This window comes from Streptomyces rimosus subsp. rimosus (assembly GCF_000720725.1).
GTDB lineage: Bacteria > Actinomycetota > Actinomycetes > Streptomycetales > Streptomycetaceae > Streptomyces > Streptomyces rimosus_A.
Window position 1 is genome coordinate 1 of record NZ_JOCQ01000037.1, and the last position, 57671, is coordinate 57671.

General features: G+C 70.8%; 42 protein-coding genes, 3 pseudogenes and 1 riboswitch. Of the genes and pseudogenes, 27 read left to right on the top strand and 18 right to left on the bottom strand.

What is annotated here, in order from left to right:
- Positions 1-599: 599 nt before the first annotated feature.
- From IH45_RS0119945 to ngcE, 7 genes are all read right to left on the bottom strand, one after another.
- Positions 600-1895 (bottom strand): sugar ABC transporter permease, encoded by a 1296-nt coding sequence (locus tag IH45_RS0119945; RefSeq protein ID WP_030669802.1) that lies wholly within the window; start codon positions 1893-1895, stop codon positions 600-602.
- The gene (locus IH45_RS0119950) at positions 1892-2686 is read right to left on the bottom strand and encodes an ATP-binding cassette domain-containing protein (RefSeq protein WP_030669805.1); all 795 of its coding nucleotides are present in this window, start codon (positions 2684-2686) and stop codon (positions 1892-1894) included. Before IH45_RS0119950 ends, IH45_RS0119945 begins: the two co-directional genes overlap by 4 nt.
- Before the next feature lie 79 nt (positions 2687-2765).
- Complete coding sequence (locus IH45_RS0119955; RefSeq protein ID WP_030669807.1) at positions 2766-3875, bottom strand: substrate-binding domain-containing protein; 1110 nt, start codon at positions 3873-3875, stop codon at positions 2766-2768.
- Between the two features lie 149 nt (positions 3876-4024).
- Positions 4025-5302 (bottom strand): ROK family transcriptional regulator, encoded by a 1278-nt coding sequence (locus IH45_RS0119960; protein ID WP_030669810.1) that lies wholly within the window; start codon positions 5300-5302, stop codon positions 4025-4027.
- Between the two features lie 269 nt (positions 5303-5571).
- Positions 5572-6474: a carbohydrate ABC transporter permease gene (locus IH45_RS0119965; protein ID WP_030669815.1), complete on the bottom strand. Its 903-nt coding sequence runs from the start codon at positions 6472-6474 to the stop codon at positions 5572-5574.
- On the bottom strand, positions 6474-7397 hold the full coding sequence (locus IH45_RS0119970; protein WP_030669818.1) for a carbohydrate ABC transporter permease: 924 nt from the start codon (positions 7395-7397) through the stop codon (positions 6474-6476). Before IH45_RS0119970 ends, IH45_RS0119965 begins: the two co-directional genes overlap by 1 nt.
- 70 nt (positions 7398-7467) lie before the next feature.
- Entirely contained in the window at positions 7468-8910 is a 1443-nt protein-coding gene (gene ngcE / locus IH45_RS0119975; protein WP_030669821.1) for an N-acetylglucosamine/diacetylchitobiose ABC transporter substrate-binding protein, read from the bottom strand.
- A gap of 419 nt (positions 8911-9329) precedes the next feature.
- Between ngcE and IH45_RS0119980 the strand changes: the two genes are divergently transcribed.
- Positions 9330-12755 carry a GH92 family glycosyl hydrolase gene (locus tag IH45_RS0119980; protein WP_030669824.1) on the top strand — a complete coding sequence of 1142 codons (3426 nt, stop codon included), beginning with the start codon at positions 9330-9332 and terminating at the stop codon, positions 12753-12755.
- 117 nt (positions 12756-12872) lie between these two features.
- On the top strand, positions 12873-13826 hold the full coding sequence (locus tag IH45_RS0119985; protein ID WP_078897675.1) for an FG-GAP repeat domain-containing protein: 954 nt from the start codon (positions 12873-12875) through the stop codon (positions 13824-13826).
- A 196-nt stretch (positions 13827-14022) separates the two neighbouring features.
- Here IH45_RS0119985 and acnA read toward each other — a convergent pair whose 3' ends face one another.
- Both acnA and IH45_RS0119995 read right to left on the bottom strand, forming a co-directional pair.
- Positions 14023-16740, bottom strand: coding sequence for an aconitate hydratase AcnA (gene acnA / locus IH45_RS0119990; protein WP_030669832.1), 2718 nt, complete (start codon positions 16738-16740; stop codon positions 14023-14025).
- Positions 16741-17050: 310 nt separating this feature from the next.
- Positions 17051-17362, bottom strand: a pseudogene (locus IH45_RS0119995) (helix-turn-helix domain-containing protein); the annotation flags it as partial.
- A gap of 410 nt (positions 17363-17772) precedes the next feature.
- On the opposite strand from IH45_RS0119995, the gene IH45_RS0120000 reads away from it, so the two are divergent.
- Together IH45_RS0120000 and IH45_RS1000000147945 are read left to right on the top strand one after the other, a co-directional pair.
- Entirely contained in the window at positions 17773-18372 is a 600-nt protein-coding gene (locus IH45_RS0120000; RefSeq protein WP_234440600.1) for a hypothetical protein, read from the top strand.
- Positions 18373-18429: 57 nt separating this feature from the next.
- A pseudogene (locus IH45_RS1000000147945) lies at positions 18430-18525 on the top strand (IS5/IS1182 family transposase); the annotation flags it as partial.
- A 66-nt stretch (positions 18526-18591) separates the two neighbouring features.
- Here the strand turns inward: IH45_RS1000000147945 and IH45_RS0120005 are convergent.
- Complete coding sequence (locus IH45_RS0120005; RefSeq protein WP_030669841.1) at positions 18592-19485, bottom strand: LysR family transcriptional regulator; 894 nt, start codon at positions 19483-19485, stop codon at positions 18592-18594.
- 92 nt (positions 19486-19577) lie between these two features.
- On the opposite strand from IH45_RS0120005, the gene IH45_RS0120010 reads away from it, so the two are divergent.
- The 7 genes and pseudogenes from IH45_RS0120010 (at position 19578) to IH45_RS0120040 (ending at position 26911) form a co-directional block, all read left to right on the top strand.
- Positions 19578-20666, top strand: a complete 1089-nt coding sequence (locus IH45_RS0120010) for an alcohol dehydrogenase catalytic domain-containing protein (protein WP_030669844.1) — start codon at positions 19578-19580, stop codon at positions 20664-20666.
- Positions 20667-20747: 81 nt separating this feature from the next.
- Positions 20748-21401, top strand: a pseudogene (locus tag IH45_RS0120015) (class I SAM-dependent methyltransferase); the annotation flags it as partial.
- Positions 21402-21532: 131 nt separating this feature from the next.
- Positions 21533-22465: an ABC transporter ATP-binding protein gene (locus IH45_RS0120020; RefSeq protein ID WP_030669852.1), complete on the top strand. Its 933-nt coding sequence runs from the start codon at positions 21533-21535 to the stop codon at positions 22463-22465.
- Positions 22462-23439, top strand: a complete 978-nt coding sequence (locus tag IH45_RS0120025; protein WP_030669854.1) for an ABC transporter substrate-binding protein — start codon at positions 22462-22464, stop codon at positions 23437-23439. Before IH45_RS0120020 ends, IH45_RS0120025 begins: the two co-directional genes overlap by 4 nt.
- A gap of 23 nt (positions 23440-23462) precedes the next feature.
- Complete coding sequence (locus IH45_RS0120030) at positions 23463-25541, top strand: iron ABC transporter permease (RefSeq protein ID WP_030669857.1); 2079 nt, start codon at positions 23463-23465, stop codon at positions 25539-25541.
- Between the two features lie 102 nt (positions 25542-25643).
- Positions 25644-26075, top strand: coding sequence for a helix-turn-helix domain-containing protein (locus IH45_RS0120035; protein ID WP_030669860.1), 432 nt, complete (start codon positions 25644-25646; stop codon positions 26073-26075).
- On the top strand, positions 26072-26911 hold the full coding sequence (locus IH45_RS0120040; RefSeq protein ID WP_030669863.1) for an alpha/beta fold hydrolase: 840 nt from the start codon (positions 26072-26074) through the stop codon (positions 26909-26911). Before IH45_RS0120035 ends, IH45_RS0120040 begins: the two co-directional genes overlap by 4 nt.
- Before the next feature lie 9 nt (positions 26912-26920).
- Here IH45_RS0120040 and IH45_RS0120045 read toward each other — a convergent pair whose 3' ends face one another.
- Entirely contained in the window at positions 26921-27889 is a 969-nt protein-coding gene (locus IH45_RS0120045; RefSeq protein WP_030669867.1) for an Lrp/AsnC family transcriptional regulator, read from the bottom strand.
- Between the two features lie 181 nt (positions 27890-28070).
- Between IH45_RS0120045 and IH45_RS0120050 the strand changes: the two genes are divergently transcribed.
- From IH45_RS0120050 to IH45_RS0120060, 3 genes are all read left to right on the top strand, one after another.
- On the top strand, positions 28071-29453 hold the full coding sequence (locus IH45_RS0120050) for an MFS transporter (protein WP_078897668.1): 1383 nt from the start codon (positions 28071-28073) through the stop codon (positions 29451-29453).
- A 109-nt stretch (positions 29454-29562) separates the two neighbouring features.
- Entirely contained in the window at positions 29563-31092 is a 1530-nt protein-coding gene (locus IH45_RS0120055; RefSeq protein ID WP_030669874.1) for a helix-turn-helix domain-containing protein, read from the top strand.
- A 237-nt stretch (positions 31093-31329) separates the two neighbouring features.
- A complete protein-coding gene (locus IH45_RS0120060) occupies positions 31330-33234 on the top strand; it encodes a TerD family protein (RefSeq protein WP_030669878.1) in 1905 nt (634 codons plus the stop codon).
- A 35-nt stretch (positions 33235-33269) separates the two neighbouring features.
- Here IH45_RS0120060 and IH45_RS0120065 read toward each other — a convergent pair whose 3' ends face one another.
- From IH45_RS0120065 to IH45_RS0120085, 4 genes are all read right to left on the bottom strand, one after another.
- On the bottom strand, positions 33270-35303 hold the full coding sequence (locus IH45_RS0120065; protein ID WP_234440601.1) for a nuclease-related domain-containing DEAD/DEAH box helicase: 2034 nt from the start codon (positions 35301-35303) through the stop codon (positions 33270-33272).
- A gap of 227 nt (positions 35304-35530) precedes the next feature.
- Positions 35531-36007, bottom strand: a complete 477-nt coding sequence (locus IH45_RS1000000146650) for a PTS sugar transporter subunit IIA (protein ID WP_078897669.1) — start codon at positions 36005-36007, stop codon at positions 35531-35533.
- Entirely contained in the window at positions 36004-37161 is a 1158-nt protein-coding gene (locus tag IH45_RS0120080) for an MFS transporter (protein WP_234440604.1), read from the bottom strand. The genes IH45_RS1000000146650 and IH45_RS0120080 overlap by 4 nt, the downstream gene beginning before the upstream one ends.
- Positions 37162-37487: 326 nt before the next feature.
- Positions 37488-38246 (bottom strand): DeoR/GlpR family DNA-binding transcription regulator, encoded by a 759-nt coding sequence (locus IH45_RS0120085; RefSeq protein WP_030669891.1) that lies wholly within the window; start codon positions 38244-38246, stop codon positions 37488-37490.
- A 231-nt stretch (positions 38247-38477) separates the two neighbouring features.
- Here IH45_RS0120085 and IH45_RS0120090 point away from each other — a divergent pair, with 231 nt between their 5' ends.
- From IH45_RS0120090 to IH45_RS0120105, 4 genes are all read left to right on the top strand, one after another.
- Positions 38478-39068 (top strand): HAD family hydrolase, encoded by a 591-nt coding sequence (locus tag IH45_RS0120090; protein WP_030669893.1) that lies wholly within the window; start codon positions 38478-38480, stop codon positions 39066-39068.
- Between the two features lie 820 nt (positions 39069-39888).
- Positions 39889-41157, top strand: coding sequence for an aspartate aminotransferase family protein (locus IH45_RS0120095; RefSeq protein WP_030669896.1), 1269 nt, complete (start codon positions 39889-39891; stop codon positions 41155-41157).
- Positions 41154-42125, top strand: a complete 972-nt coding sequence (locus tag IH45_RS0120100) for an inositol monophosphatase family protein (RefSeq protein ID WP_107058683.1) — start codon at positions 41154-41156, stop codon at positions 42123-42125. The genes IH45_RS0120095 and IH45_RS0120100 overlap by 4 nt, the downstream gene beginning before the upstream one ends.
- Complete coding sequence (locus IH45_RS0120105) at positions 42122-43174, top strand: zinc-dependent alcohol dehydrogenase (protein WP_030669901.1); 1053 nt, start codon at positions 42122-42124, stop codon at positions 43172-43174. Before IH45_RS0120100 ends, IH45_RS0120105 begins: the two co-directional genes overlap by 4 nt.
- A gap of 115 nt (positions 43175-43289) precedes the next feature.
- On the opposite strand, the gene IH45_RS0120110 is transcribed toward IH45_RS0120105, so the two are convergent.
- Positions 43290-43655, bottom strand: a complete 366-nt coding sequence (locus IH45_RS0120110) for a hypothetical protein (protein WP_030669904.1) — start codon at positions 43653-43655, stop codon at positions 43290-43292.
- Between the two features lie 157 nt (positions 43656-43812).
- On the opposite strand from IH45_RS0120110, the gene IH45_RS0120115 reads away from it, so the two are divergent.
- The 7 genes from IH45_RS0120115 (at position 43813) to IH45_RS0120145 (ending at position 52306) form a co-directional block, all read left to right on the top strand.
- Positions 43813-44532: a hypothetical protein gene (locus IH45_RS0120115; protein WP_030669907.1), complete on the top strand. Its 720-nt coding sequence runs from the start codon at positions 43813-43815 to the stop codon at positions 44530-44532.
- Positions 44533-44794: 262 nt separating this feature from the next.
- Positions 44795-46201 (top strand): short-chain fatty acyl-CoA regulator family protein, encoded by a 1407-nt coding sequence (locus tag IH45_RS0120120; RefSeq protein ID WP_030669910.1) that lies wholly within the window; start codon positions 44795-44797, stop codon positions 46199-46201.
- An 82-nt stretch (positions 46202-46283) separates the two neighbouring features.
- Positions 46284-46456, top strand: a riboswitch (cobalamin riboswitch).
- A gap of 211 nt (positions 46457-46667) precedes the next feature.
- Positions 46668-48167, top strand: a complete 1500-nt coding sequence (locus IH45_RS0120125) for a CoA-acylating methylmalonate-semialdehyde dehydrogenase (RefSeq protein WP_030669913.1) — start codon at positions 46668-46670, stop codon at positions 48165-48167.
- Positions 48168-48181: 14 nt separating this feature from the next.
- Positions 48182-49381: an acyl-CoA dehydrogenase family protein gene (locus tag IH45_RS0120130; protein WP_050514996.1), complete on the top strand. Its 1200-nt coding sequence runs from the start codon at positions 48182-48184 to the stop codon at positions 49379-49381.
- Positions 49378-50538 carry an enoyl-CoA hydratase/isomerase family protein gene (locus tag IH45_RS0120135; protein WP_234440602.1) on the top strand — a complete coding sequence of 387 codons (1161 nt, stop codon included), beginning with the start codon at positions 49378-49380 and terminating at the stop codon, positions 50536-50538. The genes IH45_RS0120130 and IH45_RS0120135 overlap by 4 nt, the downstream gene beginning before the upstream one ends.
- A complete protein-coding gene (gene mmsB / locus IH45_RS0120140; RefSeq protein WP_267885141.1) occupies positions 50535-51503 on the top strand; it encodes a 3-hydroxyisobutyrate dehydrogenase in 969 nt (322 codons plus the stop codon). The genes IH45_RS0120135 and mmsB overlap by 4 nt, the downstream gene beginning before the upstream one ends.
- Positions 51500-52306, top strand: a complete 807-nt coding sequence (locus IH45_RS0120145; protein WP_030669923.1) for an enoyl-CoA hydratase — start codon at positions 51500-51502, stop codon at positions 52304-52306. Before mmsB ends, IH45_RS0120145 begins: the two co-directional genes overlap by 4 nt.
- A gap of 33 nt (positions 52307-52339) precedes the next feature.
- Here IH45_RS0120145 and IH45_RS0120150 read toward each other — a convergent pair whose 3' ends face one another.
- Positions 52340-53479 (bottom strand): acyl-CoA dehydrogenase family protein, encoded by a 1140-nt coding sequence (locus IH45_RS0120150; protein ID WP_030669926.1) that lies wholly within the window; start codon positions 53477-53479, stop codon positions 52340-52342.
- Positions 53480-53794: 315 nt separating this feature from the next.
- On the opposite strand from IH45_RS0120150, the gene IH45_RS0120155 reads away from it, so the two are divergent.
- On the top strand, positions 53795-55420 hold the full coding sequence (locus tag IH45_RS0120155) for an AMP-binding protein (RefSeq protein WP_030669930.1): 1626 nt from the start codon (positions 53795-53797) through the stop codon (positions 55418-55420).
- Positions 55421-55580: 160 nt separating this feature from the next.
- Entirely contained in the window at positions 55581-56450 is an 870-nt protein-coding gene (locus IH45_RS0120160; RefSeq protein WP_030669934.1) for a PaaX family transcriptional regulator, read from the top strand.
- Between the two features lie 9 nt (positions 56451-56459).
- Here IH45_RS0120160 and IH45_RS01000000143810 read toward each other — a convergent pair whose 3' ends face one another.
- The gene (locus tag IH45_RS01000000143810) at positions 56460-57224 is read right to left on the bottom strand and encodes an HAD family hydrolase (RefSeq protein ID WP_050514997.1); all 765 of its coding nucleotides are present in this window, start codon (positions 57222-57224) and stop codon (positions 56460-56462) included.
- Positions 57225-57671 lie beyond the last annotated feature (447 nt).

Genomic DNA, 57671 nt, shown 5'->3' on the forward strand with positions numbered 1-57671 from the left:
GGTGGCTGGCTTGGGGGTGCCGGTGGGGGTGGGGGGGGGGTGCGCGTCGGGCGCGGGGGGTCGGGTGGGGGGGGGCTCGGGGCCCCGCAGGGGTCACTCCTCGTTGCCGGGGACGCGACCTTGTGTCTCTTCGCATCCGGGGCCTCGGTCGCCTGCGGGGAGACCCCTACGTGTCCCCGAGCCCGCTCCGTTCGCGGCTATCCCGCCGCCGTGGCTGCGGTCCCACTAACAACACAGGCGGCGGCTTACGCAGGAGGCGGAGACGCCCCCGGCCCTGCGCCTATACGTGCGCGAGCTTGACCACACGGTGGGCGCGCACCAAGGTTTTTCCTCCCCCCACCGGCCCGCACTCGCCCAACCGACGGGAGGGGGCGTGTAGGGGGCCATCCCCGCAGGCAGCCGGGTGCCCTCGGTTCACTACTAACCCTTGGACGCCGTGCACGGTGCCGAGGAGTTGGCCCCCTGCGCGCCCCCGCCCCCAAACGAACCTGATGCGCATCCGCGCGAAGCGCGGGCCAGGCCCCCACCCGCGCGAAGCGCAATCAACGCCGGGGCCAGCCCCACGCCTTTACCGGAAAACCGCGTGCGCAGCACGCCCCCTACGCCCGCCCCGCCGTCTTCTGCGTCTTGCGTGACACCGAGTCGATGACCACCGCCGCCAACAGCACCGCCCCCGTGATCATGTACTGCACGGCCGACGCGATCCCCAGCAGTGCCATCCCCGACGCGATGGACTGGATGACCAGGACACCCAGCAGCGCGGACCACGTCTTGCCGCGCCCGCCGAACAGGCTCGTACCGCCGATGACCGCGGCGGCGATCGCGTTCATCAGCAGGCTGCCCGCCCCGGAGGACTGGTTCGCGGCGTTGATCTGGGAGGCCAGGAACATGCCGCCGACGGCGGCCATCGTGCCGGCCAGGGAGAAGACGGAGATGCGGACGAACGCGACGTTGATGCCCGCGCGCCGCGCCGCCTCGACGCTGCCGCCGAGGGCGAAGATCTGGCGTCCGTACGTGGTGCGGCGCAGCACGAAGTCGAGGGCGACGACGACGCCGAGGAAGATGACCACGGCGAGCGGCAGGCCCTTGTACTGGTTGAGCAGCCAGGCGACCAGGTAGGCGGGGACGGCGAGCACCACCGTACGCAGCACGGTTTCACTCAGCGGCCGGCTCGGAACGCCCGCGGCCTCCCGGCGGCGCGAGTCGAGCAGGGAGAGGCCGAGGTACGCCAGGACGGCGACCGTCGCCAGGCCGTACGCGGCGGCCACGTCGGTGAAGTAGTAGTTGGTGAGCTGGGCGACGAGGCCGCTGTCGTCGAGGTTGATGGTGCCGTTCGATCCGAGGATCTGCAGCATCAGGCCGTTCCAGCCGAGCAGCCCGGCCAGCGTGACGACGAAGGCGGGCACGCCGATGCGGGCGAAGAAGAAGCCGTGCAGGGCGCCGGCGACGGTGCCGGTGAGCAGGGCCAGGATCAGGGCCGGCCACTCCGGCATGCCGTTGTTGATGTTGAGGACGGCGAAGACCGCGGCGGCCAGGCCGCTGACCGAGCCGACGGACAGGTCGATCTCGCCGAGGATCAGCACGAAGACGATGCCGACGGCGATCAGTCCGGTGCCGGCGGCGGTCACGAACAGGTTCGAGAGGTTCTCGGCGCCGAGGAAAGCGGAGTCCTGCAGCTGGAAGACCAGTCCGATGACGATGAGGCCGACGATGACCGGAAGCGACCCCAGTTCACCGCTGCGCGTCTTGCGCCGGAACTCGTCGAGGTACCCCTTGAAGCCCTGCTGCCGCACGAGCAGCCGCGGGTCAACGGCGATGACGGCACCCTCGGCGGCGCCATCGGCACCACCGGCGCCGACCGGCTCGTCGCCGGCCTTGGAAAGGTTGGTGGTCACTTCCGGCCCTCCGCGGTATCCGTACGAGCCTTGCGCCGGGTCACGGCATTGTCCGTGGCGCCGGTGATGGCGGAGATGATCTCTTCCTGGGTGGTGCTGCGCACCTCGAAGGTGCCGTTGTTGCGGCCCAGGCGCAGCACCGCGACCCGGTCGGCGACGGCCTTGACGTCGGCCATGTTGTGGCTGATCAGGATGACGCCCAGGCCGCGTTCGCGCAGCCGTTCCACCAGGTCGAGGACCTGGGCGGTCTGCTCGACGCCGAGCGCCGCGGTGGGCTCGTCGAGGATGACGACCTTGGGCTCGCCGAGCAGCGAGCGGGCGATGGCGACGGTCTGCCGCTGGCCGCCGGAGAGCGAGGCGATCGGGATGCGCACGCTCGGGATGCGGATGGCGAGCGTGGCGAGCAGCTCGCGGGAGCGGCGTTCCATCTCGACCTCGTCGAGCACCCCGGCCCGTACGATCTCGCGGCCGAGGAAGAGGTTGCCGACGACGTCGAGGTTGTCGCACAGCGCGAGGTCCTGGTAGACGGTCGCGATGCCCAGTTCCTGGGCGGTGTGCGGCCGGTCGACGGTGACCGGCCGGCCTTCCCACTCGATGACGCCGTCGTCGGCGGGGCCCACGCCGGCGATCGCCTTGACGAGGGTGGACTTGCCGGCGCCGTTGTCGCCGACCAGGGCGACGACCTCGCCGGGGTGGATCTCCAGTTCGACATCGGTGAGCGCCTGCACGGCGCCGAACCGCTTGGAGACCCCGCGCAACGCCAGCACGGGCGTAGCGGACACGTGAATCATCTCCTTCGCCGCCTGACCGGCGGGAATGCGCCGTCCGGCCCGCGGCCGGCGGGCGGCGGGGCCGGGCGGACGGCCGGGCTTACTTCAGGCCGGCCTGGGCGCAGGCGGACTGGAACTTGGCGGTGCAGATCTCGGCCTTGGTGAAGAAGCCTTCCTGGCCGACATACTTCGAAATATCGGCCTTGGTCAGCGCGAAGGGCGTCACGATGACGGACGGCACCTTCTTCTCCGTCGCGCTGTCGACAGTCGACTTGGCGATCCCGTCGAGCTTCTTGCCCTGGGCGAGCGCGACGGCCATCGACGCGGCGGCGTCGGCCTCCGGCTGGTACGGCTTGTAGACGCTCATGAACTGCTCGCCGTCGAGGATGCGCTGGACGGCGGAGAGCTCCGCGTCCTGGCCGGTGACCGGCGGCAGCTTGGTGAATCCGGCGCTCTTCAGGGCGGTGATGATGCCGCCCGCCATGCCGTCGTTGGCCGAGTAGACGCCGATGATCTTGTCCTTGCCGAGCGAGGAGATGGCGCCCTTCATGTTCTCGTTGGCGTTCTCCGGCTTCCACTCCTTGGTGTCGTACTCCTTGCCGATCTTGACCTTGCCGTCGAGTACGGAGTGCGCGCCGTCCTTGTACATCTTGGCGTTCGGGTCGGTGACCGAGCCGTTCATCATGACGATCTCGCCCTTGTCGGCGGTGTCGCCGAGCGCCTTGAGGAGCGATTCGCCCTGGATGCGGCCGACACGCTCGTTGTCGACGGAGGTGTACGCCTTGATCGGTCCCTCGGCCAGCCGGTCGTAGGCCACGACGGGTATGCCCTTGTCGTTCGCCTTCTTGACGGAGGAGGCGATGGACTTGGCGTCCACCGCGTCCAGGATCAGCGCGTCCACCTTCTTGGTGATCATCGTGTCGACCTGCTGCTGCTGGACGGAGGGGTCCTGCTTGGCGTTGTCGTAGAGGATCTCGGTGTCCTTGCCCGCCAGCTCGCGGATCTTCTTCTCGATCAGCGGCTTGTCGAACCGCTCGTAGCGCGCGGTCTGGTTCTCGGGCAGTAGGAGGCCGATGGTCAGCGGCCCCTTCTTGTCCTTCTTGGCGTCCGAGTCGCCGCCGGCCTCCTTCGCGGAGCCGCAGGCGGCGAGTCCGAGGGCCATCGAGACGGCGGCCGCGGCCACGGCAGCACGACGCAGATGCGTGTTCACGGTGAAACCTCCCTGACGAGGCCGCGTCGTTGCGGCCGAGGTGGCTGGAAGTCAACTCGGCCGCTCGCAGACCGTCAAGGAGTAAATACTTAACGAGATGACAACGGTGCCATGCGTTAGCTGTGTGAACTCAGCGTGCGGTGTAGGCGTCAGGCAATGGCAGAGGTACCGGTGCCGCCGGCCGCCCGGGAACCGGCGGCGACGGGCACTCCGGGGGCCGTACGCGCGCCCGGCGGCACGGCTCCGTCGGCGGGCAGCGTGCCGTCCAGCAGCGTCGAGTCGCCCATCTCGCTCAGTACGAGCGCGAGCGCGCCCAGCACCTCCGCGCGCCCGCCGAGCGTCCCGGGCACGATGCTCAACTGCCGTGCGGCGCTGGGGATCGCGTACCGCGACACCGATTCCCTGATCGGCCCCAGCACCAGCTCCCCGGCCTCCGCGAGATCTCCGCCGAGCACGACCCGGCTCGGGTTGAGCAGGTTGCACAGATTGGCCACGCCGCTGCCGATGTGCCGCCCCACGTCCCCGATCACCCGGCGGCACCCGGGGTCGCCCTCCCTCGCCAGCCGGACCACCTCCGCCATGGTCAGGTCGGGCCCGTGGCTGGGCTGGAGCAGCGGGAGCACGTACCGGGCGGCGGTGAAGGTCTCCAGGCAGCCGCGGTTGCCGCAGCGGCACACCGGCCCGGACTCGTCCAGCGTGATGTGCCCGATCTCGCCGGCCGTGCCGCCCGGGCCGCGGTAGATCTGGCCGCTGATGACCAGTCCCGCGCCGACGCCGCTGGCGACCTTGATGTACGCGAGGTCGGCGGCGCCGCGCCCGCTGCCCCACACCAGCTCGCCGAGCGCGCCCAGGTTGGCGTCGTTGTCGACGTACACCCCGACGCCGAGCCGCCCGGCCAGCTCCTCGCTCGGGTTCGTCCCGCTCCAGCCGGGCAGGATCGCGGTCGAGCCGAGCGTGCCGGATTCGACGTCGATGGGCCCGGGGACGCCGAGGCCGACCCCGATGACCTTGCCGGCGCCCACGCCGGTCGTCTCGATCAGCCGGTTGACCAGGCGCTCGGCCCGGTCGAAGCCCTCCGCGGCGGAGGCGTCCACGTCGATCGGCTCGGTCTCCTCGGCCAGCACCTGGTGGGCGAGGTTGCCGACCGCGACCCGCAGGTGCGAGTGGCCGAAGTCGACGCCGACCACGATCCCGGCGTCGCCGGAGAGCGAGACGCTGCGGGCCCGGCGGCCGCCCGCCGAGGTCGGCGTGACCTCCACGGTCCCGGCGTCCTTCAGTTCGCGCACGATGTTGGAGACCGTGGCCGCCGACAGGCCCGTGGTCCGGGCGATCTCCGCCTGGGTGAGCGAACCCGCCATGCGCACCGCGCGTACGACCCGCTCCAGATTGGCCCGGTGCAGCGAGGACTGCGAACCCGGAGTCTCCATCGACTCATCCACTCCCGCCTGTAGCGCCCGGCACGACGACCGGCCGCCGGCCGGGCCACATCGACGGGACCCGGCTTGTCTCCAACATGTGAATCTAAGCTGACGTGCCAGGGTCCGGTTCCGTCAAGTCCTCGACCGGGTGCACCGGCCCTGTGGCCAAAACCCGGCTGTCCGGGCGGGCAGCAACGGCGGCCCCCGCGGGTCGGCGGGGGCCGCTCGGCGTACGGCTGCGGCGTACGGCGTACGGCCGGCCGGTACGGCGCGCGGGACTACTTGAGCGCCCCCGCCGTCAGACCCGCCACCACCTGCCGCTGGAAGATGATGTACGCGCCGAGCACCGGCAGCATCGCGATGGTCAGGCCCGCGAACAGGCCGGACCAGTCGCCCTTGTACCCCTGGCTGACCGCCAGCGCGACCAGGCCCTGGGTCAGCACCTTCTTGTCCGGGTCGCCGACGTTGAGCACCGTCGGCAGCAGGTACTGGTTCCACTGCCCCAGGAAGTTGAAGATGCCGACGCTGATCAGGCCCGGCTTGGCCATCGGCAGCATGACCTGGAAGAACGTACGCGTGTGGGAGGCGCCGTCGATGAGCGCGGCCTCCGCCACCGACGTCGGCAGCGTTCTGAAGAACCCGCTGAGGAAGAAGACGGTGAACGGCAGGGAGTACCCGATGTAGACCAGGATCAGGCCATGGTAGGTGTCCAGCAGGGCCATGTTCTTCATGACGAAGAACAGCGGGACCAGCGCCAGGATGATCGGGAAGCCCATCCCGCCCACGAACAGGAAGTAGATGAAGCGGTTGCCCGGGAAGTCGAACCGGGCCAGTACGTACGCCGCCATCGACCCCAGCAGCATCGTGCCGATCAGCGAACCGCCCACGACGACCAGCGAGTTGAAGAAGTACTGGCCCATGTTGGCCTTGTCCCAGGCGCGCGCCCAGTTGTCGAAGTGCAGCGCCGACGGCAGGCCCCAGGGCGATCCGAAGATCTCGCCGTCGTCCTTGAAGGAGCTGATCACCGCCCACAGCAGCGGCATGGTGACCAGCAGGCCCCAGATGACCAGGACGCCGTGCGAGAAGACGTTCAGGACCCGGCCCTCGCCGCTCTCGCCCCCCTTGCCGCCCGCACCGCCCCGGCCCGTCACGGCCGGGGGCTTGGTGGTCTGCACGCTCATCAGAACTCCAGTCGCTCGCGCCGGCCCAGCCGCATGACGATGGCCGAGAAGATCAGGGTCACTATCAGCAGGGAGACGCCGATCGAGGTGGCGTAACCGGCCTGACCGTCGCGGAAGGTCTTCTGATAGACGTACAGCGGCAGGACCTCGGTGGAGTAGTCGGGGCCGCCCGGCCCGACGCTCATGATCTGCACGAACGCGAAGGCCGACACGTCCAGCGCCAGAATGCCCATGTAGATCCAGCCGGTCTGCACCGTGTCCCACAGCAGCGGCAGGGTGATTCTGAAGAACGTGTTGAACCGGTTGGCGCCGTCCAGCAGCGCCGCCTCGTAGAAGTCCTTCGGAATGGAACTCATGCCGGCCGAGAAGAGCACGACGTAGAAGCCGACATTGGCCCAGATCATCGCGCCCATGATGCACCAGAGCGCGAGCTGCGGGTCCCCGAGCCAGTCGGGTTGCACGTTGTCCAGCCCGATCGCCTTGAAGAACGCGTTCAGCGCGCCGCTCTCCGGGTTGTACGCGAACTGGAAGAGCAGGGCGACGATCGGGATCGACAGCACCTGCGGGAAGAAATAGAGAATCTTGTACGTGCCCGAGCCGCGCACACCGCCGATGACCGCCTTCTTCCTGCGGCGGCCACCGACGTTGAGCATGAAGGCGAAGAAGAGCCCGAGCGAGAGCGTCACCACCGGCAGCAGCAGCAACAGCGTCACACTGTTTCCCACCGCGGCCCAGAAAACGCTGTCCTTGAAGAGGCGCGTGTAGTTGTCGAACCCGACCATTTTCATGTCCGAGCTCAGGCCGGTCCAGTCCGTGAAGGAGTAGTAGATCGCCTGCACGAACGGCGATATCACGAATATCGCGTATATCGCCAGCGGGATGACCAGGAACCCCACTATGAAACGGTATTTACCGTGCTGCATGACTACCGATCCCGTTCTTTCCCCGCTGTTTCGCGTGACCGCCACCGCTGGTGACGCGTCCGACGCACGGTCAGCGCTTGTACTTCTTGACGCTGCTGTCCTCACGCGTCTCGTCCGCGTACTTCTGGATCTTGGTGATCGCCTCGTCGGGAGTCATGCGGCCCGCCATCATCTCGCCCAGCGCGCCGACGCCGATCTTCTCCTTCTGCAGCGCCACGTACCAGTCCTGCAACCGCGGGTTGACGATGTTCTTGCCGGCCTGCTCCAGCGCCTGCTGCGCCGAGGCCAGCCCCGGGGGCAGCTTCAGGCCCTCCGTGCCGCCGTTCAGCGAGGTGAGCGAGGAGACCTGCTTGATGAAGTTCTGCGAGGACTTCTTGCTGAGCATGATGCGCAGCATCTCCATACCACCGGGCACGTTCTTGGCCTGCCTCGGCACGATGTACGGTTCGCCGCCGGAGGCCCAGATCGTGCCGAACGGCATTTTGTCCGAGGACGAGAGGCTGGACGGCGCGCCGACCGAGAGCTGGAAGTCCGGGTTCTTCTCGATCTGCTTGGCGGATTCGTTCTCCACCCACGAGCCGTTCGGTATGAACAGGGCCTTGCCCTCGGCCCACGCCTTCTGCGACTGGAGGTGGTCCAGGCCCGGCGAGCCCTTGAGGATGTACCCCTTCTTGTACAGCTCGTAGTACGCGTCGAAGGCGGCCTTGACGGCCGGGTCCTTCCAGGCGTTCGGCTCCAGGTTGTCGATCTTCCGGAGCACCTCCTCGCCGCCGATCTTGGCGATGAACGGGTAGAGGCTGAACGGGAGGTAGTACGGGTACTTGCCGGGGTAGGTCCACCCGGCGACGCCCTTCTTCTTCGCCTTCTCGCACACGGCGAGCATCTCGTCCCAGGTCTTCGGGTATTCCGCGTCGGCGACCTTCTGCAGATTGGTCTTGGAATACCAGACGCCGTAGACCGTGTACGCGTAGTACATGATCCAGGTTTCCTTGCCGCCGAACTGGCCCATCTCGACGACACCGGGGCGCAGCGTGTCGCGCACCTTCTTGTCCGGGTCGTCGATCGACGGGGCGTCGAGCAGCGGGGTGAGGTCGGCGAGCTGGTTCTTGGAGACGAGGGTGCCGAAGTCCATCTGCTCGGCGCCGGAGTTGTCCACCAGGTCCGGCGGGTTGCCGCCGTTGAACCGCGGCTGGAGGGTGGACTGGATCTTCTGGGTGGAGGCGAGCTTCACCTTGCCCTTGGTCTTGGGGAAGGCGGCGACGTATTCGGCCTGGGCGTCCTTCGCGTATTTGTCGCCGAATCCGCCGTCGAAGATGACGACGTCGAGGGCGGCGCTGTCATTGACCGCCAGCGGATTCTTGGCGGACTTCTGCCCCTTCTCGACCTTCTCGCCGCCTCCGTCGCCACTACTGGCACACGCCGACAGCGCGCTCATGGCCGGTACGGTGACGATTCCCAGCGCCGCGGCCCGCTTGATCAGGTCACGACGGCTGAAATCTGAGGTGGATCCCATGCGCAAGTCCTCGCCTTCTTCAGGACTCAGGCGGTGTACCGGAGCCACCCCGGCACCGCGGGTCAGATGAAGCTGAGTTGTACGGGATGTGCACCGGGCACGCCAGGGATGTGCGGGGCCGATTTCTTGTGCTGCTCCGCAGGTCCCCCCGGGTCCGCGACGTCGTTCGCACAGTCGCTCGGACGCCGACAGGTATAGTCCACTTCAGGTCAACTCGGCAAGATCGTAAGCAAGTTCGGGCCGCCATCTTTCCCGAGTTGAGACCTCGGCCGTATGCGTCGATCCGGCCGGAAACTTCTGGCCGCCGCCCGCGGGACCACCCTTGACAACAAAGGCCCCACGCACCTTACTTATCTCTGCATTACGCAGCTGACAACGATGTCACCGTTGTGGAAATGTCGCTTCGTTGAGAGGTACGCGTGCGGCTCAGACACCGGCACAGACCCCTGCCCGGCACGGCCCGCCCCGTCGCGCTCGCGGCGGCGGCCCTGCTCGTCCTGACGGCGCACGCCCCCGCCGTCGCGGCCCCGCCCGGAAAGCCCCCGGGCGCACGGCAGTTCAGCTCCTCCTTCGAACCCGGCGATCCGCAGCCCGCCTGGCGGGACACTGTCGAGAACGGCCCGGACGGCGCCGGGAAGACCTCCGGGGTGGGCCCGGAGAGCGGTCCGGGCGGCGGTATGAGCAGCCACCCCGACTCCGGCCCCACCACCTCCCCCACCGCCAAGGCGAACGCCGGCTTCAGCGGGCTGCGGGCGCTGCGGTACGCGGGCACCCACACCGCATCCGGCCGCGGCTACTCGTACAACAAGGTCTTCGACGTCGACCTGCCGGTCACGGCCGCCACCTCGCTGTCGTACAAGGTCTTCCCCGAGATGGCCGCCACCGACCTGGGCTACCCCGCCACCCACGTCGCACTCGACCTGGCCTTCACCGACGGCACGTACCTCAGCGAGCTGGGCGCCGCCGACCAGAACGGCGCCCCGCTCACCCCGCGCGGCCAGGCCGACGCCAAGACGCTCTACGTCAACCAGTGGAACCACCGCGAGTCGCGCATCGGCGCCGTCGCGGCGGGCAGGACCGTCGACCGGATCCTGATCGCGTACGACTCCCCGGCCGCGCCGAAGGCCACGCCGGTCTTCCGCGGCTGGGTCGACGACATCACCCTGGGCCCCGAGGCGCGGCAGAAGCCGCCCGCCCACCTCTCCGACCACGTGGCGACCACCCGCGGCACCCACTCCAGCGGCAGCTTCTCGCGCGGCAACACCTTCCCGGCCACCGCCGTGCCGCACGGCTTCAACTTCTGGACGCCGGTGACCAACGCGGGCTCCACCGACTGGCTGTACGAGTACGCGCGGAAGAACAACGCCGACAACCTGCCGACCCTCCAGGCGTTCGCCGCCAGCCATGAGCCGAGCCCCTGGATGGGCGACCGGCAGACCTTCCAGGTCATGCCGTCCACCGCCGCGGGCACCCCGGACGCCGGCCGGGCCGCCCGCGCCCTGCCCTTCCACCACGCCAACGAGACGGCGAAGCCGCACCACTACGGCGTCACCTTCGACAACGGCCTGAAGGCGGACATCGCCCCGACGGACCACGCGGCGCTGATGCGCTTCACCTTCCCCGGCGACGACGCGAATCTGATCTTCGACAACGTCAACAACAACGGCGGCCTCACCCTGGATGCGGAACGAGGCGTCGTCACCGGCTTCTCGGACGTCCGGAGCAACTCTTCGACCGGCGCCACCCGGCTGTTCGTGTACGGCGTGCTGGACGCGCCGGTGACCGCGGGCGGCAAGCTGAGCGGCGGTGGCGGCCCGGACGTGACGGGTTACCTGAAACTGCGGCCCGGCGCCGACCGTACGGTCACGCTGCGCATCGCCACCTCGCTGATCGGCGTCGACCAGGCACGCGCGAACCTGGAGCGCGAGATTCCGGCGGGCGACTCCTTCGAGCGGGTCCGGGACCGCGCCCGTACCCAGTGGGACGGCATCCTCGGCCGTATCGAGGTCGAGGGCGCGAGCCGGGACCGGCTCGTCACGCTCTACTCGAACCTCTACCGGCTCTACCTCTACCCCAACTCCGGCCATGAGCAGGTGGGTTCCCGGGCCCGGTACGCCAGCCCCTTCTCGCCGCGGACCGGCCCCGACACCCCGACCCGCACCGGCTCGAAGATCGTCTACGGCGAGGTCTACGTCAACAACGGCTTCTGGGACACCTACCGCACCACCTGGCCCGCCTATTCCCTGCTCACTCCGCGGCAGGCGGGAAAAATGGTCGACGGTTTCGTCCAGCAGTACAAGGACGGCGGCTGGATCTCCCGCTGGTCCTCCCCCGGTTACGCGGACCTGATGACCGGCACGAGTTCGGACGTGGCCTTCGCCGACGCCTATGCGAAGGGCGTGAAGTTCGACGCTGTCGCGGCCTACGAGGCGGCGGTGAAGAACGCCACCGTGGCCCCGCCCAGCCCCGGCGTCGGCCGCAAGGGAATGGCCACCTCCCCCTTCCGCGGCTATACGAGCACGGACACCAGGGAAGGCATGTCCTGGGCGCTGGAGGGATATCTCAACGATTACGGCATCGCCCGCATGGGACAGGCGCTGTACGCGAAGACGAAGAAGCCGCGCTACAGGGAAGAGTCCGCGTACTTCCTCAATCGCGCCCGCGACTACGTCAAGCACTTCGACGACAAGGTCGGCTTCTTCCAGGGCAAGGACGCGGCCGGCAACTGGCGTCTGCCCCCGGACCGTTTCGACCCGCGCGTCTGGGGTCACGACTACACCGAGACCAACGCCTGGACCTTCGCCTTCACCGCACCGCAGGACACCCGCGGCCTGGCCAACCTGTACGGCGGCCGGGCGGGCCTGGCGAAGAAGCTCGACGCGTACTTCGCCACCCCGGAAACCGGCACCAGGGAATTCGCCGGCTCGTACGGCGGTGTCATCCACGAGATGACCGAGGCCCGGGACACCCGGATGGGCATGTACGGGCACAGCAACCAGCCGTCGCACCACATCGCGTACGCCTATGACGCGGCCGGGCAGCCGTGGAAGACACAGGAGAAGGTCCGCGAGGTGCTCTCCCGCCTTTACCTGGGCAGTGAGATCGGCCAGGGCTATCCGGGCGACGAGGACAACGGCGAGATGTCCGCGTGGTACGTCTTCAGCGCGCTCGGGTTCTATCCGCTGGTGATGGGATCGCCCGAATACGCCGTCGGCTCGCCGCTGTTCACCAAGGCCACCGTCCACTTGGAGAACGGCCGCGATCTCGTCGTCAGGGCACCGCGCAACAATGCGCGCAATGTGTACGTCCAAGGGCTGCGGGTCAACGGGAAGCCGTGGAATTCCACGGCGCTGCCGCACGCCCTGCTCGCCCGCGGCGGCACCCTGGATTTCGCGATGGGGCCGCGCCCGTCCTCCTGGGGCACGGGCAAGAACGCGGCACCGTCGTCCATCACGCGCGACGACCGGGTGCCCGTGCCGGACGGCGACCTGACGACTCCGGGCGGCAGCCCGCTGCTGGACGACACCTCGGACACCTCGGCGTCCGTCGGCTCCGTCCCGGTCACCCTCGCCTCGGCGGCGCGGGCGACCTCGTACACCCTCACCTCGGCGGCGAAGGGTGACGCGCCCGGCGCCTGGGTGCTGGAGGGTCTGGACCGGCACGGGAAGTGGCGGACGCTGGACCGGCGGACGCACGAGTCCTTCAGCTGGGACCGGCAGACCCGGGTGTTCACGGTGTCATCACCCGGGGTCTACCAACGTTACCGACTGACGGCTGAAAGTCCGGCCACCTTGGCGGAGTTCGAGCTGATCGGTCCGAAACGGGCGATTTCTGGGGCCGATTGATCAGACCATCCGTAAACCTGTTGACATGTGAAAAGGTTGTGCAAAGATCCTGACGATCACGCAACGCACCTCCATGAGGGTGCGTCGCGCCTCATCACATGGCAAATGGAGATATACGTGGCCAAACTTCCCGGCCGTAAGCGCGGGCGCGTCCTGTCGCGCGTGGCTGTCGCGGCGGTCGCCGCCGCCCTGGTCGGTACCAGCGCCTCAGCCGCGGTGGCGGACGCGCCGGTCCCCGCCCCCGTGAAGAACGTCGACATCAGCAAGCTGGCGAAGGCGGCGCCGAAGGCCGGTGCCGGGGCCAAGGCCCGCGCCACGGCCGGTGCGGCGGTGTCGGCCGAGGCCCCCGTGTTCGGCCTGTTCGGCATCCAGCGCTCCGACGGCTTCCTGTACCAGTACCTGCCGAACGGCACCGGTGGTCTGGACGAGCGCCTGTTCGTCACCGGCAACTGGGACCTGCTCAAGGCCGCGGCCACGGTCGACCACAGCGGCGACGGCGTGGGCGACGGCATGTGGGCCTGGGACAAGGCCGGCAACCTGTACTTCAACTCCGAAGACGACAGCCGTACGGTCGGTGGCGGCTGGAACATCTACAACAAGGTCCTGTCGCCGGGCAACCTCGGCGGCGGCACCGCGTACGACATCATCGCGCGCGACAAGTCGGGCGTGCTGTGGCTCTACCTCGGCTACGACAACGGCCAGGTCACCTCGCGCATCAAGGTCGGCGGCGGCTGGGACGTCTACACCGAGATCTCCGGCAAGGGCGACCTGAACGGCGACGGCAAGGCCGACATCGTGGCCCGCGACTCCTCCGGCGTCCTGTGGTTCTACAAGGGCACCGGCAACTACAAGGCGCCGTTCGCCTCGCGCGTCAAGGTCGGCGGGGGCTGGAACACGTACAACGCCCTGGTCTCCGTCGGCGACGTGGACCTCGACGGCCGCGCGGACCTGCTCGCCCGCGGCACCGACGGCAAGCTGTGGCTCTACAGCGGCAACGGCGGCGCGACGGACCCCTTCGAGTCGCGCAAGCAGATCGGCTACGGCTACAACATCTACAGCTGGATGTTCTAGCCCCCAGGACACCGGTAGCCGGGGGACTCCGGTCGGCCGTGTGCCGGTGAGGTGATGGTGCGGCGCGTCTCCACGAGGCGCGCCGCACCGGTTTTCCGGCCCCGGGACAGCAGCGGCGGACACGGCGAAGGGCCGCACCCCCGGCCAGGGGTGCGGCCCCTTCGGTGTCACCCGCCCTGCCGGGCGGGTGTGCCGGTTACTTCCGGATCAGCGAGCGCAGCACGTACTGCATGATGCCGCCGTTGCGGTAGTAGTCCGCCTCGCCGGGGGTGTCGATGCGCACCTTGGCGTCGAACTCGACGTCGCCCGCCTTGACCTTGACGGTCTCCGGGATGCCGCCGTCGTTCAGGGCGGTGACACCGGTGATGTCGAAGGTCTCCTCGCCGGTCAGGCCCAGCGACTGCGCCGAGGCGCCCTCGGGGAACTGGAGCGGGAGGACACCCATGCCGATCAGGTTCGAGCGGTGGATGCGCTCGTAGGACTCGGCGATGACGGCCTTGACGCCGAGCAGCGCGGTGCCCTTGGCCGCCCAGTCGCGGGACGAGCCGGAGCCGTACTCCTTGCCGGCCAGGATGACCAGCGGGATGCCGGCCGCCTGGTAGTTCTGCGACGCGTCGTAGATGAAGGAGACCGGGCCGTCCTCCTGCGTGAAGTCACGCGTGAAGCCGCCCTCGGTGCCCGGCGCGATCTGGTTGCGCAGGCGGATGTTGGCGAACGTGCCGCGGATCATGACCTCGTGGTTGCCGCGGCGCGAGCCGTAGCTGTTGAAGTCGCGGCGCTCGACGCCGTGCTCCGTGAGGTACTGGCCGGCCGGGGTGTCGGCCTTGATCGCACCGGCCGGGGAGATGTGGTCGGTGGTGACCGAGTCGCCCAGCTTGGCCAGGACGCGGGCGCCCTGGACGTCGGAGACCGGGCTGGTCTCCATCGTCATGCCCTCGAAGTACGGGGGCTTGCGGACGTAGGTGGACTCGCTGTCCCACTCGAAGGTGTTGCCGGTCGGGATCGGCAGCGCCTGCCACTGGGCGTCGCCCGCGAAGACGTCCTCGTACGACTTGGAGAACATGTCCTCGCCGATGGCGTTGGCCACGACGTCGTTGACCTCGGCCTCGGAGGGCCAGATGTCCTTGAGGTAGACCGGGTTGCCGTCCTGGTCGGTGCCCAGCGCCTCGGTGGTGATGTCCACCTTCATGGAGCCGGCGATGGCGTACGCGACGACCAGCGGCGGGGACGCCAGGTAGTTCATCTTGACGTCGGGGTTGATCCGGCCCTCGAAGTTGCGGTTGCCGGAGAGCACCGAGGTGACCGCGAGGTCGGCGTCGTTGATCGCCTTCGAGATTTCCTCGTCCAGCGGACCGGAGTTGCCGATGCAGGTGGTGCAGCCGTAGCCGACCAGGTTGAAGCCCAGCTTGTCCAGGTAGGGCGTCAGGTTCGCCTTGTCGAAGTAGTCGGTGACGACCTTCGAGCCCGGGGCGAGAGTGGTCTTGACCCACGGCTTGCGGGACAGGCCCTTCTCGACCGCCTTCTTGGCCACCAGCGCGGCGGCGACCATGACGTAGGGGTTCGAGGTGTTGGTGCAGGAGGTGATCGCGGCGACCGTGACGGCGCCGTGGTCGATCTCGAACACCGAGCCGTCGGCGGCGGTGACCTGGGTCGGCTTGCTGGGCGTGCCGTTGGAGACGGCGGGGGCGTCGGAGGCCGGGAAGGACTCCTTGCCCGCCTCGTCCAGGTCCGCCTCGCTGACGTAGTTGCGCACGTCCTGCGCGAACTGGCGGGAGGCCTCGGCCAGGACGATGCGGTCCTGCGGGCGCTTCGGGCCGGCGATCGACGGGACGACCGTGGAGAGGTCCAGCTCCAGCTTCTCGGAGAAGTCCGGCTCGGCGGCCGGGTCCAGCCACAGGCCCTGCTCCTTGGCGTACGCCTCGACCAGGGCGACCTGCTGCTCGGAGCGGCCGGTCAGCTTCAGGTAGTTCAGCGTCTCGTCGTCGATCGGGAAGATCGCGGCGGTGGAGCCGAACTCCGGCGACATGTTGCCGATGGTGGCGCGGTTGGCGAGCGAGGTGGCGGCGACGCCCTCACCGTAGAACTCGACGAACTTGCCGACGACGCCGTGCTTGCGCAGCATCTCGGTGATGGTGAGCACCAGGTCGGTGGCGGTGGTGCCGGGCTTGAGCTCACCGGTCAGCTTGAAGCCGACGACACGCGGGATGAGCATGGAGACCGGCTGGCCCAGCATCGCGGCCTCGGCCTCGATGCCGCCGACGCCCCAGCCCAGCACGCCCAGGCCGTTGACCATGGTGGTGTGCGAGTCGGTGCCGACGAGAGTGTCGGGGTACGCCTGACCGCCCCGGGTCATGACCGTACGGGCCAGGTGCTCGATGTTGACCTGGTGGACGATGCCGGTGCCGGGCGGGACGACCTTGAACTCGTCGAAGGCGGTCTGGCCCCAGCGCAGGAACTGGTAGCGCTCCTTGTTGCGCCCGTACTCCAGCTCCACGTTCTGCTGGAAGGCGTTGGCGGTGCCGAACTTGTCGGCGATGACGGAGTGGTCGATGACCAGCTCGGCCGGGGCCAGCGGGTTGATCTTCGCCGGGTCGCCGCCCAGCTCCTTGACGGCCTCACGCATGGTGGCGAGGTCCACGACGCAGGGCACACCGGTGAAGTCCTGCATGATCACGCGGGCCGGCGTGAACTGGATCTCCTGGCTCGGCTGCGCCTGGGAGTCCCAGCCGCCCAGCGCACGGATGTGGTCGGCGGTGATGTTCGCGCCGTCCTCGGTACGGAGCAGGTTCTCCAGCAGCACCTTCAGGCTGTAGGGAAGGCGGGCGGAGCCCTCGACCTTGTCCAGCCTGAAGATCTCGTACGACTCGTCGCCCACCTGCAGCGTGCTGCGGGCGTCGAAGCTGTTCGCCGACACGACAGTCTCCTTCAATGCATGAATTCGCGCGTACCACCGCAATCCTGCCGTCACAGATCCTTGCCGATCAGCTAAGGTAAGGCTAAGTTAGGCAAGCCTTACTAGCGCGGCAGCGGTACGCCTCCCGGCAGATATCTCGATGTCGAGATAACTCTAGTACATCGCCGCCGCGAGGTCATGCGTGCCCGGCCGGGGTGATCTCTCGCAGCGAAGGTTGGGCGTTGTCATCGAAGGTTGGTGACCGCTAGGTTTTCTCACCGAAGGCTGAGTGATCATTTAGGGCTGGCCGTCCGGGGAGACGGTGGGGGAACTCGGCGAGAGTCCCGTCCAGCAGGACGAACTCCGGATCGTGCTCGCGAAGCGTCTTGAGCAGGCCCGGCGCGCGGTCGGCGAGCAGGCTGGTGACGGCGGTGACGTAGGCGTGGGCAGTGCCGACGGATATCCCGAAGCCGACGGCGATCCGGGAGAGGGTGTCGTGGTGGCGTAGGTACACCAGAGCGACGAGCGCACGCCGGTGCGGCGGGAGTTTGCACCGCCGGTCACCCTCTCGGGTGACGATGAGCATCGTGACCCACTCGACCAGGGCGTGCGGGAGGTCGAGTGCGGCAGAATAGGGAACCAACAGGGCTCCTGTGCCGGTGGATTGAGACTTCGAAAACCTCCCTCAACGGCACCGGAGCCTTGTGCGTTGCGTCCCTCACCTCGACCTCATCGGCCTCACCCGATCAGTAGCCACGCTGAAAACGCTCAGTGAGTGCGCTCATGGCGATCCCCTCGATCGATGTCACCACAGTCCGGCACGCCGAACGGTCCTACGAACGGTCCACCGACCCCGTTCACCCGTACGAGTGCCACAGGAACCTTCGGAACCTGACGCTCACTCATACCAGCCCGGCGAGACCAGGTTTGGCATTTGCGCACAGTGACGCGCTTCTCACAATCGCGACCGTACGGGGTGACTTTTATTGCGCCATCCGGTGTTCTTGACCGTCGACAGACCTGAAGTGATCATGTCGATAGGGTTGGTGTGAATTGGACAGATATTTCGGTCACCTGTGGAACAGTAAGACGCTGGCTGCCGTCCGGAGCCGCCTCGCCGCCGTCGTGGGCACCGTCGCACTGATCGCGGCCGCCCTCACCGGCGCCGCCACCGGCACGGCCACTGCCGCGACCACCGGGGCGGCAAAGGCCGGCGGCTGGTCCTGCTCCGGGGCGCCCGTCCCGGACGGGTACGTCATCACGGGCTACAACCGCGGCGGCTGCAACGGCGCCGGCTCCTGGTACCAGGAGCCCGTGCGCGACGGTATCTGGACCTGCGGCGGCTCGCCGATCGTGACCGGCTATGTGATCACCAACTACAACCGCAGCGGTTGCAACGGCGTCGGCGGCTGGTACCACGAGCTCGCCCGGGACGGCCGCTGGACCTGCGGGGGCTCGCCCATCCCGCCCGGCTACGTCATCACGGGCTACAACCGCACCGGCTGCAACGGCGTCGGCGCCTGGTACCACCAGCTCGTCCGCAACGGCATCTGGACCTGCTCCGGCTCCCCGATCCCACCCGGCTACCGCAGCATCAACTTCATGGCGGGCGGCTGCAACGGCATCGGCGCCTGGTGGATGGTGCGCGCCTGACCTCACGGTCGCGTCGAACGAAGGGCCCGCCCCCACCGCCTGCCCGGTGGGGGCGTCCTTCGTTCGACGCAGATCTTCCGCAGATCCCGCATCAGCCCCAACCACATGACCGTCATCAGCAAAGCCGTCCTCACCCTGGAGCGGCAACGCTGAATACGCTCACTCAACCTTCGCTGAGAATCGCTCAACCTTCACTGCGACAGGTCACGGGGACCGCCGTCATCCGATCGAGGTGATCGCCCGGACGACGGCGGAGATCGCCGGGGCCGGCCGTCCCGGGAGCCGCGCCACGAGGATCCGGCGGATCTCCGGGGGCACGCCGTCCACGCGCAGCAGGCTCACGCCGGGCGGCAGCGCCGCCGACATGCGGGACGGGACGGTGGTCACGCCGAAACCGCCGGCGACCAGTCGAAGTTTCGTCAGCCAGTCGCTCGTGGTGTGGACGATGCGCGGCCGTCCGGGCAGGCCGGGCCAGACGCCGAGCAGGGGTTCGGCATCCGGTGACGGGGTGTCGATCCAGGGGGCGTCGACCAGCTCGTCGACGTGGACCGCGGTGCGGCCGGCGAACGAGCCGGTCGTCGGCGCCCCTACGAGCAGTTCGGTGTCCTCGACCGTTTCGATGTGCAGCCGGGGGGACTCGCCGTCCGACGGCCGGTGCGGCGGGCGGGACGTCAGGACGGCGATGTCGGTGGCGCCCGCCCGCACGGACCGCATCAGGCCGGGCGTGGTGCCTTCGCGTGTCGTGACCGTGATGTGCGGGGCCGTCGTTGCGAGCCGGGCGAGCACGTCGGGCAGGATCGCCGCCCCGGCGCTGGGGAACATGCCCAGCCGCACCGGTTCCGGCCGCGCGGCGGAGCCGGCGAGTTCGTGTTCGGCCGCCTCGACGGAGTCCAGGATGGTGCGAGCGTGCCGGAGCAGGGCCAGGCCGGCGGGGGTGAGCCGCACCCCGTCGGAGCGGCGCTCGAACAGTACGGCGCCCGCGCTCCGTTCGAGGGCCGCCGCCTGCCGTGAGACCGCCGACTGGGTGTAGCCGAGTTGGAAGGCCGCCGCGGTGAAGCTTCCCGACTCGGCGACCTGCCGCAGAACCCGCAGAGACGTACTGGAGATGTCCATGCGCATTACGCATATCAGGGATGCCAGATCTTCGCTTGGCGCATGGCTCACGCCGTCCTAGCCTCACGACGAACGATCAAGGAGGCAGGCAGATGCGTGCAGCAGTTCTGACGGAGTTCGGTGCCCCGCTCACCGTGCAGGAGATGCCCGATCCCGTGGCGGGCGGCGGCGAAGTGGTGGTCGAGGTCCTCGCGAGCAGCGTCGCGCCGTACGCCGGGGAGGTTTTCGGCGGCCGGCGGAACTACCCGCTCGAACCCCCGGTGGTCCCCGGCCTCGGCGGCGTCGGGCGGGTCGTCAGCGCCGGGCCGGATGCCACTCGGCTGCGCGTCGGCGACCTGGTGTGGTGCGACTGCACGGTCCGCTCCCGCGACGACGCGCTGACCCCCGACATCACGCTTCAAGGATGGAGCTCCCGCGGCGAAGGCGGCGCGCGGCTCGCCCGGTACCTGCACGACGGGGCATACGCCGAACTGATGCGAGTACCCACGGAGAACGTGTATCCCCTGCCTGCGGAAGCAGCGGACGACCCGGCGCGCTGGTGCTCGGTCGGCGTGTACACCATCCCGTACGGAGGGCTGCTGGCGGGCGGCCTCGAAGCCGGTGAGACGCTGCTCGTCAGCGGGGCCACCGGCAACCTCGGCAGCGCCGCGGTCGCCGTGGCGCTCGCCATGGGGGCCGGGCGGGTGATCACGCCGGGGCGCAACCGCGCCGCCCTCGGACTCCTCGCCGACCGGTTCGGCCGGCGCGTGCGCCCGGTCGAGCTGACCGGGGACGAGGACACCGACCGTACGGCCATGTCCGCAGCCGCCGAAGGCCCGGTCGACATGGTGATCGACCTCCTCCCGCCCGCCGCGCCCAGCTCGGTGACGCGCGCCGCGGCCATGACCGTCCGCGAGTACGGCCGGGTGGTCCTCATGGGCGGTGTCGGCATGCTCGGCGGCGCGGATCTCGCTCTTCCCTACCCGTGGATCATGCGCAACTCGGTCACCGTGCGCGGACAGTGGATGTACCCGCGCTCGGCGAGCGTCGGCATGATCCGGCTCCTCGCGTCACGCGCGCTCGATCTCGGTCCCGAACGGGTCCGGGCCTTTCCCCTCGACGCCGTCAACGACGCCGTCGCGTACGCCGCCGCGCACGGCGGGCCGTTCGACCGGACCGTCCTCACGCCGCCCGCCGGCTGATGGCCGCGGATACCGCGCCTCCACCCCACCCGTGCGGCCAGGGAGGTGACGCAGGCGCACGCAGCCTGATGGGGTGACGGCATGACCGCATTCGCGCACCGCGCCCGGCGAGCCCTTGAGCGGTTCAACGCCGCCCACCCGTGGGACCACAACGCCCACTACCATCCGTGGATCCTCCGGCGCCTCCCCCGGCGTTTCGGCAGCGCCCTGGACGTCGGTTCCGGCAGCGGTGACCTGGCCAGGCTCCTGGCGACACGCGCCGGTACGGTGCTCGGCATCGACCCCGATCCGGAGATCACCGCCCGGGCGCGGGAACTGACCCCTCCGGCAGCGCCCGTCACCTTCGCGACCGCGGACGCGCCGGCCGGGATTCCCGCGGGTTCCTATGACGTCATCACCTGCGTCGCCGTGATCCACCACCTGCCGTTCGCCGAAGCCCTCGCCGCCTTCCGGCGGCACCTGGCACCCGGCGGAACCCTCGTGATCCTCGGACTGTCCCGCCCGGCGACTCCGGCTGACTACCTGCTCGGGATTACGGCCGCCCCGCTCAACGCCGCCATCGGCTGGCTCAAGACCAGGGGCCGCACAGCGCCTCGCCCGGTCTCGATGACGGCCAGGACCCGGCCCGCGGACATGTCCTTCCCCGACATCGTCCGCCAGGCCCGCTCGGTCCTGCCCGGCGCGCGACTGCGCCGCCGGCTGTTCTGGCGTTACTCGCTCGTATGGCGGCGCCCTGAGCAGCCTCCCCTGAACAGCCCCTCCACCTCACCCACTTCGAAGGATCAGGAAGGAACAGGAAGGACCGGGGTTTCCACTTCGAAGGACCAGGTTTCGGCCAAAAGTTAGGTTAGGCTAACCTTTGCCGCGTGAAGGCCGGTGAAGAACTCCCCCAGTCCGCGCAGCCCCGCGGCGACACCCTGTCCGCGACGGATGTCACCGTGGCGTACGACGGTGTCGACGTCGTGCACGGGGCGTCCCTCCAGCTGTCGCCGGGTCAGGTGACCGTCCTGGTCGGCCCGAACGGCAGTGGGAAGTCGACGCTGCTGCGCACCGTGGCGCGATTGCAGCGGGCCCGGAGTGCGGCCCTGACCCTCGGCGAGGAGACGGACGGTTTCGCGCTCACACCGCGCGAGTTCTCGCGGCGGGTCGCGCTGCTGCCCCAGGGGCGGCCCACGCCCAGCGGGCTGACGGTGCGGGATGTCGTGGAGTTCGGGCGGTATCCGTACCGGGGGCGCTGGGGCCGGGCCGACCCGGGCGGCCACGAGGCGGTGCAGCGGGCGCTGCGGATGACCGGGGTCGCCGACCTGGCCGAGCGGGGCGCCGAACACCTCTCCGGCGGCCAGCTGCAACGGGTGTGGCTCGCGGGGTGCCTCGCGCAGGACACCGGCGTACTGCTGCTGGACGAGCCGACGACCTACCTCGACCTGCGCTACCAGGTGGAACTCCTGGACCTGATACGGGACTTGGCGGACGACCACGCGATCGCCGTCGGGGTGGTGCTGCACGACCTGGACCAGGCGGCGGCCGTCGCCGACCGGATCGTGCTGCTGCGGTCGGGCCGGGTGATCGCGGACGGGGAGCCGGCGGACGTCCTCACACCGGAGCGGCTTTCGGACACGTACGGCATCCGGATCGAGGTCTCCACCGACCCGTCGACGGGACGGCTGCGCACCCGCGCGATCGGCCGGCACCACACCCGCCGGACGCCGGACGGCGGCCCGGCACCCACACCGGACAACCAGCACAACGCGCGCGACGCGCGCAACGCACACAGCGAAAGGCTCGGTGCCACCTCATGAGACGACTCCTGCTCACCGTCGCGGCGGCCACCGCCGCCGCGCTTACCCTGGGCGCGTGCGGTACGACCCGGCCCGCCGCCGACCAGGCCGGGACGTCCGCCGGGCGCATCTCCCTCACCGATGCGTCCGGTACGAAGGTGGAGCTGGACGGGCCCGCCAAGAAGGTCGTCGGTACCGAGTGGAACGTCGTCGAGCACCTGGCCGCGCTGGGCGTCGAGCCGGCCGGCGTCGCCGACGTCAAGGGGTACAAGTCCTGGGACAGGGCCGTACCGCTGAAGAACGAGCCGAAGGACATCGGCACCCGCGGCGAGCCGAGCATGGACACCGTCGCCGCGCTCGCGCCCGATCTCATCGTCGCCACCAGCGACCTGCCCAAGGCCGCCCTCACGCAGTTGCGGAAGATAGCCCCGGTGCTGGAGCTGAAGGCCGCCGACGAGACGGATCCGATCGGGCAGATGACAAAGGAGCTGGACCTGATCGCCAAGGCCACGGGCACCACAAAGCGCGCCGACACGCTCAAGAAGGGTTTCGAGGCGAAGCTCGCGGAGGGCCGGCGGAAGCTGGCGGCAGCCGGGCGCGAGGGCACGAAGTTCGCCTTCGCGGACGGTTATGTGCAGGGCAGTCAGGTGACGATCCGGCCGTACACCGCCGGTTCGCTGATCGGCGCGGTGAACGAGCGGCTCGGGCTGAAGAACCCCTGGTCGATGAAGGGCGACCCGCCCTACGGGCTCGCCAAGACCGACGTCGAGGGGCTGACCAAGCTCGGTGACGTGGAGTTCGCGTACATCGGCAGCGACGACGACAAAAGCGCCTCGCCGTTCACCGGTGTGCTCGCCGGCAACGCGGTCTGGAAGTCGCTGCCGTTCGTGAAGGCGGGCAAGGTGCACCGGCTGCCCGACGGTGTGTGGATGTTCGGCGGCACCGGGTCGATGGAGTCGTACGTCGACTCCGTCGTCGCCGCGCTGACGAAGTGACGACGAGACCTCCGCGAAAGATCATGACCGTCACCACCACCGCTCCCCCTGCCCCCACCGCCGCGGCGGCGCCCCGGAAAGGCGGCGCGGTCGCGGTGACGGCCGGGCTCGTCCTGCTGATCGCCGCCCTCGCGCTCGTCGATATCGCGCAGGGCACCTCCGGTGTCGGCGCGGCGGAGGTGTGGAAGGCGCTCACCGGGCAGGCCGACGCGGCGGACGCCTCCGTCGTCGTCGCCTCCCGGCTGCCGCGCATGACCGCCGGGCTGCTGGTCGGCGCGGCCCTCGGCATGGCGGGCGCCGCTCTCCAGGCCGTCAGCCGCAACGTCCTCGCCGCACCCGACACCCTCGCGGTCAACGCCGGTTCGTACCTCGCGCTCGGCCTTGTGGCCACGACCGGCGTCTCGCTGCCGCTGCTCGCCTCGTCCGGTGTCGCCTTCGTCGGCGGGCTGGCGGCCGCGGCCGTCGTCCTCGGGCTGTCCGGGCTGGGCACCGGGACCGTACGGCTGGTCCTGGCGGGCAGCGCGCTGACCCTCGGCCTCACCTCCGTCACCGAGGGACTGCTGCTGCTGTTCCCCGAACGGACGGAAGGGCTGTACGAGTGGAACCAGGGCAGCATCGCGCAGAACGGGTTCGGCGGAGTGCTGTGGCTGCTGCCGCTCGCCGCCGCCGGACTGGCGGGGCTGCTGCTGGTCGCCCGCCGGGTCGACACCCTGGCACTCGGCGACGACGCCGCGCGGGGCCTGGGCGTACCGGTGCGGGCCACCCGGGTGATCACCGTCGTGCTGGCGGCGCTGCTGTCCGCCACGGCCGTCACCCTCGCCGGGCCGATCGGCTTCGTCGGGCTGAGCGCCCCGGCCCTCGTACGCCTGCTGGCGCGCCGGTACCGCGGCTTCTCCCGTACGCGCGCGAGCGTGACGCGGTCCGCGCTGACCGGCGCGGCGCTGGTGCTCGGCTCGGACGTCGCGCTGCGGGCGGTGGTACCGGCCGATGTGGCGGTGGCCGTGCCGACCGGCGTGGTGACGAGCCTGGTCGGCGCCGTCTTCCTGGTGGTGCTGGCGACCCGGGGCCGGGACACCGGTGCCGCCGCTCCGCCCGACCGCTTGCACATCCGCAGCCGTACCGTCTTCCTGGCGGTGACCGGGACGCTGGTGGCGGTACTGATCGCCGTGACCGTCGTCTCCGTCCTGCTCGGCGACTCCAAGCTGCTGCTCGGCGATGTCGCGAACTGGGCGCAGGGCAGGGCCGGACGGGCCGTCTCCTTCGTCCTGGACACCCGGGTACCACGGGTGCTCGCCGCCCTGCTGGCAGGAGCGGCCCTCGCCCTCGCGGGCACCCTGGTCCAGGCCGTCACCCGCAACCCGCTCGCCGACCCGGGCGTCATGGGCGTCTCCGGCGGCGCGGCGCTGGGCGCGGTGATCCTGGTGACGTCCGCGCCCGAGGCCGGTCCGGCCGGCCTCGCCGCCGCTGCCTTCGCGGGCGCCGCCCTGGCCGCCGCGCTCGTCTTCGGACTGTCCGCGCGCGGCGGCTTCCGGCAGAACCGCCTGGTGCTGGTAGGTATGGGTGTCGCCACCGCGAGCGCCGCCCTGATCAGCCTGTTCATCGTCCTCACCGACCCGTTCAACGCCACCAAGGCGCTGACCTGGCTGTCCGGTTCGACGTACGGACGGACGCTGCCCGACCTCCTGCCGCTTGCCGTCGTCCTCGCGGCCGGCGTCGCCGTGTCGGTCGCCCGGCGCACCGAACTCGACCTCGTCTCACTCGACGAGGACACTCCGAGGCTCCTGGGACTCGGGGTCCCCCGGGCGCGCCTCGGCCTCCTGGCACTGGGCGTCCTGCTGAGCGCGGCGGCCGTCGCCGCAACCGGAACCATCGCCTTCGTCGGCCTGGTCGCCCCGCACGCCGCCCGCGCCCTGGTGGGCCGACGGCACGTACGGGTGGTGCCGGTGGCGGTGCTGCTGGGCGCGGTGCTGGTGGGGACGGCGGACATGGTGGGCCGGACGGTGATCGCACCGGCCCAGCTGGGAGCGGGACTCCTCACGGCGGTCATCGGGACGCCGTACTTCCTGTGGTTGCTGGTGCGGACCCGGGGTGGGAGGCGGTAAGGCGCCACGTCAGCCACGCTGTCCACGCACTGAGGGCGCTGAACTACCTTAACCTTCCCTACCTGAGGGACAGATAGGGAAGGTTAAGGTAGTTTTGTTGCCGTGAACGATCGTCTCTACTCCGTGGAACAAGTAGCCGACCGTCTCGGCCTGCACGTACGCACTGTCCGCAACTACGTGCGCGACGGGCGGCTCGCCGCCGTCCGCATCGGCAAGCAGTACCGGATCGCGCACGAGGACCTGGAAGCCTTCACCGGCCGCCCGGTTCCCGCCGCTCCGGGGGACCCGGCCGGCGGGTCCCGGCACAGCGAGGTGTCGAGCATCGTGGAGATCGACGCGGTCGACGCCCGGACCGCCGACCGGGTGGCCACGTCGCTGACCGCCTCGGTCGCCCACCGCGGCCCCGGCGACCGGCCCCTGCGGATCGAGACGGCGTACAACCCGGAGCGGGCCCGGATGAAGGTCATCATTCTCGGCGGCCCGGCCGACACGGCCCGGCTGCTCGAATACATCGAGGGGGTGCTCTCTTCGTGAGCACGATCTACAAGTCCGAGGCCGGCGAGCAGCGGCTCCGGCGGCACTACCAGGAAGCGCTGGACAACTGGCCGGTCCCCGCCGAGCACATACGGGTACCGACCGGCGAAGGCGAGACCTTCGTCGTCGTCTCCGGCCCGAAGGAGGCTCCGCCGCTGGTCCTGCTGCACGGCGCGGGGGCGAACGCGAGCATGTGGCAGGGCGACGTCGCCACCTGGTCGCGGTACTTCCGTACGTACGCCGTCGACCTCATCGGCGAACCGGGCCTGAGCGCGCCGTCCCGCCCGCCCCTGACCTCCGACGCGTACGCGCGGTGGCTCGACGACGTACTGGACGGCCTGGGAATCGGAACCACTCCGGTCGTCGCCACCTCCCTCGGCGGCTGGATGGCCCTGGACCACGCCACCCGCCGCCCCGGCCGGGTGACCCGCCTGGCTCTGCTGTGCCCCGGCGGCCTGGGAAGACAGCGGATGGGCCTGCTCTTCAAGGCCCTGCTCCTGCGCTCGTTCGGACGCCGGGGGATGCGCCGTTCCGCACAGAGCGCCACGGGCCTGAGTACGCCGCAGGCCGCCCCGGTCCTCGACCAAGTAGTGCTGACCTTCCAGCATTTCGTACCGCGTACGGAGCGGCTGCCGGTGTTCTCGGACGACGCGCTCCGCGGCCTGGACGTCCCGCTGCTGTTGATCGCCGGGACCGACGACGCGCTCTTCGACTCGGCGGGCACGGCCCGGCGCGTACAGGAGAACGTCCCGGACGCGACCGTGCGGCTGCTGCCCGGCGTCGGGCACGCGGTCTTCGGGCAGACGGATGAGGTGCTGGGGTTCTTGCGGGGGTAAGGGCGCTCTTCAGAGAAGCAGCAGGGCCCCGGCGCGCTTCACGGTACGGATGACCGGGGCCGTCTCGATGGCGCGGATCGCGTCCAGGGCGGCGATGCGCTGCGTCAGGTAGCGCGAAAGGTCCAGCGCGTCACGGCAGTTGACGGCCGCGAGGAGGTTGGTCGGCCCGGTGGTCAGCGCGACCAGGGAGACTTCCGGGTGGCAGGCCATCGCGGACGCCACGGCGGTGACCTGGGACGGCCGTACCGACATCCACAGGCGGGCTTCGGCACGGAAGCCGAGCGCGGTCGGCGGGATGTCGACCAGGAAAGCCAGCACCCCCGCCCGGCGCAGCGTGTTCAGCCGCCGCCGGACGGTGGACTCCGGGCGCCCGGTGGCGGCGGCCAGCTCGGCGTGGCTCGCCCGCCCGTCCCGCGCGAGGAGTTCGAGCAGCGGACGGTCCTCCGGCACGAGGGAGATCTCGGCCGCCTCCGGAGGCGGCGGGGTCAGTGCCGCGGCCTGCTCGGGGGGCAGGCACGCCGGGCCCGACCAGTTGCTGGGCAGCGCGTAGGAATCGAGCAGGAGGTGCGCGGACACCGCGGTGATGCGGGCCGTGCGGGGCAGCTTGTGCAGCAGCAGGACCTCGCTCTCCTCGGTGGTGGGGGTCTGTGCGCTGCACGAGATCTCCGTACCGCCGGAGAGCAGGTGGACGTACGAGGTGTCCGGGCGGGCCGCGAGCGCCTTGGCCAGGGCGTTCCCGGCGTCCGGCGTGCACTGGACGCGGATCGTCCACGCGCTGTGGCCGAGCCGGGAGCCGTCGAGCGTGCCGACGACGCGCAGGATTCCGGCGGTCCGCAACCGGCGGTAACGGCGCGCGACGGTGCTCTCGGACACGCCGAGCACCTCACCGACGAGGCGGAACGGCACCCGGCCGTCGAGCTGCAGCGCGTGCACCATACTCCGGTCGATCCCGTCGAGTGTGACCGTATCCGTCTTCATGGCCCATGAGTGTGCCAGTTTCCGCCACCGCGGAGGGCCTGGCTGGGGTCCGGCACCCCGGCGCGCCGAAGGTGAGACGGCGTCCCGGGCGCCTTCGCCGACCCGGGGACCGCAGAGACGCAATGCCTCTGAAACCTCCACAACCTCTGAGATCTCTGATGTCTCCGAAGAAGGAAGCAGCATGCGCAAGTGGTGGCCGCTGGCGGCCGTCTGCTCGGGAAGTTTCGTGTTCCTCCTCGACACCACCGTGCTGTCGGTGGCCCTCCCCCGAATCGGTGACGACCTGGCCGCGCCGCTGTCCGCCCTGGAGTGGGTGGCCAACGCGTACACGCTGGTACTGGCGGTGCTCATGCTCCCGATGGGGTCGCTGAGCGACCGCTTCGGCGCGCGCGGGCTGTACGTCGCCGGGCTCACGGTGTTCGGACTGGCCTCGCTGGGCTGCGCGCTGGCCCCGGGCGCAGGCGTACTGATCGCGGCGCGGGGCGTACAGGGTGTCGGTGGCGCCGCGCTGGCGGTGTCCACGTTCGCACTCATCGGCTCGGTGTACCGGGGGCCCGACATGGGGCGGGCCATGGGCGTGTTCGGTGCCGTGACGGGCTTGGGCGCCGCGGCCGGCCCGATGCTCGGGGGCCTGCTCGCGGAGTGCCTCGGGTGGCGGTCGGTCTTCTTCCTCAACGTCCCGCTCATCGTCGCCACCATCGTGCTGACCCTGCGCGTGCTGGACGGGCACCGGCGGACCACCAGGACGCGCACCGACCTGCCGGGCATGGCCGTCTTCGCTCTCTGCGCGGGCTCGCTCACCTACGCCCTCACCCTGGCGGGCGAGAAGGGCTGGTCCTCGCCCGAGGTGCTGAGCCTGCTCGGCCTCGCTGCCATCACCCTCCCCGCCTTCATCCGTACCGAACTGCGCGGCACCGCCCCACTGCTCGACGTACGGCTCTTCGCCCGCCCCGCGTTCTCCGCAGTGATGCTGTGCACCCTGGCCTCCACCGCCGCCTTCGCGGCCCTCGTCTACACCTCGCTGTGGCTCCAGTCGGGACTCGGGCTGGGCCCGGTCCGCGCCGGACTGGCGCTCATGCCCCTGGCGCTGGCCTCCTTCGCCACCTCTCTGATCAGCGGCCGCAGGCTGCACGGGGCATCGCCTCGGGCGGTGCTCGGTACGGGGCTGGGACTGAGCGGGATCGGCTGCGCCCTTCAGGCGGTACCCGGCAGTCACTCGTCCGTGGGATTTCTCGCGCTCGGATTGACGGTCACCGGTGTCGGTGTGGGCCTGCTGGGCCCGGTACTGGGAGCCGCGGTCTTCGCCGCGCTTCCGCCGGAGCGGGGCGGCATGGCGGCCGGAGCCATGACCACGTTCCGGCAACTGGGGCAGACGCTCGGGGTCGCGGTGTTCGGGGTGCTGTACCGGCAGGGCTCCGCCGTGGGTCTGACTCGGGTGTTGACGGCCGCTGCCGTGACCGGGGCGGTGGGAGCCGTGTCGTCCTTCGTATGGGGGCCGAAGGGGCGGGCTCGGTGGAGGGCGGGGGCGAAGGGGAAACGGAGGTCGGAGGCCGTGGCGGAGTAACCCGGCCCAGGGCGCCCACAGCCGCGACGCGCGGCGACCGTGCCAACGCCTACGCCTACGCCTCCCACCCGATTACTCGCGATCTCATATCTGAGATACCGTCTACCTCATGGCAGACGATTACCTCGTACGCATCGGCAAGCTCATCCGCGACGCGCGGCAGCACCGGGGCTGGACCCAGACGCAGCTCGCGGAGGCTCTCGGCACCAGCCAGAGCGCGGTCAACCGTATCGAGCGCGGCAACCAGAACATCAGCCTTGAGATGATCGCGCGGATCGGCGAGGCGTTGGACAGTGAAATCGTCTCGCTCGGGTACGCGGGTCCCATGCATCTGCGCGTCGTCGGCGGCCGGCGCCTCTCCGGCAGCATCGACGTCAAGACGAGCAAGAACGCGTGCGTGGCCCTGCTGTGCGCCACGCTCCTCAACGCGGGCCGCACCACGCTGCGCCGGGTGGCCCGCATCGAGGAGGTCTACCGGATCCTGGAGGTGCTGGGCAGCATCGGCGTCCGCACCCGCTGGATCAACGACGGCAACGACCTGGAGATCGTGCCGCCGGCCGAACTGGACCTGGACGCCATGGACACGGAGGCGGCCCGCCGCACCCGCAGCGTCATCATGTTCCTCGGCCCGCTGCTGCACCGCATGGACCACTTCAAGATCCCGTACGCGGGCGGCTGCGACCTCGGTACGCGTACGGTCACGCCGCACATGACGGCGCTGCGCCACTTCGGCCTGGAGATCACCGCGACGGAGGGCACGTACCACGCCGACGTGGACCGGACCGTCGCCCCCAAGCGCGCGATCGTGCTGACCGAGCGCGGCGACACCGTCACCGAGAACGCTCTGCTGGCCGCGGCCCGCCACGACGGCGTCACCGTCATCCGCAACGCCTCCTCCAACTACATGGTCCAGGACCTGTGCTTCTTCCTGGAGGAGCTGGGCGTACGGGTCGAGGGCGTCGGCACCACCACGCTGACCGTGCACGGCGTCGCGCACATCGACCGCGACGTGGACTACGCGCCGTCCGAGGACCCCGTCGAGGCGATGAGCCTGCTGGCGGCGGCCGTGATCACCGAGTCCGAACTGACCATCCGCCGCGTCCCGGTGGAGTTCCTGGAGATCGAACTCGCCGTCCTGGAGGAGATGGGCCTCAACAACGAGCGCAGCGCGGAGTACGCCGCCGACAACGGCCGCACCCGCCTCATCGACCTGACGGTCCGCCCCTCCAAGCTCCAGGCCCCCCTGGACAAGATCCACCCCATGCCGTTCCCCGGCCTGAACATCGACAACGTCCCGTTCTTCGCCGCCATCGCGGCCAGCGCCCAGGGCCAGACCCTCATCCACGACTGGGTCTACGACAACCGCGCCATCTACCTCACCGACCTCAACCGCCTCGGCGCCCAGGTCAAACTCCTCGACCCGCACCGCGTCCTGATCGACGGCCCCACCCGCTGGCGCGCAGCAGAAATGATGTGCCCCCCGGCCCTGCGCCCCGCGGTGGTCATCCTGCTGGCGATGATGGCGGCGGAGGGGACGTCGGTGCTGCGGAATGTGTATGTCATCAACCGGGGGTATGAGGATCTGGCGGAGCGGTTGAATTCCATTGGGGCGCAGATCGAGATCTTCCGGGATATCTGATCAGTCGGTGGCAGGATCCAGGCCGCTCGACTGCCGTGCCCTGACCGACCGCGAGGAATTCGGGCCTCGGGCTCGGCGGAACACCAACGGAACGGGCACGGCGGCGGGCGCCCCGGGACCGCTGGGCTTCCGGGCCCGGAGGTTCGGGTTCCCGCGGCTGCCACGCGATCGGCCCCGGTGGGGGCAAAACGGCATGCAGGTTGAAGCAGGGCCATATTTCGGATCATCCTTGGCCTCATGAGCCTCTCCTCCACCGGTCCCGACACACTCCCCGCGGGCGACTACGCCCACGACTGGGCCTTGGTCGACGTCGAGGCCTCCGGTCTCATGGCCCGACGGGACCGGGTGCTGTCCGTCGCGGTGGTGACCGTCGGGCCGGACGGCGAGCGGACCGGGGAGTTCTCGACTCTCCTCAACCCCGGGTGCGATCCGGGGCCGGTGGAGGTGCACGGGCTGACCGCCGAACGGCTGCAGGGCGCACCGACCTTTGACCAGATCGCCGGGCAGATCGCGGAGCTGCTCCAGGGCCGGGTGTTCGTGGCGCACAACGCCCAGTTCGACTACGACTTCCTGGCTCATGAGTTCGCCCGCGCGCGGCTGTGGCTGCCGGTGTCGCAGCGGCTCTGCACACTGGCCCTCAACCGCCAGGTGGATCCCCCGACGGACGACATGAAGCTGGGCACCCTCGCCGCCCACTACGGCGTACCGCAGCAACGCGCGCACGACGCGCTGGACGACACCCGTGTGCTGGCCGGGATCCTGCGGGCCTCGCTGCGCGACGCGGCGCGGCTCGGTCTGCCGTTGCCGCTCGTCCCCTGTCCGCCGCGGCAGGACTCGTCGTTCATGCCACAGCCGCCCAAGTCGCCCTGCGCCTACAGCAACCCAGGGCGGCTCGTTCCCGGTCGGCCGCTCCGGCAGGGGATGAAAATCGCGATCACCGGTTCGACGGCGGCCTCACGCGCCGAACTGGTCGCGCGGGGCGTCGCCGCCGGCCTGAACATGATGAAGTCCGTCAGTCGGCACACCAGCGCTCTCGTCGGCAATGAGCCCGCTGCCGTATCGGCGAAGGCCCGGCGTGCGGTCGCCGAAGGGGTGCCGGTCATCGACGAGCGGACATTCCTTCGCCTGCTGGCCGACGTGCAGCCCGGGACGCCCCACGAGGGGGTGGCTGCCGCTGTCGTGCCGGAGACGGCCGCGGGACAGGTAGAGGCATCCGATGCGGCGGGGCCGGACGCCGCCGTTGCGCCCGCACCGGAAACGCCTTCCCATCCTGCGTCTTCCGCCGACGTGTCCGTTCCCGTCCCGCGTCGACCCGTTGTTTCCGCCGGTACGTCGGGCAAGCCGCTGGCAGGGCGACGGATACTGGTTCTCGGTGGTACGCATCCTGTCGCCGTGGCGGCCCGTACGCGCGTCGTCGAACTGGGCGGGTCAGCGGCAGTCAACCTCTCAGCCAGTGTCACGGACGTCCTGCTGCTTCCCGGCGGGGAACAGGACCGCCGCATGCGTCGCGTCACCGCCCTTGAGCTCCCCGTGCGCGACCAGAGCTGGCTCGCCGCCGCGCCGACGGCCACCGCCCAGGCCCCGGCAGCCGCCCGGTCGCACGCGCCATGGGTCCTGCCGAGGGGCGGCGTCATCGACTTGCCCGTGACGACCGGAACACGCGCACCCGAGTGGCACATCACCGCAGCCTGGGAACCGCAGGCCAACTGCGAGATCGATGTCCTCGCCTTCCTCCTCGACGAGGAAGAACAAGTCACCTGTGACGAGGACTTCGTCTTCTACGGCGCTCCGGAAAGCCCGGCCGGAACTGTGCGGCTCCTCACCGGCGGCCCGGCCGAACAGAGCATCGCCATCGATCTCGGCTCGCTGCCGCCCGCCACTCGCAAGATCGTCCTGGCCGCGGCCATCGACGGCACAGCAACCTTCGGCGACATCGGCGCGATTCAGATCGGCGCCGCCCCCGGCAGCAGCGCCGCGCCGCTCGCCAGGGCCACCCTGGACGCCGCGACGACGGAACGCACCATGCTTCTCGCCGAGGTCTACCGCAGAGGCCCCCTCTGGCGTCTGCGCGCGGTCGGGCAGGGCTATGACCACGGCCTCGACACCCTCGCACGCGGGTACGGCGTCGACATCACGGACTGATCACCCGCGAAGGGGCGCGGGTCCCGGGAGGCTTCCTACGGGGTGACGCTTCCCAGCCACAGCAAGTCCCGAGCCCGCGTCATGGCCACGAAAAGCTGGCTGCGGAGCAGTTCTTCGCGTTCCCTCGCGGTTTGTGGGACCTCCGTAGTGCCGGAACCGCCGGCAGACGCTTCGTTCGACAGGGCACCGTCGTGCTGGGGCAGGTAGACGTACTTGAACTCCAGTCCCTTGGCTCTGCGGTAGGTGCCGAGCTTGACCGAGTCGACAGCGTGGCCGTCGTAGTGTTCCAGCAGGCATACCGGAATGTGTCCCTGCATGAGCAGCCGCTGGTAGTGGTCGATGGCCCGCGTGGACGGGCACAGCACGGCGGCATCGGCTCGTGCGCCGTCGCCCAGGGCACGCAGGGCGTCCAGGAGCGCCTGGTCGTGTGCGTTCGTGGTCGGCTCCGTCACGCGGACGACCCGCCCATCGTGGTAAGTGAGGTCGACATCGCGGCGGCCGGGTGTACGCAGACCGTCGATGTCCTCGAAGGCATCGTCGGCCACGACCGTGAGCGCGGCTTGCAGAATCTGTTGGCTGTTGCGGTAGTTGGTCCTCAGAATCTGTCCGCGGTCACCGCGGATGTCGATGCCTGCCTCAGCGAGGCGGAACCCGCCCGGGTAGACGGCCTGCTGGCCGTCGCCGACCAGAAGCAGCCCGTTGGGGGCGTCGCCGACGAGAGCATGCAGGAGGCGGACGCCGACGAGTGTGAGGTCCTGGACCTCGTCCACGATGACGGCCTCGTACGGAGACCGGTCCGCGTGACGCGCCGCTTCTGCCAGAGCGAGAGAAAGCACGTCGTTGAAGTCGTGCACACCACGCTCGATGCGCTGGGACTCGTACGTCTCGTACAGCTCCCACACCGCCTGTCGGTGGGCCCTGCGCAGGACCGTCCGGCGCCGGCGCCGGGGCACGCTCGCGTACTCCTGGAAGGTGGTGATGCCACGGCCTTTGATGACGTGGTCGATCTCCTCGCGCCAGTAGCCCGGCCGCGGGTCGATCTCGGCCAGGCGGCTACCGCGCCCCACCCGCTTCCAGGCGAGGCTGAAGGCGGTTTCGGCCTTGTCCCCGTGCAGTCGTACGGGGACGCCGCGTGTCTGCAGGAATTCCTGCGCCCAGGAGTGCAGGCTGCGGAAATCCACTCGGTCCGCGACGGCCGGGGACATGGCCCTGAGGAAGGTGCCCTGCACACGCGGCAGGTTGTTGGCGAACGTGACATAGAGGACCCGGCCGCCGGTGCGCTTGGCCAGGTGAGCCGCACGATGCAGTCCGACCACCGTCTTGCCCGTGCCCGCCGGGCCACTGATGCGCGCCGGGCCGGACCAGTTGCGGCGCACCAATGCGACCTGATCGGGGTGGAGGAAGGTCATCCACTGCTCGATCGGAGCCCGCAGCGCCTCATCAAGTGCCGCATCCCTGAGGCCCTGAAGGTCGAACAGGCCGTCGGACACCGGCTGCTGCCACGTGTCGGGCGTCGGCGGTGCCTCCTGTTCGACCACCGATCCTTCATAGTCGGGAAAGATCCGTTCCAGGTGGTCGGCCATCGCGCGGACCGCCTCCGTACGCAATCTGCGGCACTCCGACAACAGCGCGGGGCCGACCTCGTGTTCGCCCAGGAGCCGGATCCGGCCGAGAGTGGTGTCGACCCGCTGCCCCGCGAAAACCATGAGCGGCTGGACCGCCACGGGAGACATGCCCAACGATGCGACGGCGCTTTCGGCGGCTTTCGTCACCGCGAGCAGCTTTGCCGCGTGCTCGTCCCGCCGCTCACCTCCGGCACAGAGCTTTTCGCCCGACACCTCAGGAGCAGAACGCCAGTTCTTCACGTCGATGACGAAGACGCCGCCGGGGCCCACCAGCAACATGTCCACATTGGCGGTGCGGGTTCCCGGCCATCGACGATCCACAAGCAGGCGCCATCCGCGCTCCGTCAGCACCAATAGCTGGGCAGCGATCCGCCGTTCGCCCTCGCTCGCCGCTTCCCACTGACGCGCCTGTCGGCGAGCGGACCGCCATTGCTCCCGCAGCACCCGTTCCTGCCGACGTGCCTCTTGCGCCCTCCACGCTGCCGATCCGCCTGCCGCCATCCCAAGCCCCCCTTGTCCGCAGTGCAGCGATCATAGGGCGGCCCGGTACCGGAACGGCAGGGTGGACGACGGTGCTGGAGGCGCGGCAGAAGTTCTCGCGCCCGTCGGCGCGGATGTGACGCGGTGATGTCGCTCAATTCCACGGTTCGCGAACAACGGAGCGGGCTCGATCATCTGATCAAGCCGAACAGCTCATACAGTTCGTCAATTGTGCGGGCCGCTGCCAGCATCCGACGGAAGCCGGCATGGGCGGTGTGGCGGGCGAGGGTCGAATACGCCTGCAAGCAGTCGGTGTTCATGAGCGTTTGCGGTACGACGAGGAGGAAGACGTCGCGGATCGGATGGTGGTCGGTGCCTTGCCAGGACAGGTGTGGTGGAATGCGGGCGAAGGCGGCCGCTGGGGCGTCGAGCATACGGCTTCGGATGGGCAGTATTGCGATGCCGTGGAATCCGTTGGTGCCTTGAGGCAGGCGGATGCGTGCCGCGCGGGGGGCCGCGACGGCGTCTGCGGTGTGGAGGCCTCGGGTCAGCAATTGCAGTGCTTCCCCCTTGGTGTTGACCTGCGCGTGGAGGTGGATGCGTTGTTTGGGTAAGTAGTCGGCGAGGGGTGTGGTGCTTTGAGGGCGGGTTTGCGGGTGGCTGGTCATGCTTCTGCCCGTGTGGGTTCGGGAGGTGCGGGTTTGTTGTGGGGCGGGCGGAGGATTTCGGCGGAGAGGACTGCGGCCGCGCAGAAGGCCACGGGGAGGAAGAAAGTGATGTTCAGGGGGAACAGGTGGGTGAGCGGGCCGATGATGGCGGGGCCCGCCAGCATTCCCACATAACCCAGGCCGGCCACCCTGGAGACGTTCGCTCCGGATGATTCCGGGTCCACGTTGCCGGCCGCGGTGAAGAACTGTGGAATGCAGCCGGACAGACCGATTCCGAAGAGGGTCCAGCCGATGAGGGCCAGCGGTACCCATGGGGACAGTGCGGCGACCGTGAGGCCGAGGGCCGCGAGGGCCGCGCCGTACCGGACGACGAAGACCCGGCCGAAGCGGCCCACCACACGGTCGGTGACGAAGCGGCCGATGGTCATGGCGGTGGCGAAGCCGCCGTATGCCAGGGCGGCCGTCGCGGCGGGTGCGTCCAGGACGTCCTTGAGGTGGAGCACGCTCCAGTCGTTCGCCACGCCTTCGCACAGCATGAGCATCAGGGCTAGTACGCCGAGCGCCCAGACTTGGGAGGGGGTGCGGCGTTTGGGCGCCGACTTCTTGGACGCGGGCGGCGTGGAGTCGGTCTGCCGCGGGGCCGGTGTGGCCGGTGAGGGGCGTTCGTTGGGCAGCATGCCGGGGACCAGGGCGAAGGTGATCAGTACGCCGGTCACCGCGACGGCGGCGAGGGTGGCGGAGGGCCGCCAGTCCCAGCTGATGGTGCGGGCGCCGATGAGCGACGCGATGACGCCGCCGACCGAGAACACCGCGTGGAAGGCCGACATCACCGGGCGGCCGTAACCTCGCTCGACCTGAACAGCCTGGGTGTTCATACTGACGTCCAGGCAGCCGTTGCCGAAGCCGAGGGCGAGGAGGGCCGCCGCCAGGGTCCAGGGCGAGTTCGCCAGGCCCGGGAGGACGACCGTGGCGCTGCACAGCACGCCGCCGGCCAGCACGATGGCGCGGCTGCCGAACCGGTCGGCCAGCGCCCCGCAGACCTGCATGCCGGCGAAGGCGCCGCCGCCCAGGAAGAGCAGCAGCCAGCCCAGTACGGCATGGGTGATGCCGACCTGGTGCTCGACCGCGGGGATGTGCACGATCCACATGCCCATCACGAAGCCGTTGAGTGCGAAGGCAACGAAGGTGCAGATACGTGCCGTGCGCAAGCGCCGGGACGGCGGCGCTCCGGGGGATGGCGGTGCTCCGGGGGGTGGTGAGGTCTCGGGGGATGGCGAGGTCCCGGGGAACGGCGCGGGGGGAGGCGCAGTGGGTCGTCCGGCGGGCCTCCCGCCGGACGACCCACCGGGCGATCCACCGGACGATTCGGCGGCTGGGGCAGTCGATTCACTCATCATGGGTGACCGTAACGCACATCAAGTTTGTTCGGGAGAACTGTGCGTGGTTTTTCGACACCGCGCGCCGCGGGGGGAGCGGGGCGTCACACGTGGACGATGTTCACGCCCGCCGCGCGCATTTCCTCGGCCACCGGCGTGCCCTGGGCCGCGTCGGTCACCACCACGTCCAGCTGGTCGACCGAGCAGATGCGGCCGAGCGCCACCCGGCCCAGCTTCTCGGCGGTGGCCACCAGGATGATGCGCCGCGCCGCGCGCGCTGCCACCCGCTTCACGTGCACATCGTCCAGGTTGTAGGCGGTCGCGCCGTTGGCCGCGTCCACGCCGCAGCATCCGAGGATGAAGGTGTCGTACCGCAGGTCCTCGAAGGTGCGCAGCGCCGTCTCCCCGTAGAAGGACAGCTCGCCGGGCCGGACCTGGCCGCCGGGGAGCAGCAGGCGGATGCCTTCGTGCTCGGCGAGCGGCATGGTCGCGTGCAGGGACAGCGGGGTGACGGTCAGCCGGCGGCCCGCCATGGCGTGCGCGACGGCGACGGCCGTGGTGCCGGTGTCCAGGGCGACGGTCTCCCCGTCGTTGAGCATCCGCACCACCACGTCGGCCAGCTTCGCCTTGGTCTCGCCGCCGACCATGGCACGTACCGCGTACGGCGGTTCCACCCCGCTGAGCAGCGCGCTGACCGCGCCGCCGTGCACCCGGCGCAGGGCGCCCCGCGACTCCAGGAGTTCGAGGTCCCGGCGGATGGTCATCTCCGACGTCTTGGAGGAGCGGGCGAGTTCGGCCACGGAGGCCCGGTTGCGTTCGGCCAGCAGGGCCAGGATGAACCGGTGGCGTTCGGAGACATTCATGTCGCTGATGTAGCACATCAACACATCGGGTGCGACTTTCCGCCCTTCCGCCCGTTGGGTGCGGAGGTTCATGATGGGGTTGGCGGTTGACATACACCCATGGCAAGTGTGTACTCACACACACGTTGTGTGAGTACGGTGCGGCGAGTACGCGTCGGTACTGCTAGGGCGGGCTCGACGGGCGGTGCGCGCCTCGCCGCCTCCTGGAGCGGATTCCTTCGAGGTGATGTCATGACCGCGGTGCTCTTCGACATGTTCGGCGTGATCGCCCGGCACCAGTCCCCCGCCGCCTGTGACCGGCTGGAGAAGACGGCCGGGGTGTCCGGTGACGTCTTCTGGGAGAGTTACTGGGGGCTGCGGCAGCCTTATGACCGGGGCGACCAGAACGGCGCGCACTATTGGCGGCAGGTCGCCGACGCGCTCGGTACACGCTTCGACGAGGAGCGGATCGCGGAACTCATCGCCGCGGACGTGGCGAGCTGGAGCCGGGTCGACGAGGAAATGGTGGAGTACGTCGGGCGGCTGGCCGACCGCGGCACCACCATCGGCCTCCTGTCGAACATTCCGGTGGAATTGGCGGCGCATTACGAGGAACACCAGGAGTGGCTGAAGCGCTTCCCGGTCCTGGCCTTCTCCTGCCGCATCGGCCACGCCAAGCCGGAGCCCGGCGCGTACACCTGGTGCAGTACGGCCTTCGGCCTGCCGCCCGAGCGCATCCTGTTCGTCGACGACCGGGACGTCAATGTCCGGGCGGCCGAGGCGCTGGGCATGCGGGGGCATCTGTTCACGTCGTTGGCGGAGTTGCGGCCGGCGTTGGACTGAGCCTGGCGGGTACACGCCGTACACCGGCACGCGCCACTCGCCGGTACGCGCCGTACACCGGCACGTGCCACGCGCCGGTACGCGCCGTACACCGCCGGCGGCACGCGCCGCACACCGCCGGCACGCGTCCCGCACATTCGGCACGCGCGCCCTCTCATACCGGCGCCGGGGCGGGGGACCTGACACCCCCGCCCCGGCGCCTTGTCGTTGAGGCGGCCACGCCCGCGGCTGCCGGCCCCCTCCCCCACGCCCACGCAAACTCCGTTCAAAGCCCCACCAACAATGTTTGAACTTTGCGTAAGGTATCGAAACGAACGGCGCTCTGTTCCGTATGTCGCTCCTTGGAGTGTTGTCGAAGGCCCGGCCCGCGTCGGCGACGGAACTGCGCCAACGTCCACTTGTCCGGTCGGCCTGCCGTACAAGTGGGCTTCGGAGCAGGTCAGAAGCGCGCGTTTGAACCCCTGAACGACGTGGCCCACACACCCGCCGGATGCATTCCAGCCTATTGGCAATCGATCAAGCCAAATGAACACGTCCCCTGTTACGGTCGATGGCGTCAGAGCTTGAAGAGCCCGGCACCACGCGTCGCAACCGCTGACCGGGCCCCATGGTCACGATCCCGCCGTCGCCGCTGAGCGACGCCCCCGCCCGACCGGTGAGAGCACCGTCCGGGCCCCGCAGCTGTGCGGCCGTGCGTCAACGGCCGCCGGCTGCCCACCTTCACCACGCCGTACCCGGCCACCCGGCTCCGCGGCGGTTCGGCACGCCCGGCGGCCCCGCACACCCCGGCACCACCATGCCTTCACAAGGAGAACCGTCCATGGACACCACCAACGTCCGCGATCTGCTCTACTACCCGGTCAGCGCCCGGAAGATGGCCCGTGGCGAGGGGGTCTTCCTGTACGACGAGGAGGGCAACGAATACCTCGACTGCGCCTCCGCCACCTTCAATCTGAGCCTCGGCTACTCCCACCCGGCCGTGATCGCGGCGATGAAGGAGCAGCTGGACGTCTTCGCCCATCTCACCTCGTCCGTGCAGAGCGATCCGGTCAACGGGCTGGTGCGCCGGCTCGTGGAGGTGTCCCCCGGGAATCTGACCAAGGTGCATCCGAAGGTTTCCGGGGGCTCCACCGCCAATGAGGGCGCCATCAAGATGGCGCAGCACGCCACGGGGCGTTCGGAGGTCATCTCCCTGTTCCGCAGCCATCTCGGGCAGACCATGATGATGACCTCGATGTCGGGCAACGCCTTCCGCAAGGAGCCGTTCCCCTCGCTCTTCCCGCGCACCCTCCAGGTGCCGGACCCGTACTGCTTCCGCTGCTTCTACGGGCAGCAGCCGGATACCTGCGGGATGATGTGCGTCGACCGCATCGAGGACTTCCTGGAGTACGCGAGTACCGGGCAGGTCGCCGCGATCATCGTCGAGCCGATTTCCGGCAACGGCGGCAACATCGTGCCGCCGGATGGCTATTTCCCGAAATTACGGGCCTTCTGCGATGAGCACGACATCGTGCTGATCTTCGATGAGATCCAGACCGGCATCGGCCGTACGGGGCGGATGTTCGCGGCGCAGCACTTCGACGTGGAACCGGACGCGATCACCACCGCCAAGGGGCTGGGCGGCTCGGGCGCGCAGGTGGCGGCGATCCTGACCAACGAGCGGCTGGCGGGGCTGCCGGCCAACCACCACTCCTTCACCTACGGCGCCAACCTGCTGGCGGCCGCGGCGGCCAACGTCACTCTCGACATCGTCCGGCAGCCGGAGTTCCTGGCCGGCGTACGGGCCACCGGCAACTACATCCTGGGGCGGCTCGCGGACATGCGGACCCGCTACCCGGCCATCGTCGACGTGCGCGGGGTCGGCCTCATGATCGGTTTCGAGATCGCGCACCCCGACGGCAAGCCCGCCGTCAAGCTGACCAACCACCTGGCGGGCGCGGCCGCGCAGCACGGCCTGATCCTGCGCACCTCGCGATACGGCTACGGCAACGTACTCAAGATCCGGCCGCCGCTGATCCTCACCCTCGACCAGGCCGAGCTGCTGTGCGACCGCCTGGAGAGCCTCTTCCGCGCGGAGCTGGCCGCATGACGCCGCCGGCATCGCTGAAGAAGCTGCTGACCGGCCTCGGCCAACACGTCAGGGCCGAGCTGTTGACGTACGCCGACCGGGGCCCGGCCCGGCAGGTGCACGGTGACTCGCCGGGCGGCGACGCCCAGTTCGACGTGGACGAGGTCGCCGAGCGGGCCGTGCTGGACCATCTGCGCGCGCACGCCCATGTGCCGCTCGCGGTCTACACCGAGGACGGTTCGCTGGTCGAGCTGGCGCCCGATCCGGAGTATGTCCTGGTCGTGGATCCCATCGACGGCACCCGGCCGGCCTCGGCGGGCCTGGAGATGGGCATGGTGTCGATCGCCGCGGCGCCGCTCACGGCGTCCGCGCCCACGCTGGACGATGTCACCGCGGCACATCTGCTGGAGATCAAGTCCGGCGCGTGGATCCACGGTGCCGACGGCGAAGGGCTTTCGTACGGCGGGTTCCCGCACGCGTTGCCCCGGCTGAGCCGCACCACCGACCCGGCGAGGATGTTCTGGTCGATCGAGTTCAACGGCCATCCGATGCACCTGATGTCGGCGGCCTACGCGCACCTGGTGGACCGGTCCGCCAACACCGGCGGCGTCTTCGTGTTCAACAGCGCCACGTTCTCGGTCTCGCGCATCATCACCGGTCAGCTCGACGCGTACGTGGACATCGGCAACCGCGTGCTGCGCGACCACCCCGGCACCGAGGCGGCGTTCCGGGCGGCCGGGCGCGGCTCGATCCTGCACCTGTTCCCGTACGACATCGCCGCCGCGGTGTACCTCGCCAAGCGCAGCGGGGTCACCATCACCGACGCGTACGGCGACGACCTGGGCACCACCGCGTTGCTCGACCTGGATCCGATGAACCAGAAGTCGTGTATCGCAGCGGCCACCCCGCAGCTCCACCAGGAACTCCTCGGCGCCATCCGGTGGGACATCCCGGGCGCCGCCCTCACGACCTCAGGAGGAACGCGATGAAGGCCCTGGTCCTCACCGAGCGGCACACGGTGTCGCTGGTCGACCATCCGAAGCCGGCGGTCACGGCGCCCGACGACGTGGTGGTGCGGGTCGTACAGACCGGCATCTGCGGTACCGACCGCAGCGTGCTGGTGGGCAAGTTCCCCGCCGAGCCGGGTGTGGTGATGGGGCACGAGGCGGTCGGTACCGTCGAGGAAGTGGGGTCCGCGGTCACCGCGCGCAAGCCGGGTGACCGGGTCGTCATCAACCCGACGCTGTACTGCGGCAGTTGCCCGCCCTGTCTGCGCGGGCACTGGGACTTCTGCGCCAACAAGGCCGGTACGGAGGTCGGCCTCGATCTGGACGGCGCGTTCGCCGAGTACATCCGGCTGCCCGAGCGGTTCGTCCACGCCGTGCCCGAGGGCATGGACTTCGACCGCGCGGTGGGCGTGGAGCCGCTGGCCTGCGCGCTGAACAACGTCGAGGCGGGGCGCCTCCGGGCCGGTGAGACCGCGGTGATCGTCGGCGGCGGCCCGGTCGGCGTGGTCTGCGCGATGGCGGCCCGGCATTACGGCGCCCGGGTCCTGCTGACCGAGCCGGACCCGTACCGGCAGGAGCTGTGCCGCGAGGTGTTCGCCGGGGACTTCGGAGAGGGCTCCGGCACGGACACCGGCGAGGACTCCGACGGCCGGGTCACCGTGCACACACCGGACGACCCGGACCTCACCGGGCGCGGTGACGTGGTCATCGACACCGTCGGCAATCTGCTGGAGCAGAGCCTGACGTACGCGGCGACGCGCGGCCGCGTGGTCGTCATGGGCTACAACAGCAACGCGTCGGCCACCGTGCGGCCGCTGGAGATCCTCCAGCGGGGGCTTCAGATCATCGGGGCCGGGGACTACAACAGCAGGCTGTTCCCCCGGGCGATCGAGCTGGCCCGGTGGCTGCCGCTGGAGCGGCTGGTGACCCACCGTTTCCCGCTGGAGCGCTACGAGGAGGCGTTCGCGGCCCTCGCCGCGGCGCCCGGCACCCCGTACTCGGCGCTCAAGGTGGTGCTCGTACCGGAGTGACCGGCGGCGGAGAACCCTTCCGGCCGGCTGAGCGGTGCCGGCCGGAAGGGCCGTGGTGGTGGTCCGGTACGGCGGCCTGCCGACGGCCCGTCAGGGGAACGGCGGCCCGTCATCGTCAGGAGAAGTCGACGGCCGCCAGCACCGGGCCCGCGACGAGGAGGGCGTACTGGATCCAGATGGTGATGCGCCGGGCCCGGAGGCCCGGGGTGTCGGGGAGGCAGAACGAGACCAGGCCCGCGACGGGGGACAGCATCAGCGCCACCTGAGCCGCGCCCGCCAGCGGCCCGCTCGCCCCGTCACCGCTGTACGCCTGGTTGAGGACGATGACCGCGAACAGCACCCACGCGACGGCGAGCAGCGGGAAGCCGAGGAGCGCGAACACCCGCAGCGCCGCCTTGGAGGGCGCGAACGGGTCGCCATCGGGGAGGTCCGGGGAGGTGGCGGCGGGTACGGGTGCGGTCGGAGGGGCCGATGTGGTCATGATCGCCAGTCTTCCCGTGGCGGGGCGGTGCGGCATCGGTGCGGGTACTCAGGGGGCGGTGGGCACCTACTCAGACGACCCGCCCCCTGTGTGGGCAGCCACGACTGCGAAGGTAAAGTCCGCCCCTGCCGCGAAAGATCCACCACGGGGGCGCGAGATGAGCACGGTGTGGCTGTATGACCCGAGCCGGCAGGGCGGGCGTTGGGAAGCGCCGCCGGACGGGCGGGTGTTCCGGGAGATCCGGACGACGGCCGGGCAGCAGACACCGCCGTACGACCGCAAGGCCGCGCGGACCGTCGCGTACGTCGAGCGGCAGCTGCCGTCCGGTGGTCATGACGCCTACCGTGCGGCGCGCAAGGACGGCGTGCGCACATTCGACCTGTGGGAGTCGCCGCACCGGGAGCGGCTGCTGGCGCGCGTGGTCACGCGGTCCGCCGCCAAAGGGCGGCCCGCGTCCTACGAGGTGCTGGGCGCGGACGGCGCGTCCCTGGCGGTCGTCACGCGGGCGCCGGCCCGGAGCGACGGCGTGGGCCGGACGCGCTGGACGGTCCGGCAGGCCGGCCGGGAGCCCGCCGTCGGCCTCAAGGGGCGGCTCTTCTGGTGGTGGGTGTGGTGGCTGATCCTGCCCGTCCAGGTGCTCATCGTGGTCGGCAGCCTGGTGTCGGGCAGTGGTGACGGTGCCCGGATGCCGCGCCGTATCCGCTGGTACGCGGGCGGCCGGCGGAGCCCGGTCCTGGACTGGGCGAGCGGCGTGGGGGACTTCGAGCTGGACGTGCCGGCCGACTGGTGGGATCCCCGGGTGACCGCCGCCCTCGTCGCCCTGCTCACCAGTCATGCGGGGCTCCTCGGCACGGCGTGGGACGAGGCGGAGCGGTAACGCGACGTCCGGCGGGGCGCGCGGCCGTCCGGTCGCCGTCGGCCGCGTCCCCGGCCCGTGGACCGACGGTGAACACTGCGAATCACCGGCACCGCGTGCCGTAACTTCCGATGAGGCGGACCCCACAGCCAAAGCCTGCCAAGAGCTGCCAAGACCCGCCAGACCTGCCAACCCCCCCGCCCCTATTTGCCAATCTTGCGAAGGCCCGCGATAGCCCCACGGCCACTAAGGTGTGCCGCGCGGCAGCGACGGAGGGGGCATCGTGAGCAAGATCTACGCCGGGGCGCGGCTGCGCCGGCTGCGGGAGGAGCGGGGGCTCAGCCAGGCCGCGCTGGCCCGCGTACTGGCCATCTCGCCCAGCTACCTGAACCAGATGGAGCACGATTCGCGACCGCTGACCGTGCCCGTACTGCTGCGGCTGACCGAGGCGTTCGGGGTGGACCCGGGCTTCTTCGCCGAGCGGGACACCAGCCGGGTGCTGGCCGACCTGCGCGAGGCGCTGGCCGACGAGCTGGCCGCCGCCCGGGTCTCCCCCACCGACCTGTCCGAACTCGCCTCGCGGCAGCCCGCCGTGGCCTCCGTCCTGCTGGATCTGGGGCGGCGCAACCGGGCGCTGACCGAGCGGCTGGCGGAGGTGGCGGAGGGGCGGGACGGCGGCGCCGACCCGGCCGCGCCGCTGTCGCCGCACGAGGAGATCCGCGAGTTCTTCTACCGGCGGCAGAACTACCTGCACGAAGCGGACACCGCCGCGGAAGGGCTCGCCGCCGAACTGGGCATCCGCCCCGGCGAGGTGGGGCGCGCGCTGGCCGCCCGGCTCACCGAGCGGCACGGCGTACGCCTCGTCGACACCCCCGACGGGCCCCTGCACCACTACGATCCGGCCGCCCGGGTCCTGCGCCTGTCGGCGGGGCTGCGCCCCGGCCAGCGGGCCTTCCGCATGGCCACCCAGCTGGCGCTGCTGGAGGCCGGTGACGAACTGTCGCGGCCCGCCTCGGAGGACTTCGAGGAGGGCTCGGCCACCTGGTCGCTGGCCCGGATCGGGGTGGCCAACTACTTCGCGGCGGCGCTGGTGCTGCCGTACGGGCCGTTCCACGCCGCGGCCGAGGAACTGCGCTACGACATCGAGCGGCTGACCGACCGCTTCGGCCTCGGTTACGAGACGGTGTGCCACCGGCTGAGCACCCTGCAACGGCCACGGCGGCGCGGGGTGCCGTTCTCGTTCGTACGGGTCGACCGGGCGGGCAACATGTCCAAGCGGCAGTCCGCCACCGGCTTCCACTTCTCGCGGGCGGGCGGTACGTGCCCGCTGTGGAACGTCTACGAGGCGTTCACCGCGCCCAGCCGCATCCATGTGCAGATCGCGGCGATGCCGGACGGCCGCCGCTATCTGTGGACGGCGCGTACCGTCACCCGGCACCGCGGCGGCTGGGGCGATCCGGGCAAGACCTTCGCCATCGGCCTGGGCTGCGAGATCCGGCACGCGTCGCGGCTCGTGTACTCCGACGGGCTGGACCTGGACAACGCCGCCGCGGCCACGCCGATCGGCATGGGCTGCCGGGTCTGCGAGCGGCTGGAGTGCCCGCAGCGGGCGGTGCCGCCGCTCGGCCGGGCGCTGGCCGTCGACGAGAACCGCAGCACGTTCGTGCCGTATCCGGTGCGGGAGGAGTGAGGTCCGCGGCCGCCTGGTACGGCGAGGATCGACGGTCCGGGCGGCCGGCCGCTCTGGACTTACTAGGACGTCCAACTATATGTTCGTGGGCACGGCCCGCGGTGCAGGGAAGCCGGTGCGAATCCGGTGCGGTCCCGCCACTGTGACCGGGGAGTGCGACGTCGAGCAGGACGCCACTGACGTGAACGCGTCGGGAAGGCGGGCGGCGCGCGGTGATCCGGAAGCCAGGATACCGGCCGCGGGTGTTGTTCCGTGTTGTCCACGAGGATGGAGCAGACACGCATGGCACCGGTGCGTACCCACAGCCCAGGTGATCCGGCCCGGCCCGCGGCACCGCCCGCGGACTGACGGTTCCACGTCCACGCCTTTCGCGTCCCACGGCCCCGCCGCCCACCGCGCGTCATCCGCGCCGCCCGCGTGCCGAGCCGTGCCATCCCCGGATCTCACCTGACGAGAGCAGGCTCCCATGGTCCGAGAACTGACCCATTTCATCGGCGGCAAGCACACACCGGGAACATCGGGTGCTCACGGCGATGTGTACGACCCCAACACCGGCACCGTGCAGGCGCGCGTCCCGCTCGCGGACCGGGCCGAGACGACGGCCGCGGTGGCCGACGCGGCGGCGGCCCAGCCGGCGTGGGGCGAGTGGAACCCGCAGCGGCGCGCCCGGGTGCTGCTGAACTTCCTGCGCCTGGTCGAGGGCGAGCGGGAGTCGCTGGCCCGGCTGCTGTCGAGCGAGCACGGCAAGACGGTCCCGGACGCGCACGGCGACCTCCAGCGCGGCCTGGAGGTGGTGGAGTTCGCCGCCGGCATCCCGCACCTGCTCAAGGGCGAGTTCACCGACAACGCCGGTACCGGCATCGACGTGCACTCACTGCGCCGCCCCATCGGCGTGGTCGCCGGGATCACCCCGTTCAACTTCCCCGCGATGATCCCGCTGTGGAAGGCCGCACCGGCCCTCGCCTGCGGCAACGCGTTCGTGCTGAAGCCGTCCGAGCGGGCGCCGTCGGTGCCGCTGCGGCTGGCCGAGCTGTTCCTGGAGGCGGGGCTGCCGCCCGGCGTCCTCAACGTCGTGCACGGCGGCAAGGAGTCGGTGGACACGCTGCTGGCGGACCCGCGCGTCGAGGCGCTGGGCTTCGTCGGCTCGACACCGGTCGCCGCGCACATCTACGCGACCGCCGCGGCGCACGGCAAGCGCGCCCAGTGCTTCGGCGGCGCCAAGAACCATCTGATCGTGATGCCGGACGCCGACCTCGACCAGGCGGTGGACGCACTGGTCGGCGCCGGGTACGGGTCGGCGGGCGAGCGCTGCATGGCGGTGTCGGTCGCCGTACCGGTGGGCGAGGAGACGGCCGACGCGCTGGTGGCGCGGCTCAAGGAGCGGATCGGCGCGCTGCGCATCGGCCGCTCCGACGACCCGCACGCCGACTTCGGGCCGCTGGTCGGGCGGGACGCGCTGGACCGGGTCCGCGCGTACGTGGACCTCGGCGTCACGGAGGGCGCGGAACTGGTGGTGGACGGGCGGGACTTCACCCTGCCCGGCCACGAGGACGGCTTCTTCGCGGGCGCCTCGCTGTTCGACCGGGTCACCCCGGACATGCGGATCTATCAGGAGGAGATCTTCGGTCCGGTGCTGTCGGTGGTGCGGGCCGCGGACTACGAGGAGGCGCTGCGGCTGCCCACGGAGCACCCGTACGGCAACGGCGTGGCGATCTTCACCCGGGACGGGGACACCGCGCGGGACTTCAGCCGCCGGGTGAACACCGGCATGGTCGGCGTCAACGTGCCGATCCCGGTGCCGGTCGCGTACCACACCTTCGGCGGCTGGAAGCGGTCCGGCTTCGGCGACCTGAACCAGCACGGCCCGGACGCCATCCGCTTCTACACCCGTACCAAGACCGTCACCTCGCGCTGGCCCTCCGGGGTCAAGGAGGGCGCGAGCTTCACCATCCCGACGATGGGCTGAGCGCGATGAGTGTCATGACCACCGCCGCCACGGCCGCCTCGCTCACCCCGGACCAGCTCGCCATCATGGAGACGACGCTGGACTTCGCACAGGAGCACATCGCGCCGCACGCCGTGGCCTGGGACCAGGACAAGCACTTCCCCGTGGACGTGCTGCGCAGGGCCGCCGCGCTGGGGCTCGGCGGGATCTACGTACGGGAGCGGTCCGGCGGCTCCGCGCTGAGCCGGGCGGACGGCGTACTCGTCTTCGAAGTGCTGGCCACCGCCTGCCCGTCCATCGCGGGCTACCTGTCCATCCACAACATGGTCGCCTGGATGATCGACCGGTACGGCGACGAGGCGCAGCGCGCCCGCTGGCTGCCCGGCCTGTGCTCGATGGCGGACCTGGGCAGCTACTGCCTCACCGAGCCGGGCGCCGGGTCCGACGCGGCGGCCCTGCGCACCCGCGCGGTGCGCGACGGCGACGACTACGTCCTCACCGGCGTCAAACAGTTCATCTCCGGTGCTGGGACCTCGCGGGTGTACGTGGTGATGGCCCGTACCGGCGAGGAGGGGCCGGGCGGCATCTCGGCATTCGTCGTCGAACGGGACGACCCGGGGCTGTCGTTCGGCCCCAACGAGAAGAAGATGGGCTGGAACGCGCAGCCCACCCGGCAGGTGATCCTGGACGAGGTGCGCGTCCCGGCGGACCGGCGGCTCGGCGCGGAAGGCGACGGCTTCCGGATCGCGATGAGCGGCCTGAACGGCGGCCGGCTCGGCATCGCCGCCTGCTCCCTCGGCGGCGGGCAGAGCGCCCTGCACGCGGCGCAGGCGTACCTCGCGGACCGGGAGGCGTTCGGCGGACGGCTGCTGGACGCGCAGGCGCTGCAGTTCCGGCTCGCCGACATGGCGACGGAGCTGGCCGCCGCCCGCGCGCTGGTGCGGCAGGCCGCCGAGGCGCTGGACCGGGGCGATCCGCAGGCGCCGCAGCTGTGCGCGATGGCCAAGCGGTTCGCCACCGACACGGGCTACTCCGTCGCCGACCGCGCGCTGCAGCTGCACGGCGGCTACGGCTACCTGAGTGAATACGGCATGGAGAAGATCGTCCGCGATCTTCGCGTCCATCAGATCCTGGAAGGGACGAACGAGATCATGCGTCTGATCGTGGCCCGCGGGCTGACCGGAGCGGAGGCCGGCGGCAGCCGCGCCAAGGCCGGAACGGGGGCCGCCCGATGACCGGCGACCGCACCCGTGAGGGCTCCGTGCCCGACGAGCCGGTACGCGACGGCTCCGCACCGGACTCCGCACCCGACGGGCCCGAGGCCCCCGCCGCCTCCGTACTCCAGCGGACCGAAGGCCGCGCGGCATACCTCACGCTCAACCGGCCCAAGGCCCTCAACGCCCTCGACCACACCATGGTGCGCCGGATCGACGCGGCGCTGGCCGCGTGGGAGCACGACCCCGCGGTCGAAACCGTCGTGATCAGCGGCGCCGGTGAGCGCGGGCTGTGCGCGGGCGGCGACATCCGCGCCATCCACGCGGACGCGCGGTCCGGCGGCGGCGCGGCGTCCGCGGCGTTCTGGCACGACGAGTACCGGCTCAACGCCCGTATCGCACGCTTCCCCAAGCCGTACGTCGCCGTCATGGACGGCATCGTGATGGGCGGCGGCGTCGGCGTCTCGGCACACGGCAGTGTGCGGATCGTCACCGAGCGGTCCAAGGTCGCGATGCCCGAGACCGGCATCGGCTTCGTACCGGACGTCGGCGGTACGTACCTGCTGGCGCTCGCGCCCGGCGAACTGGGCACCCACCTGGCGCTGACCGGCGCGCCGGTGGGGGCCGGGGACGCGCTGCTGTGCGGGCTCGCCGACCACTTCGTCCCGTCCGGGCAGGTGGCGCGCCTGACCGCGGACCTGGCCACCGCCCCGGTACCCGAGGTACTGCCGCGATACGTACAGGAGGCACCCGAGGGCGAACTGGCGGCCCACCGCGAGTGGATCGACCACTGCTACGCGGCGGGCACCGTCGAGGAGATCGTGGACCGGCTGCTCGGCAGCGGCGTCCCGGAGGCCAAGGAGGCCGCCGAGACGATCCTCGCCAAGTCGCCCACCTCGTTGAAGGTGACCCTGGCCGCGCTGCGCCGGGCCCGCGATCTGGGGCCGCTGGAGCGCGTCCTGGACCAGGAGTACCGCGTCTCGTGCGCGGCGCTGTCCGCTCCGGACCTGGTCGAGGGCATCCGCGCCCAGGTGATCGACAAGGACCGTACGCCGCGCTGGTCCCCCGCCACCCTCGCCGAGGTCACGGACGAGGACGTGGCCCGCTTCTTCGCGCCGCTCGGCGACGACGAGCTGGGGCTCGCCGACGGTGCCGGTACGCAGGAGGTGCCCTGGTGAGCGCGGAGACACGGCGCGGGGCCGACGAGGCCCTCGCGATCGCCTTCATCGGACTCGGCAACATGGGCGGCCCGATGGCGGCCAACCTGGTCAAGGCCGGCCACCGGGTGACCGGTTTCGATCTCGTACCGGAGGCGCTGGCGACGGCCGCCGAGGCTGGTGTCGGGCCCGCCGCCTCGGCGACCGCGGCAGCGGCGGACGCGGACGTGGTGATCACCATGCTGCCCGCCGGACGTCATGTCCTGGCCCTCTACGAGGACGGCGGGCTGCTCGCCGCGGCCCGCCCCGGCACCCTCTTCCTCGACTGCTCCACCATCGACGTGGCCGACGCCCGCGCCGCCCACGAGGCCGCCGTACGCGCAGGTCACCAGTGCCTGGACGCGCCGGTCTCGGGCGGCGTGGTGGGTGCCGAGGCGGCCACGCTGACGTTCATGGCGGGCGGCGGAGTGGCCGAGTTCGCACGGGCCGAGCCGCTGCTCGCGGCGATGGGCAAGAAGGCCGTGCACTGCGGTGCGGCGGGCGCCGGGCAGGCCGCGAAGATCTGCAACAACATGATCCTCGGCATCTCGATGATCGGGGTCAGCGAGGCGTTCGTCCTCGGCGAGAGCCTGGGTCTGTCCCACCAGGCCCTGTACGACGTGGCCTCCACCGCGAGCGGGCAGTGCTGGGCACTGAGCGTCAACTGTCCGGTGCCGGGCCCGGTGCCGGGCAGCCCCGCCAACCACGACTACCGGCCCGGCTTCGCGGCACCGCTGATGGCCAAGGACCTGGGCCTGGCCGCGAACGCGGTCCGCGCGGGCCGCGTACAGGCCGAACTCGGCTTGCGCGCCGCCGAGTTGTACGCAACATACGCCGAGCACGAGGGTGCGGCGGAGGACTTCTCCGGCATCGTCCGCACGATCCGGCAACGGTCCGGCGGCGCACCGCAGGCCCAGCACACCGAACAGAACGGAACCCCCGCATGACCGACACCAGCCCGGCCGCCGCCAAGGCTCAGCCGTACGAGACGATCCTCGTCGAACGCACCGGCCGCACCGCCACGCTCACCCTCAACCGCCCCAAGGCGCTCAACGCCCTCAACCTCCAGCTGATGAACGAGGTCGTGGCGGCGACCGCGGAGCTGGACCGCGACCCGGACATCGGCTGCATCGTCATCACCGGCTCGCCGAAGGCGTTCGCGGCCGGCGCCGACATCAAGGAGATGCGGCCGCAGTCGTACATGGACATGTACCTCAGCGACTGGTTCACCGCCTGGGACCGGCTGGGCGACCTGCGCACCCCGACCGTCGCGGCGGTGGCCGGGCACGCCCTGGGCGGCGGCTGCGAGCTGGCGATGCTCTGCGACATCCTGCTCGCCGCCGACACCGCGGTCTTCGGCCAGCCGGAGATCAAGCTCGGCGTCATCCCCGGCATCGGCGGCTCCCAGCGGCTCACCCGCGCCGTCGGCAAGGCCAAGGCGATGGACCTGTGCCTGACCGGCCGCACCATGGACGCGACAGAGGCCGAACGGGCCGGCCTGGTCTCCCGCATCGTGCCCGCCGCCGACCTCCTGACCGAGGCCCACGCCGTCGCGGAGAAGGTCGCGTCGATGTCCGCACCGGTGGCCATGATGGCCAAGGAGTCCGTCAACCGCGCCTTCGAAACCACCCTCGCCGAGGGCGTCCGCTTCGAACGCCGCCTGTTCCACGCGGTGTTCGCCACCGAGGATCAGAAGGAGGGGATGGCGGCGTTCGTGGAGAAGCGGAAGCCGGAGTTCCGGCATCGCTAGCAGTCGCGGCAGGCCGAGCACGCCTGCACCCGCTCACCCTTCCCGATAGAGCTCCCTCGCGATGATCGACCGCTGCACCTCCGTAGCCCCCTCGTAGATCCGAGGCGCACGGACCTCGCGGTAAAGATGTTCGAGGAGGTGGCCTCGGCGCAGGGCGCGGGCGCCGTGGATCTGGACGGCGGTGTCGACGGCTTGCTGGGCGGTTTCGGTGGCCAGGAGTTTGGCCATGGCGGAGCGCTTGGCGATGTCGGGGGCGCCGCTGTCGTACGCGGTGGCCGCGGCGTGGACGAGGAGGCGGGCGGCCTCGATACGGGTGGCGGTCTCGGCGAGTTGGTGGGAGACGGCCTGGAGGTTCTTGAGGGGGCCGCCGAAGGCGGTGCGGTCGGCGGCGTGGGCGAGGGCGGCGTCCAGGGCCGCCTGGGCCATGCCGACCGCGAAGGCGCCGACGCTCGGCCGGAAGAGGTCGAGGGTGCGCATCGCGACGCCGAAGCCGCGGTCCGGTTCGCCCACCACGTCGTCGCGGGTCACCGGTACGCCGTCGAAGACCAGGGTGCCGATCGGGTGCGGGCTGAGCATGTCCAGCGGGGTGCCGGACAGGCCGGGGCGGTCGGCGGGGACCAGGAAGGCGGTGATGCCGCGGGACCCGGCGCCGCCGCCCGTGCGGGCGAAGACGGTGGCGAAGTCGGCCTCCGGCGCGTTGGAGATCCAGCACTTCTCGCCGGTCAGCCGCCAGCGGCCGGCGTCCGGCGGGCCGTCCGGTTCGGCGGCCAGGGCGAGCGCACCGGCGTCCGAGCCCGCGTCCGGCTCGCTCAGCGCGAAGGCGGCCACCGCGCGGCCCGCGACGACCTCCGGCAGCCAGCGCGCCCGCTGCTTGTCCGTACCGGACTGGACGACCGGGTACGTGCCCAGGCCCTGGAGGGCGAGCGCGGTCTCGGCCTCGGTGGATTCCTGGGCCAGGGATTCCCGCAGCAGGCACAGGTCGAGGGCGCGTACCGGGCCCTCGGCGGGGAACAGGCGGCGCAGCAGGCCCAGTTCGCCCAGGGCAGCGACCAGCGGGCGGTTCACGCGGCCCGGCTCGCCGCGGTCCGCCAGCGGGCGCAGCCGGTCGGCGGTCAGCGTACGCAGCTCGGCGCACCACGCCTGTTCCTGCGGCCCCAGTGCGAATGCGGTCACGGGCGGCTCCCTCGTCTCGGGCCCGGGGCTGCCGGGCGGTTCGCTCGGGCCCGGGGTCACCGGGCGGTTCGCTCGGGTCCGTACGCGCCGTCGGCCACCGTGCCGCGTGCCGGCCGCGCCACCGGACCGTATCGCGCTCTGTTGACTGCCGTCACGAACACGTTACGCTGACGGCGGACCGGCACGGCAGTACCCGGGCGGAACTCGGGGGAACCCTGGGCGAACCCGGGTGGGTTTACCGGCACTTGGCCGGCGCTTCCTGGTCGGCGGCCGGTTCTGCTCGTCCCCACGTCGTCCGCAAGGGGGCACACCGGCATGGAACTGACGCCGTCGGCGCACGCCGACACCTTCGCCCGAGACCACCTGCCCCCGGCCGACCGCTGGCCGCACCTCACGGACCTCGGCTATCCCGACCGGCTCAACTGCGGCACCGAACTGCTCGACGCCACCGCCGAGCGGTGGGGCCACGACCGCCCGGCGTTCCGGGACGCGGCCGGTGCCGTCTGGACGTACGGGGAGCTGCGCGAGCGGGTGAACCGCATCGCGCATGTGCTCACCGACGACCTGGGCGTGCTCCCCGGCCACCGGGTCCTGCTGCGCGGCCCCACCACTCCCCCGCTGGCCGCCTGCTGGCTGGCCGTCATGAAGGCGGGCGCGGTGGCCGTGACCGTGCTGGCCGCGCAGCGCCCGCAGGAGCTGGCCACCATCTGCGGCCTGGCCCGGGTGGGGCATGCGCTGTGTGATGTACGGGTGGTGGACGATCTGGAGGCCGCGGAGGTGCCGGGGCTGCGCATCACCCCGTACGGCGGGGACGGGCCGGACGACCTGCTGCGGCTCGCCGGGGCCAAGCCGGCCGCGTACGAGGCGGTGGCGACCGCGTCCGACGATGTGGCGCTGATCGCCTTCACCTCGGGGACCACCGGGCGGCCCAAGGGCTGTATGCACTTCCACCGCGATGTGCTGGCCATCGCCGACACCTTCTCCGCGCGGGTGCTGCGCCCCACGCCGGACGACGTGTTCGCCGGGAGCCCGCCGCTCGGCTTCACCTTCGGGCTCGGCGGGCTGGTGATCTTCCCGCTGCGGGCCGGCGCCTCGGCGTACCTGGCCGACTGGGGCGGTCCCGAGCGGCTGCTGCGCGACATCGCGCGGCACCGCGTCTCCGTACTGTTCACCGCGCCGACCGCCTACCGGGTGATGCTGCCGAAGCTGGGCGCGCACGACGTCTCCTCGCTGCGGCGCTGTGTCTCGGCGGGCGAGAACCTGCCCGCGGCGACCTGGCGGGAGTGGGAGAAGGCCACCGGGCTGCGCATCATCAACGGCATCGGCGCGACGGAGCTGCTGCACATCTTCATATCGGCCGCCGACGAGCAGGTCCGGCCGGGGACGACGGGGCTGCCGGTGCCCGGCTTCGAGGCGCGGGTGGTCGGTGCGGACGGCCGTCCGGTGCCGGACGGGACGCCGGGGCTGCTGGCGGTGCGCGGCCCGACGGGCTGCCGCTATCTGGCGGACGAGCGGCAGCGGGAGTACGTGCGCGACGGCTGGAACCTGACCGGCGACACCTATGTCCGGGACGCGGACGGCTACTTCAGCTACGTGGCACGGGCGGACGACATGATCATATCGGCCGGGTACAACATCGCCGGGCCGGAGGTCGAGGACGCGCTGCTGCGCCATCCCGATGTCGCCGAGGCGGCGGTGGTCGGGCGGCCCGACGCGGAGCGCGGCCAGGTCGTGGTGGCCCACCTCGTACTGCGGCACGGCGTGCCGGGCGATCCGGAAACGGCCGCGGCGCTGCGCGAGTTCACCAAGGCGGCCATCGCGCCGTACAAGTGCCCGCGCGAGATCGTCTTCCACGACGCGCTGCCCCGCACGCCGACCGGCAAGCTCCAGCGCTTCCGGCTGCGCGGCGGTGGCGCGGGCGGCCCGGACCATACGCCGTGACCGGCCGGGCCGGTGCCGGCGGCCCGGGGTACCGCCGTACCGCGGCCCGGCGGCTGCGGCTACGATCGCGCGCGGGGCGGCCACGGCCCGGCAGCCGTCCGTGCGCGTCCCCGTGGCCGGGCGCCGCGGACCGGAGCACGACAAGGCGGGAAACGACCTCGTGAGCGACCAGTACGCGCAGCGCACGCCGCGGTCCCTGATCGTCACCTTCTACGGCGCGTACGGGCGCGGCGCCGAGGGCGGCACCGACGAAGCGCCGGGCCCGGTGCCGGTCGCCGCGCTGATCCGGCTGCTGGGGGTGCTCGGCGTCGACCCGCCGTCGGTGCGCTCGGCGGTCTCCCGGCTCAAGCGGCGCGGGCTGCTCGTCGCCGCCCGTACGGAATCGGGGGCCGCCGCGTACGGGCTCTCGGAGGCGGCGCGCCAGCTGCTGGACGACGGCGACCGGCGGATCTACGGCCGGCCGGACCCCGGCCCTTCGGACGGCTGGGTCCTGGCCGTCTTCTCGGTGCCCGAACAGGAGCGCCACAAGCGGCACCTGCTGCGCTCCCGACTGGCCCGGCTCGGTTTCGGCACCGCCGCGCCGGGTGTGTGGATCGCCCCGGCCCATCTGTACGACGAGACCCGGCACACCCTGGACCGGCTGCACCTCTCGGCGTACGTGGACCTGTTCACCGGCGCCCACGCGGGCTTCGAGCCGACCGCCGACGCGGTGGCCCGCTGGTGGGACCTGGACGCGATCGCCGCGCGGCACCGCGCCTTCCTCGACGACCACGAACCGGTGCTGCGCCACTGGTCGGGCCGCCGCCCCGTACCCCCCGAGGCGGCGTACCGCGACTACCTGCTGGCGCTGGACGCCTGGCGCCGCCTCCCCTACGCGGACCCCGGCCTGCCCTCTCCCCTCCTGCCCGAGGGCTGGCCGGGCGGCCACGCGGCGGATGTCTTCGGCCGGCTGCACGCCGAACTGCGGGCCGCGGGCGACCGGTTCGTGCGCGGGGCGGTGAACGGGGGCCGGGCGGCGGCCACCGCCTGACGCCGGTGTTCAGCGCTTCCTCGGGTGGGCCGCGGCGGCTGCCATCGGGCGGGGCCGGGCGGCGGCGATGGTGGAGACGACGTCCTTGAAGGAGCCGCACATACGGGTGCCGGCCACCGCCGCCAGCTCGCCGAAGCTGCCCACCCCGTAGGTGACCGCGACCGGCTCCATCCGGGCGGTGACCGCCATCCGCATGTCGCCGACCGTGTCACCGACGTACGCGCTCTCCCAGGGCGGCACGCCCAGGTCGGCGGCGGCCCGCAGCACCATCTCCGGGTGCGGCTTGCCGCGCCGGACCATGTCCTGGGTGACGACCGGGCCGAGCAGGTCGCGGATGCCGAGCACGTCGAGCAGGGCCTCGGCGCTGCGGGTGCCCTTCGAGGTGGCCACGGCCAGCTCGATGCCGTGCGCGCGCAGCGCGGACAGCCCGGCGGCCACACCGGGGAAGAGCAGGCGGGGGCCCTCGCGCAGCACCTCGTACGCGAACAGCTCGCGGTAGCGGCCGATCGCGGCCACCACGGTGTCGTGGTCCTCCGGCATGCCGAGCAGCTTGCCGAAGGCCGGTCCCGGCGGCTTGCCGATGGCGGCGGCGGCCTGCCGGGCGGTGACCGGGCGGCCGTGTTCGGAGGCGACCTTGACCAGCAGCCGGCTGATGGCGGGGAGCGTGTTGGCGAGGGTCCCGTCGAGGTCGAAGACGGCGGCCTTGATGGTCTCGCCGACCGCGGCCCGCGCGGCGCCCCCGGGACGTGGCACGGCTCCCGCTGAATCACGCATTGCTCGACACCTTCCGATTTCCTGATGGGTCCTGTGCAGCTGTGGATCCGGTCGGCGTCCGTGACGCCGCCGGGCGCGGGAAGACGTGCCGGCCGCGCCCGCGCGGACGGCGGGGATCGGGCCGTGGCACACCGGTGTCCGGAAGTGACGTGCCCGCACCGGAGTGACACCTCCGGAAGAAGCACGTTCCATGGTTCGCCTTCGCCGATTTAAAAACCGCCTGCGCTGTTTGTCAATGCGTCCCACGGAGTGGCACCCGGTGCAGCCCAACGCTCCATGTCGGCGCCGGGACGCCGGAACTGACAGGGTGTCGTGCGATCAACAAACTCCCTCACCTCTTCTGCACCACAGAAATACGCGAGCATCACACGTCACTCGTCGGCCCAGTTTTCGAACCGCATGGTTGGTTTTGTATGTAGACTGCGGCGCGTCCACAGCCGGACTACA

Excerpts from the sequence above, each read along its gene's own strand:
- IH45_RS0119950 (WP_030669805.1), bottom strand. The coding sequence starts at position 2,686 with ATGATTCACGTGTCCGCTACGCCCGTGCTGGCGTTGCGCGGGGTCTCC.
- IH45_RS0119960 (WP_030669810.1), bottom strand. The coding sequence starts at position 5,302 with ATGGAGACTCCGGGTTCGCAGTCCTCGCTGCACCGGGCCAATCTGGAG.
- IH45_RS0119965 (WP_030669815.1), bottom strand. The coding sequence starts at position 6,474 with ATGAGCGTGCAGACCACCAAGCCCCCGGCCGTGACGGGCCGGGGCGGT.
- IH45_RS0119970 (WP_030669818.1), bottom strand. The coding sequence starts at position 7,397 with ATGCAGCACGGTAAATACCGTTTCATAGTGGGGTTCCTGGTCATCCCG.
- ngcE (WP_030669821.1), bottom strand. The coding sequence starts at position 8,910 with ATGGGATCCACCTCAGATTTCAGCCGTCGTGACCTGATCAAGCGGGCC.
- IH45_RS0120005 (WP_030669841.1), bottom strand. The coding sequence starts at position 19,485 with ATGGACATCTCCAGTACGTCTCTGCGGGTTCTGCGGCAGGTCGCCGAG.
- IH45_RS0120010 (WP_030669844.1), top strand. The coding sequence starts at position 19,578 with ATGCGTGCAGCAGTTCTGACGGAGTTCGGTGCCCCGCTCACCGTGCAG.
- IH45_RS0120025 (WP_030669854.1), top strand. The coding sequence starts at position 22,462 with ATGAGACGACTCCTGCTCACCGTCGCGGCGGCCACCGCCGCCGCGCTT.
- IH45_RS0120030 (WP_030669857.1), top strand. The coding sequence starts at position 23,463 with ATGACCGTCACCACCACCGCTCCCCCTGCCCCCACCGCCGCGGCGGCG.
- IH45_RS0120045 (WP_030669867.1), bottom strand. The coding sequence starts at position 27,889 with ATGAAGACGGATACGGTCACACTCGACGGGATCGACCGGAGTATGGTG.
- IH45_RS0120050 (WP_078897668.1), top strand. The coding sequence starts at position 28,071 with ATGCGCAAGTGGTGGCCGCTGGCGGCCGTCTGCTCGGGAAGTTTCGTG.
- IH45_RS0120055 (WP_030669874.1), top strand. The coding sequence starts at position 29,563 with ATGGCAGACGATTACCTCGTACGCATCGGCAAGCTCATCCGCGACGCG.
- IH45_RS0120060 (WP_030669878.1), top strand. The coding sequence starts at position 31,330 with ATGAGCCTCTCCTCCACCGGTCCCGACACACTCCCCGCGGGCGACTAC.
- IH45_RS1000000146650 (WP_078897669.1), bottom strand. The coding sequence starts at position 36,007 with ATGACCAGCCACCCGCAAACCCGCCCTCAAAGCACCACACCCCTCGCC.
- IH45_RS0120080 (WP_234440604.1), bottom strand. The coding sequence starts at position 37,161 with ATGGGCATGTGGATCGTGCACATCCCCGCGGTCGAGCACCAGGTCGGC.
- IH45_RS0120085 (WP_030669891.1), bottom strand. The coding sequence starts at position 38,246 with ATGAATGTCTCCGAACGCCACCGGTTCATCCTGGCCCTGCTGGCCGAA.
- IH45_RS0120090 (WP_030669893.1), top strand. The coding sequence starts at position 38,478 with ATGACCGCGGTGCTCTTCGACATGTTCGGCGTGATCGCCCGGCACCAG.
- IH45_RS0120095 (WP_030669896.1), top strand. The coding sequence starts at position 39,889 with ATGGACACCACCAACGTCCGCGATCTGCTCTACTACCCGGTCAGCGCC.
- IH45_RS0120100 (WP_107058683.1), top strand. The coding sequence starts at position 41,154 with ATGACGCCGCCGGCATCGCTGAAGAAGCTGCTGACCGGCCTCGGCCAA.
- IH45_RS0120105 (WP_030669901.1), top strand. The coding sequence starts at position 42,122 with ATGAAGGCCCTGGTCCTCACCGAGCGGCACACGGTGTCGCTGGTCGAC.
- IH45_RS0120110 (WP_030669904.1), bottom strand. The coding sequence starts at position 43,655 with ATGACCACATCGGCCCCTCCGACCGCACCCGTACCCGCCGCCACCTCC.
- IH45_RS0120115 (WP_030669907.1), top strand. The coding sequence starts at position 43,813 with ATGAGCACGGTGTGGCTGTATGACCCGAGCCGGCAGGGCGGGCGTTGG.
- IH45_RS0120125 (WP_030669913.1), top strand. The coding sequence starts at position 46,668 with ATGGTCCGAGAACTGACCCATTTCATCGGCGGCAAGCACACACCGGGA.
- IH45_RS0120130 (WP_050514996.1), top strand. The coding sequence starts at position 48,182 with ATGACCACCGCCGCCACGGCCGCCTCGCTCACCCCGGACCAGCTCGCC.
- IH45_RS0120135 (WP_234440602.1), top strand. The coding sequence starts at position 49,378 with ATGACCGGCGACCGCACCCGTGAGGGCTCCGTGCCCGACGAGCCGGTA.
- IH45_RS0120145 (WP_030669923.1), top strand. The coding sequence starts at position 51,500 with ATGACCGACACCAGCCCGGCCGCCGCCAAGGCTCAGCCGTACGAGACG.
- IH45_RS0120155 (WP_030669930.1), top strand. The coding sequence starts at position 53,795 with ATGGAACTGACGCCGTCGGCGCACGCCGACACCTTCGCCCGAGACCAC.
- IH45_RS01000000143810 (WP_050514997.1), bottom strand. The coding sequence starts at position 57,224 with ATGCGTGATTCAGCGGGAGCCGTGCCACGTCCCGGGGGCGCCGCGCGG.